Source organism: Citricoccus sp. SGAir0253 (genome assembly GCF_005877055.1).
Classification (GTDB): Bacteria; Actinomycetota; Actinomycetes; order Actinomycetales; family Micrococcaceae; genus Citricoccus.
The window spans coordinates 3,192,163-3,247,465 of sequence record NZ_CP039424.1; the positions used below are offsets into that span (position 1 = coordinate 3,192,163).

Consider the following 55,303-nt stretch of genomic DNA (forward strand, 5'->3'; position numbering starts at 1 on the left):
CCGAGACCCGCGGCGCCGGGCAGGGGCTGCTCGGGCTGCGGGAGCGGATCGCGCTGTTCGGCGGCACCGCGACCGCCGGCCCCCGCCCCGGCGGCGGCTTCGGCGTGCACGCGACCGTGCCGTACCAGGAGGTCTGAGCGGCACCGAGGCCCGGGGTGCGTGTCCACCCCCCGACCGCCCGGCCGGCAGCCCTGCGCGCCGGCGGCGCTCCCGTCCGGACCCCGGAGACCCGTCCGGGGTGGGACCGCACCGGACGGGTCTTTTGGACCCGGACGGGGGCGTCATGACGGGACCACCGGCAGGGCGCGAGGGCGGGCGGACGGGATGCCCGATCATGGAGGGGTGACCGCACCGACCGCTCCCGCCCCCATCCGCGTCGCCCTCGTGGACGACCAGCAGCTCGTCCGGTCCGGACTGGGCATGCTCGTGGACTCCCAGCCGGACCTGCGGGTGGTCGCGGAGGCCTCCACGGGGCGCGAGGCCGTCGCCTCCCCGGCCGTGCGCGGCGCCGACGTCATCCTCATGGACGTGCGCATGCCGCAGATGGACGGGATCGCGGCCACCCGCGCGCTCCTCGGCGAGCGGCCCGACGCCGGCGCCCCGGCCACCGCGTCCGGGTCCGGCGAGCCGGGGGTCGGGGACCGCGGGGCCGGCCCCGGTGGCGCCCGGACCGCGGCGCCGGGACCCGGGTCCGGCACCGCGCCGTCTGGCCTCGGGGACCCGGAGCGGTGCGGCCCGCGCGTCGTGGTGCTGACGACCTTCGACCTCGACGAGTACGCCCTCGAGGCGATCGAGGCGGGGGCCTCCGGATTCCTGCTCAAGGACGCCCCGCCGGAGGAGCTGCTGGCGGCCATCCGCACCGTGCACCGGGGGGACGCGGTGATCGCGCCCTCCACCACGCGCCGGTTGCTGGACCACCTCGCCCCCACGCTGCGCCGCGGCCAGGCGGCGGAGCAACGGCGCCGGGAGGAGTCGGCGGCCGTGGCGTCCCTGACGCCGCGCGAGCGGGAGGTCCTGGGGCTGATGGCCCGGGGCGAGTCGAACCAGGAGATCGCCGCAGGCCTGTTCCTCTCCGAGGCCACGGTCAAGACCCACGTGGGCCGGGTGCTCGCCAAGCTGGGGGCCCGTGACCGCGTCCAGGCCGTCGTCACCGCCTACCGGGTGGGGCTGGTGCAGCCGTAGGGACGGGTGGGTCGCCGGCGGCGCACCCCGCCGGGCCGGGACGCCGCCCGGGTCGGCGGCGGGGACGGTCGGCGGCCGGGACGGGCGCCCGGGCGCCCCGGCCGACGGCGTGGTATTGGTAGGAGAATGGTGGACACGGGAGCACGCATCGACCCCCACGAAGGAGACCCGGCCATGGACAGTCCCTCCACGGGCACGCAGGCCGCCCTGCAGCTGTACGACCTCATCCTGGACTCCACGGACATCAGCGAGTTCCTCGACGAGCTCGTGACGGCCACGGCCCGCTCCATCTCCGGCCACGCCGGCCGGGTGTGGTGCGCCGTGCTCCTCGTGCGCCCGAAGCGGCCCATCACCGTGGCCTCGTCGGCCCCGGAGGCCGAGGCCCTGGACGAGGTGCAGTACAACTTCGACGACGGGCCCTGCCTCACGGCCGCGCGCGAGGACCGGTTGGTGTACCTCGAGGACACGCTCGAGGAGACCCGCTGGCCCGACTACCGCGCCGCGGCCACGGAGGCCGGGGTGCGCTCCGCCCTCGGGGTCCCGCTGGACCTCGGCGGGGACGCCGCCGCCGCCCTGGACGTGTACTCGGACCGGCCCCACGCCTTCGACGCGTCCACCCTCGAGGTCATCCACCGCCACACCCTGGAGCTGTCCACCGCGCTGCGCCTGGCCGTGCGGCTGGCCCACCACCGGGAGACCGAGACGAACCTGCGCGCCGCGCTTGCCTCCCGCACCGAGATCAACCTGGCCGCCGGCATCCTCATGGGCCGGCACCAGTGCTCGCAGGACCAGGCCGTGGAGATGCTCCGCGCCGCCTCCAGCCACCGCAACGTCAAGCTGCGGGACCTGGCCGGCGAGCTCGTGCGCTCGGTCGGCCAGGGCGCGCCGAACACGCACTTCGTGGACTGACGCGGGCCGGGGGCCCCGCGGGTGTCACCGTGTGACACCCCGCCATGGCGGGACACCCGCCGGTCTGCCTACACTGGCAGGACGGTTGAGCCCAGGCCGCGACAACGTCGTCGAGCCCTGAGGATCCCGTCATGCTCCCCCCTCCCCGGTCCCTGCCGCAGCGCCCCGGTGCTGCCCCGCCAGGCCCGCGCGCCCTCGCGCCGGGCGGGACGGAGGCCTAAGGATGGGCGGGATCGTCGGGGAGGTCGCGCTGCACGGGCGGTCCGCGGACCTGTCCACGGTGAGCAGGATGTCCGAGGCCATGACCCGCACCCCGTACGGCTACGGCACGTGCACCTGGGGCTGGGTGGCCCTGGGCCACCGGCGCCGGCGCGTGGTGCGGGGCGCCCGGACCACGGCCCAGCCGGTGGTGGACGACCGCCTCGGCCTCGGGATCGTGCTCACGGGCACGGTGGTCAACCACCACGACCTCCGCGAGGAGCTGGCCGGGCACCACGCCTTCCGCAGCCACGCCGACCCGGAGGTCGCCCTGGCCGCCTACCACCGATGGGGCGAGCACTTCGCCGAACGGCTCGAGGGGGCCTTCGCCCTGGCCCTGGTGGACGCCTTCCGGGAGCGGGTGCTGCTGGCCCGGGACGCGGACGGCACCATCCCCCTGCACCTCGTCCGGGGCCCGGGGTTCCTGCGCTTCGCCTCCGAGCGGGAGCCGCTGCGCGCCGTCGGGGGCCTGCACCCGACCGCCGATCTCCCCGACCTGCCCCCGGGCACGGTGCACGTCATCGAGCCCTCGGGACGCCGCACCCGGCGGGCCTTCGGGGCCGCCACCGCCGAGCCGGTGGATCCCCTGGACCCCTGGGACGGGGTGCTCCCGTGAGCGGCGGGGACGGTGCCCGGTCCGTCGCCGTGGCGGAGTCGCTGCTGCTCGTGGATCCCGTGGACCTCACGCCCGTCTCCGCCGGGGACCGGGCCGTCCAGCCCGAGGACGAGGGCGGGGACGGGACCACGGGCCACCGCCTCACGGCGGGACGGCACCAGGATCAGGTCGAGGTCAGCGGACCCCCGCAGTCCTCGCTGGCCGGCCTGCTCCACACCATCCGTGCCGGGCGGGAGGCCGTAGAACGGGCGGCCTCCCGTGCCGGTGCAGGGGCGGTGGCACTGGCCACCGCCCCGGGGCGGCTCATCCCCCACCCGGCGCCGGGCGCCCACCACCGCGGGCTCGGCGGGCACCTCGGGCCCACCGGCGCCGAGCGGCTGGTGAACGGCTTCCGGGTGCGGGTGGCCGTGGCCTCCCTGGCGGAGGCGGTGTCCGTGCTGGACGGCCTGCGCCCCTGGCTGCCGGCCCTGCTCGCGCTGAGCGCCAACTCCCCCTTCTGGCAGGGACAGGACACCGGTTACGCGTCCTACCGGTACCAGGCCGCCTCGCGGCTGCCCGCCTCCGGCCCACCCGAGCACTTCGGTTCCCCGGAGGCGCACCGCCGGCACGGGGAGCTGCTCCGGGCCACCGGCCTGCCGATGGACCCGCCCATGCTCCACCAGGACGCGCTCGTCCGCGAGGACGGCCCGGCGGTGGAGGTCCGCGTGGCGGACGTGTGCCTGGACCCGCGGGACGCCGCGGTGCTGGCGGTCCTCGTGCGCGCGCTCGTGGAGACCACCGCCCGCCGGCGGGGCGCCGGCGGCCCGCCCGACGGCGGCGCGTCCGGGATCCCGGCCCCGGTCCCGGCCTCGGTCCTGCGGACGTGGTGCTGGCTCGCGAGCCGGTCCGGGGTGGACGACCGGCTCATCGACCCGGCCACCGGGACGCCCGCGCCCGCGGGGGACGTGCTCTCCCGCCTGCTGGACGCGGTGCGGCCGGTGCTCGCCGAACAGCCCGGCGAGGAGCAGGACGTCGAGGCCGGGGTCGCGGACATCCTGCGCCGCGGGACCGGCGCCCGGCTCCAGCGCGAGGCCTTCGCCGCCCGCCAGGAGGTGCAGGACGTCGTCGCCGCCGTGCGGGCCGCGACGCAGCGCGCCGTATGATCCACCCCATGCCCACCGCAGACGTCCTCGAACGGCGCCGGCTCGCCGTCGGTCCCCATGCCGTGGACGTGCGGGGCCCGTCCGGGACCGGCCCCGGGGCCCCCGGCGCCCGGCCCCTCGTGCTGGTGCACGGGATCGGCGTCTCCGGGGACTACTTCCTGCCCCTCGCCGAGGTGCTCGCCGCCGGGCACGAGGTCCACGTGGTGGACCTGCCCGGCTACGGCGGCACGCCGCGCCCACCCCGCCCGCTGGGGGTCGGCGAGCTCGCCGAGGTGCTCGCCGGGACGGTCGCCGCGCTGGGACTGCAGGCCCCCGTCCTCCTCGGGCACTCCATGGGGTGCCAGGTGGTGGTGGACGCGATCGCCGGCCACCCGGGACTGGCCGCGGGGTACGTCCTGCTCGGGCCCACGGTGGACCCGCGGGCGCGGAGCCTGCCGGCGCAGGCCTGGCGGCTGGCGCGGGACACGCTGCGCGAACCGCCGCGCACGAACGCCGTGATCTTCCGCGACTACGCCCGGATGGGCCTGGTGCGCTACCTGCGCACCTCCCGTTCCATGCTCGCCGACCGCATCGAGGCGGACATCGCGCGGTGCGACGTGCCGGGACTCGTGGTGCGGGGCGGCCGCGACCCCATCGCGCCGCGGGCCTGGGTGCGGCAACTGGCCGCCGCGGCCCCGCGCGCCCGCTCGGCCGAGGTCCCGGGTGCCCCGCACGCCGTCCAGCACGTGCGGCCGCGCGAGCTGGCCGCGGTGATCACCCCGTTCCTCGAGGCCCTGTCCACCGGGCCGGCCGCGTGAGGGGCCGCGTGGCCGGCCTGGCCCTGGACCTCGGCGCATGGGTCCGGGACTACGCCTACGCCCTGCGCCACCAGGCCGCCGGGATCCTGGACCGTGGCGATCCACGGGCCTTCCGGCGCCCGGGCGCCGGAAGGCCCGCCGTGCTGCTGCTGCCGGGCATCTACGAGGAGTGGACGTTCATGCGCCCGCTGGCCCAGGTGCTCTGGCGGGACGGCTACGACGTCCATCCCCTCGAGGACATGGGGCGCAACTCCGGGACGATCGAGGACATGGCGGGGGTGGTGGACCGCTACATCCGCTCGGCCGGACTGCAGGACTGCGTGCTCGTGGCCCACAGCAAGGGCGGGCTGATCGGGAAATACCTGCTGGCGCACCACAACGCCGCCACGGCGATCCGCGGGCTGGTGGCCGTCAACACGCCCTTCGCCGGGTCCGTCCTGGCCTGGCTGCTGCCGCTGCCCGCCGTCCGGGTCTTCCTGCCGCACTCCCCCGTGCTCGCCGCGCTGGCCTCGAGCGCGGACGTGAACGGGCGGATCGTCTCCGTGTACGGGCTCTTCGACCCGCACATCCCCGGGGGCAGCCGGCTGGAGGGCGCCCGGAACGTCCGGCTGGACACGCGGGGACACTTCCTGCCGCTGGGCGATGCGCGCGTGCACCGGGCCGTCCTGGAGGGCGTCGCCTCCCTCGCGCGCTGAGCGCGGCGGCGCCGGCGCGGGGGTCACGCTCCGGGCCTCGCCGGCGCGCGGGTCACGCTCGGGGCCTCGCGGCCTCCCGGCCACAAGGCGGCCCGGCCGCCGGGCCGGCTACCCGGCCGCCGGCATCCAGAGCACGTTCCCGGCGCCCCACAGCACGAGGCAGGCCAGGACGAAGGGCAGCGTGCGGGCGATGAGCGCCCCGCGGGTCAGGACGGGCCCCGGGGTGTCCGGGCCCTGCCGCGGGCCGGCGATCCGGTAGGCCAGCTCGATGCGGGCCGGGCTGGCCAGGCACGCCAGTCCGGCGGCCACGTTCTGGGAGGCCATCATCCACAGCCGGTCCACGCCCAGGGCCTGCGCCGCGGAGACCTGCGTGCCGCCGAACATGGCGTTGGCCCCCGTGCCCGAGGCGGTGATGTAGCCGCCGAGGCCGCCCACGAGGGGCACGAGGAAGAGGTAGGCGTGCCCGAGCGAGGCCAGCGCCGCGGCGAGCTGGTCCGCCAGCCCGCCGCCGGCCACGGCGGTGCCGAGCAGGAGGTAGAGCCCGGTGGGCACGGCCACGCCCAGCCACATCCGCCAGGTCTCGCGGGGCAGCCGCCAGCGCTGCTGCCGGGCCAGGGACAGCACCGCGGTCCCCACCAGGGCGCCGGTGACGGACCACAGGGCGGGCGAGCCCAGCACCGGCCCGACGGCCCCCAGGGGCAGTCCGCGTTCCAGCGCCTGGCCCACGATCGTGCCGCCGAGCAGCACGAGGTAGGGGACGAGCTCGCGCACCGGGACCGGTCCCATCCGGCCCCGGCCGATGAGCAGGGCCCACGCCGCGGACATGGCCAGGGTGGCCGTGGCCCCGGCGGGCGGGGTGCCGACGACGAGGTTCGCGCCCACCACGAGCACGGACAGCACCACCCCGGAGAGGATCCCGGTGCCGATCCAGGCGGCGTACGCACCGGCCGGGTGACCGGACCGGCCGGCGGGGGGCGCGGTGCCCCGCCCGGCGATCACGGCCGCCACCGCCCCGGAGCCGAGGAAGGCCAAGACGTTGAGCACCCCGGAGGCCACGCCCAGCTCCGCGAGGCCGACCCCCGCCTGCTGGGAGCCCAGCAGCGTCCCGGGACCCATGGAGCCCCACGGCCCCACCATGAGGGCCACGAGGGACAGTGAGGCCGCGCGCAGCGGCGTGAACCCCAGGGAGAGCAGCAGCGGCAGGCCGATGATCACGGAGACCCCGAAGCCGGTCACCGTCTCCATGAAGGGCACCACCCCGTGCGCCATGAGCAGCGCGGAGGCCACGGTGGGGCCCCCGCCGGCCGAGAGCCAGCGGGCCAGCCGTTCCTGGGCGCCCGTGCGCTCCATGACGCGGGAGAGCAGGATCCCGCCGGCGATGATCGCCAGGACCTCCACGAGCGTCCCCAGCCCCGCCCCGAAGGCCGCGGCCACCTCGGCGGGGGCGGTGCGGAACCAGAGCAGACCGGACAGCACGGCGGCCACGACGCCGGCCCCGGGGGCCACCCAGGAGGGCGCGGGGACCAGCAACAGGCCCAGGGTGAGCGCGATGGGCAGCGCCGCCATCAGCACGTCCACCGGCCGCCCCCGTCCTTCCGTGTCCTTCCGTGGGCGACGAGTCCCTCCCGGCCCCCCGAGGGATGCTACCGGTCCGTCGGACGGGCCCTGGTCCCCCCGACCGGTCCGGGGCATCCCCGAGTCATCCCGGAGGATGACCCGGATCCGCCCCGGAACCCGCCCGCGGGGCGATCCGCGCGGGCCCCGGGACCGCCAGAGTGGATGCCATGGACAGCACTGCGCACCCCACCGCCCTCGATCCCCGTCCCGCCTCCCCCGGGCCCGACGCCGGCCCGGCCGCCTCCCCCGCCGGCCCCACCCCCGCCACGCCCGCGGTCTCGGCCCGCGGCCTGGTCAAGGCCTACGGCCGCGGGGAGGCCGCGGTCCGCGCCCTGGCCGGGGTGGACGTGGACTTCGCCGCGGGCCGGTTCACCGCGATCATGGGCCCGTCCGGGTCCGGCAAGTCCACCCTGATGCACTGCCTCGCCGGGCTGGACACGGTGGACGCCGGCCGGATCGAGCTGGCGGGCCGGGAGATCACCGGGCTGTCCGACGCCGAGCTGACCCGGTTGCGCCGGGACCGGATCGGCTTCGTGTTCCAGGCCTTCAACCTCGTCCCCACCCTGACGGCGGAGCAGAACATCGTCCTGCCCCTGGACCTCGCGGGCCGGCGCGTGGACCGCGCGTGGCTCGCGGACGTCGTCGGGATCCTGGGCCTGTCCGAGCGGCTGGGGCACAAGCCGCACGAGCTCTCCGGCGGGCAGCAGCAGCGCGTGGCCGTGGCCCGCGCGCTGCTGACCCGGCCGGACGTGGTGTTCGCGGACGAGCCGACCGGCAACCTGGACTCCACCACGGGTGCCGAGGTGCTGTCCCTGCTGCGGCGCTCGGCCCGGGAGATGGGCCAGACCGTCATCATGGTCACCCACGACCCCGCGGCCGCCTCCTACGCGGACCGCGTGGTGCTGCTGGCCGACGGGCGGCCGGCCGGCGAGGTCGCCGACCCCACGCCCGAGCGCGTCCTGGCCGCCCTCGCCGCCCTGTCCCCGGTGGGGGGTGCCTGAGCCGTGCTCACGCTCGCCCTGTCCCAGCTGCGGGACCGGCCCCGGCGCTACGTCTCCGTGCTGCTGGCCATCGTCATCGGCGTCACCTTCCTGGCCTCGGCCCTGTTGGTCGGGTCCTCGGCCACGGCCAGCCTGCGCAACTCCCTCGGGGCCACCTACTCGGCCGCGGACCTCGTGGTGGCCCCGGCCCCGGGCGCCGACTTCGAGACCGGGGTGGGGCTGGCCGCGGCCGCCGGCACGCCCGCCGGGCCGGGGTCGCTGCAGGACGTGGAGGGGGTCCGCGAGGCCCACGCCCACGTGGTCACCGCCGCCGGGCTCCAGCGCCCGTCCGGACGGGAGGGGACCGGCTCGTGGAGCGAGACCTCGGACTTCGCCCTCGTCTCCACCGTCCCCCGGGACACGACCCTCGTCCCCGCAGAGCTCGTGGCCGGCGGCTTCCCGGCGCCCGGCTCGGCCACGGAGATCGTCCTCGACGAGCGGACCGCGCGGTCCTTCGGCCTCGCGGTCGGCTCCAGCACCTACCTGATCCCCGGCGTCGAGGCCGACTCCCCCGGCCGACGGGTCACCGTGGCGGGGATCGCCGAGGTCTCGCAGGACCCCAACGCGATCGGGGCCATCCAGGTGCGGGCCGACGAGGCGCTGACCGAGGCCCTGAAGGCCGACGCCCTCGCCGCCCTCCGGTCCCTCGAGGGCGCGGTGGTGGACGGGCCGGAGGCGCGGGAGCAGGCGGCGGCGGCCGAGATGGCCGAGGCCCTGGCGGCCGACCACGCCGAGCACGTGCTCGTCCGCCTCGCGGACGGCGCCGACCCCGCGCGGGTCGCCGCCGCGCTGCGGGAGGCGGCCGAGGACCGGGGCCTGGACGTGACCGTGGCGACCCCGGACGTGCAGGCGCAGGAGCAGGTGGCCCGGATGGCCGGCTCCAACGTCTTCGCCTGGGTCCTCGGGGCCTTCGCCGCGATCGCCCTGCTCGTGACGGCCCTCGTCATCGCCAACACCTTCTCCGTGCTCGTGGCCCAGCGCTCGCGCGACCTGGCCCTGCAGCGGGCCCTGGGCGCCTCGACGCGGCAGGTCCGCGGCTCGGTGCTGGCCGAGGCCGGGGTCGTCGGGCTGCTCGGGTCCCTGGTGGGCGTCGGCCTGGCCGCCGCACTGGTGGCCGGCCTCGTGGCGTGGGGCGCCACGGCCGAGGGCTTCGGCTTCCTCACCTTCGAGGCCGCCCCGCTGGACCTGGTCACGTGCGTGGCGGTCGGCGTCGGGCTGACCGTGCTCGCCTCCTCCGCCGCCGCCGGCGCCGCCACCCGGGTGTCCCCGCTCGAGGCGATGCGGCCCCGCGAGGACGCCGCCGTGGGGAACCGCGCCGGCACCGTGCGCCTCGTCCTCGGGACGCTGGCCCTGCTCGCGGGCGCCGCGGGGCTCGTGGGCGGTGCCGTCCAGGCCAACCTGGCGATCGCCGTGGCCGGCGGGGCGCTGTCCTTCGTGGGCGTGCTGATGCTCGCCGTGCTGTTCGTGCCCGCGGTCGTCTCCGTGGCGGGACTCGCGGCGCGGCCGGCGGGGGTGCCGGGGCGGATGGCCCGGCTCAACGCCGTGCGCAACCCGGGCCGGACCGCCTCCACCGCGGCGGCCCTGCTGATCGGCACCACGCTCGTGGCCATGATGCTCACGGGCGGGCGCACCGCCCAGGTGCAGATGGACACCATCTTCCGGGCCGAGTTCCCGGTGGACGTGCAGGTCCGGCTGGACCCCGACGGCGGCGCGGCCGAGCGCGACCGGGTCGTCGCCGTGGAGGGCGTGGACGCCGCCGCCCTGCTCGTGCCGGCCGGCACGGCCCGGCCGGCCGGGACCGGGGGCGGCGGTGCCGCCGAGGGCGGGACCGCCGGCGGCGAGGCCGCCGTGTACGCCGCAGACCCGGAGCAGCTGCGCGCGGTGGTGGCGGGCCTGCCCGCGGACGCCGCCGAACGGCTGGGCGAGTCGGGGACGGTGCTCGTGCCGAACACCGTGGAGGCCGATGCGCTGGTCGTCACCGGCCCCGCGGGATCCCGCACGTTCGACGTGGTCGCGAGCGCCTCCTCCGCCCTGGTGCCGGTCATCCCGCTCGCGGACGCCCGGGCGCTGGGCCTCGACCCCGGGGCGGCGGGCGCCGGGGCCTCCGTCGGCCTTCCCGAGGGCCCGGCGCCCCAGCTGTGGCTGCGGGCCGACGAGGGCCTGGCGCTGGACGCCCTGCAGGAGCTGAACACCGAGGTGGCCCAGGCCGCCGGCGTCACCCAGGACTCCGTGAGCGGGGAGCTGGCCCTGCGGCTGCTGTTCACGGTCGTCATCGACGGCATGCTCATGGTGGTCACCGCCCTGCTGGCCGTCTCGGTGCTCATCGCCCTCGTGGGGGTGGCGAACACGCTGTCCCTGTCCGCGATCGAGCGGTCCCGGGAGAACTCCCTGATGCGGGCCCTCGGCCTGACGCGCGGCGGGCTGCGCGGGATGCTGGCCCTCGAGGCGGTGCTGGTCTCCGGCGTCGCCGCGCTGGTCGGCTGCGTGCTCGGGACCGTCTACGGCGGCTTCGGCGCCCACACGGTGTTCGGGCCGATGGCCGCCGGGATCGGCCAACCCGTCGTGTGGCCCGTGGTGCCGTGGCCGGAGCTGGCGCTGATCGTGGTGGTCTCCGTGGCCGCGGGGCTGCTGGCCTCGGTGGCGCCGTCCCGCCGGGCGGCGCGGCTGTCCCCGGTCCAGGGGCTGGCCACCGCCTGAGGCACCGGCCGTCCCGGCCCGGGGCGCACGGAGCGCCCCGGGCCGGGACACGCGTGACCTCGCGGGCCGGGCCGCCCCTCGCCTCCGGGCCGGGGCCGTGGCCTGATGACACCGTCCCCGGCCCGGACCACACTGGAGCCGTGAGGGACCAGCAGGCCGAGCACGAGGCGGCCGCCCGCCGGGCGGCCCGCTTCATCACCGAGCGTGCCGCCGAGCCGATCACGGTGGCGGACATGGCGGACGTCGCCGGCTACAGCCCGTTCCACTTCACCCGCATGTTCGCCGCCCGGGTGCACGTCACCCCCAACCGGTTCCTCGCCGGCGTGCGGTTCCACCGCGCCAAGCGGCTGCTGCTGGCCGGGGACGACGCCGTGGTGGACGTGTGCCAGGAGGTCGGCTTCACCTCCCCCGGCACGTTCACCCGCCGGTTCCGCGAGGACGTGGGGGTCTCCCCCTCGGGGCTGCGCCGCCTGGCCGACCGGCTCTCCGTCACCACGCCGGCCCCCTTCGCCCTGTACCCGCAGGGGATCACGGAGGCGGACCTGGCGGCGGGCCGGCCGCGCCCGGCCGTCGGGATGCTCGGCACCGTGGAGGGCACGGTGCGGCTGCCCCCCGCCCTGCGGCCCGGTCCCGGGCCGGAGCCGCTCGTCTGGATCGGCTGCTATCCCACGCCCTTCCCGGTGGGCCTGCCGGTGACGGGGCTGCTCCGCGAGGGCGAGGGCGGCTTCCGCCTGCCGGTGCTGGACCGCGCCCCCTGGCTGCTGGCCACCGCCGTCCCGGCCACCGCGGAACCGGCGGAGCACCTGGCCGGCCCGCGCCCCGCCGTCGGGCGCCACCCGGTGCCCCTCACGGGGCCCGCCACCGTGCGGCTGGAGCTCGGGGACCCCGAGCCGTGGGGCTTCCCCCTGCTCACCGCCCTGCCCTCCCTCATGCCGGACCGCACCCACCCCACCAGGAGGACCCCATGACCGACCATCTGCCCACCGCGAACACGGACGAGCTCGGCATCCGCCACGGCTCGCCCGTGTGGATCGACCTCACCGTCCCGGACCTGGCCGCGGTCATCCCCTTCTACGAGGCGCTCTTCGGCTGGGACTTCGAGGACTACGGCGAGCCGTTCGGGCACTACCACATGATCACCAACGGGGGCGCGCACGTGGGCGGGGCCATGGCCCAGGGCCCGGACTCCACCGGCCAGGCCGCGTGGTCCGTGTACCTCAAGAGCGAGGACATCGACCGCTCCCTCGCGGAGACCGCGGCCGCCGGGGGCACCGTGCTCGTGCCGGCCATGCCGGTGGGCGACCTCGGCCGGATGGGGGTCGTCACCACCCCGGGCGGCGAGGCGCTGGGCGTGTGGCAGAACGGCACCTTCGGCGGGTTCACCCTGACCCGGACGGTCGGCTCGCCCGTGTGGTTCGAGGTGATGAGCCTGGCCTTCGACGCCGACGCCGAGTACTACCGCCGCGTGTGGGGCTGGGAGCCCACGCTGCTGCCGATGGAGGACGCCCCGGAGGGGACCGAGCCCACCCGCTATGCCAACGACCGTCCCGGCGAGGGTGCCACGGCCGGGCTGTGCGAGGCGGACCCGGCGTGGTTCCCCGAGGGCACGCCGTCCTACTGGCGCGCCTACTTCATCGTGCAGGACGCGGACGAGGCCGCGCGGACGGTCGGCCGGCTCGGCGGATCCGTGCTGGACGGGCCGATGGACACGCCCTTCGGGCGGATCGCCACGGTGGCCGACCCCGCCGGGGCCACGTTCCAGCTCGTCCAGATGCAGGCCGAGGACTACGGCCGGGAGACCGGGCGGTAGGGGGCGGCCGGTCCGGGGCGCTCAGCCGCGGGCGCCCTCGGCGAGGGCCCGCAGCCGCTCGGTGTACGCCGCCCACCAGGCGGCGTCGACGCCCTGGTCCTCCCCGGGCAGGTTCGGCGCGGCCGGGGCCAGCCCCGCCCGGCCGTCGAGCAGCTCGCGGACGATGTCCACGTGCCCCAGGTGCCGCTGGTACTCGGCGACCACGTGCACGAGCAGCCGGCCCAGGGTCACCTCGGGGCGGGACCACCACGGCACGGTCGCGACGGCGGCCAGGTCCAGTTCCGCGATCACCGCGTCGGACGCGGCGGCGCAGCGGTCGGCGAGGTCCAGGACGTCCTGCACGGACTCCTCCGCGGTGGCGAACATGTCCGCGTTGGGCTCCGCGCCGTCCTCGAACCACGGCATGGGGATGCCGGAGGGGCGGCCGAGGCAGTCCGTGAAGTAGCCCGCCTCCACGGAGGCCACGTGCTTGAGCACGCCGAGCAGGTTGGTCCCCGTGGGCGTCATCGGCATCCGCAGCTGCCGCTCCGTGAGGCCCTCGAGCTTCCAGCGCAGGTCCCGGCGGGCCGCGCGGAGGTAGTGCTCGAGGACGGGCTTCAGGCCGCCGTCGGCCGCGGCGCCGCTCGGGGCGGGGGCGGGCGGCGGGGCAGCGGGTGGGGTGTCTCCGGTCATGCCGGCCATCGTGGCATCGCGCCGGCGCGCGCCGACAGCCCTCGTCAGCGGGGCGTCCGGGGCGATCCGGAGGGGCCGGAGGCCGGCAGGGCGCCGGCAGGGGGCCGGCCGGAGGCCAGGACGAGGTCAGGGGAAGGTCAGAACGGGCGGCGACGCAGGATCTCGGGGAACACGGCGGTCAGCAGCGGGGCGATGCCGTGGCCCCCGGGGGCGCGGGCAGCCCGCGGGTCCATCCAGGCCAGCTGCTCGATCTCCGTGGTGGGCTCCGGGACCTCGTTGCGCGCCAGCGGGCGCATCAGGGCGAAGACCTCGGAGTGCAGCTCGTGGCCGTCCTCGTTGGCGGCGGCCGTCCGGAACGCCCCGAGGTACTCGAGGTCCCCGGGCGGGACCACCAGCCCCGTCTCCTCGGCGAGCTCGCGCACGGCGGTGTCCCGCGGGTGCTCGCCGTCGTGGTGCTTGCCCCCGGGGAACATGAACATCGAGGTGCCGGCCTTGCGGACCGTCAGGACGTGTCCGTCCGGCCGGTACAGCACCACGGCCGAGACCCGGATGGGCTGGCCGGTGCGGTCACCTCCCGGCGCTGGAGTCGTCATGCCTCCATCCTCCCCCGGTTCCCCGCGGACCGGGGCCACATGACGGAGGCGGGCGTGTTGGCCCGTCCGGGCCGCTCCCGACGACGGCGCGGCCCCGGGGCGGGCCCGGTCAGGCCCCTGTCGGCTCGCCGCCGGATCCGCCCACCGGGCGCAGCAGCACGCCGGCGGCGTCCGCGCCGGCCACCACGGCCTCGGCGCCGGGCGCCACGGTCCCGGCCGCCGGGGTCCCGGGGCCGTCGTCGGGCTCCCCGGAGCCGACCGGCGCCCCGGCCCGGATGGTCACGGCGTCCGCGCTCCGGTGGAGTACCTCGACGACCGCGCCGGGCGTGAGCCGATGCCGGCGGAAGCGCTCGAGCCGGCCGGGGTCGGCGTCGGAGAGGCGGAGCACCTCGTACGTGCCCGGCGCCGCGGCCCCCAGCCGGAGGACGCCCTCCGGGCGGTGGACCCGGCCGTCGGCCGAGGGGATCGGGTCGCCGTGGGGATCACGGTCGGGGTGGCCCAGCACCGCGTCGATGCGCTGGACGAGGGCGTCCGAGGCGGCGTGCTCGAGGCGCTCGGCCTCGTCGTGCACCTCCTCCCAGGAGTAGCCGAGCGTGGCGACGAGGAATGCCTCCAGCAACCGGTGCCGGCGCACCATGGCCACGGCGTAGTCCCGCCCCCGGGGCGTGAGCGCGACCGGCCGGTAGGGGCGGTAGTCCACCAGCCCCTGGGCGGCCAGGCGCTTGACCGTGTCCGTCACGTTGGGGGCGCTGGTGCCGAACCGGGCGGCCAGCTCCGAGGTGGTGATCGGTGGGTCCCCCCATTCGGTGGCCGACCAGATCACCTTGAGGTAGTCCTGGGCGACCGGGGTGAGGTCGGACGGGTCCATGCCTCGATCCTCTCATCCGGCGGACCGGCGCCCGTCAGGCCCCGCCGACCACGGTGAGCGCGATGAGGGCGACGTTCAGGGCGACGATGAGGCAGACGACCGTCCAGGCCGTCACCTGCAGGGCGGCGCGGTTGGCGAAGCGGCCCATGAGGGCGCGGTCCCGGCTGAGCCGGACCAGCGGGACGAGCGCGAACGGGATGCCGATGCTCAGCACCACCTGGGACAGCACCAGCGCCCACGTGGGCTCCACGCCGATCGCGATGATCACCAGGGCGGGGACCAGGGTGATGGCCCGGCGGGCGACCTGGGGGATCTGGCGGTGCAGCAGCCCGCCCATGATGGCCGAGCCGGCGTAGCAGCCCACCGAGGTGGAGGCGAGGCCGGAGGCCAGCAGGCCGATCCCGAAGGCGAGGCCCACCAGGGGCCCCAGGGCGTCGGTGATGGCGGCGTGCGCCCCCTCGATGCTGTCGGTGCCCGGGACCCCGGCCAGGTTCCCGGCGGCCAGCAGCAGCATGGCGATGTTCACGGACCCGGCGACCAGCAGCGAGAGCACCACGTCCCAGCGGGTGGCGGCCAGCAGCCGGGGCAGCGCCGCGCGGGGCGGTGGGCTGCCGTGCCGGTCCCGGGCCAGGGAGGAATGGGCGTAGATGGCGTGCGGCATCACGGTGGCCCCGAGCATGCTCGCGGCCAGCAGGACCGTCTCGGCGCCCTCGAACCGCGGCACCATGCCCTCCGCAGCGCCGGACCAGGAGACGTCCCCGAAGAACAGCCCCGAGACGAAGCCCAGGGTGATGATCACCAGCAGCCCGGTGATCACGAACTCGAAGGGCCGCTGCCCGTGCCGGGACTGCAGGGCCAGCATCAGCATCGAGACCACCCCGATGACCAGGCCCCCGGCCAGCAGCGGGATGCCGAAGAGCAGGTGCAGGGCGATCGCCCCGCCGAGCACCTCGGCGAGGTCGGTGGCGGCCGCCACCAGTTCCGCCTGTGCCCAGTAGGCCAGCCGACGCCGCCGGGGCAGGCGGTGGCCCAGCAGCTCCGGCAGGGACGCCCCGGTGACGAGCCCGAGCTTGGCGGAGAGGTACTGGACCAGGACGGCCATGAGGTTGGCCGCCACCAGCACCCACACCAGCAGGTAGCCGTACTGGGCGCCGGCCGTGAGGTTGGCCGCCACGTTGCCCGGGTCCACGTAGGCCACGGCCGCCACGAAGGCGGGTCCCAGCAGCCACGGCAGGGGTTGCCGGCGGACCCACTGGGTCCCGTCGGAGGCCGGCGCCTCCGGGATCGCACTCACCACGTCACGCTCCTCGCCGCCCCGCTCACCATGGAGAGTTAAGCTACACGAACATTTGGCGGTGCGGGCGACAGCGCTTGAAGGTTTGGACAAGAATCTCCGCCGTCCCGGCGTGACCGGCGGCGGACGGCGCCGGGACGGGCCAGACTGGAGAGCGTGAGACAGGTCGCCGACGCCGCCGTGCCGCCCGTGGGGCGCGTCCTGGTCGTGGACGACGAGCAGCCGCTGGCCCGCATGGTCGCCACCTACCTCGAGCGCGCCGGGCACCGCGTCACGGTCGCCCACACGGGCCCCGGGGCCCTCGAGGCCGCCCGCGCCGCCGAGCCGGACGTCGTGGTCCTGGACCTGGGACTGCCGGGGATGGACGGGATCGAGGTGTGCCGGCGCCTGCGGGACTTCTCGTCCTGCTACGTGGTGATTCTGACCGCCCGCGGACAGGAGCAGGACAAGCTCGAGGGCCTGGCGGTGGGCGCGGACGACTACCTCACCAAGCCGTTCAGCGTGCGCGAGCTCGTGGCCCGGGTGGGAGCGATGCTGCGCCGGCCCCGCACGCCCCTCGGCCAGGCCGGACCGGCCGGCCCGGCCGCCCACGCCGGTCCCGCCCGGAGGCTCGGGGACCTCGCCGTGGACCTGGCCGCCCACGAGGTGCGGGTGGCCGGGACGCGGATCGCGGCGACCCGCACGGAGTTCGACCTGCTGGCGGCCCTGGCCGCCCGCCCCGGCGAGGCGATGTCCCGGCGCGAGCTGATCGACACGGTCTGGGACCCGGCCTGGGTGGGGGACGAGCGGATCGTGGACGTGCACGTGGGCAACCTGCGCCGCAAGCTCGACGCCGACCCCAACCGGTACATCGAGACCGTCCGCGGGGTGGGCTACCGGGGGGTGGACCGGTGAGCGGCCGGCGCGGGCCCCGGGGACTCGCCGCCCGGTTCCTCCTCGCGCAGCTGCTCGTGGTGGGCGCGAGCGTGCTGGCCGCCGTGCTGGTGGCCTCGGTGCTCGGCCCGCCCCTGTTCCACGAGCACCTGATGCGCGCGGACGTGGCCCCGCTGTCCAGCCAGTTGCTGCACGTGGACCGCGCCTACCGGGACGCCGGACTGTGGACGCTGGGCGCCGGCCTGGTCGTCGCGCTCGCGCTGGCCGCGACGGTGTCCTGGTTCCTCGCCCGGCGCATCCGGGGCTCGCTGCGCGCCCTGGCGGACGCGGCCTCGGCCGTGGCCGCCGGCCGCTACGGCGCCCGGGTGCCGTCCACGGGCGCGGGCGCGGAGGTCGACGCGCTCGCGGAGGCCTTCAACACCATGGCGGCCCGGCTGGACAGCACCGAACGCACCCGGCGGCGGCTGATCGCGGACCTGGCCCACGAGATGCGCACGCCGGTCTCGGTGCTGGCCGTCTACCGGGACGCCCTGGACGACGGCGTCGCGGCGTGGGACGAGACCACGGCCACCGTGGTGTCCGACCAGCTGGCCCGCCTCACCCGGCTCGTGGAGGACATGCACGACGTCTCCCGGGCCGAGGAGGCCGGCCTCGTGGCCGATCCGCACGCCCAGCCGCTCGGGCCGATCGTCCGCTCCGCGGCCGAGGCCCACCGCGAGGCGTACGCCGCCCGGGGCGTGGACCTGGAGGCGGACGTCCGCCGGGACGCGGCCGTCGTCGGGGACCGGGACCGCCTGGGGCAGGTCCTGGACAACCTGCTCACCAACGCCCTGCGCCACACCCCGGCAGGGGGCCGGGTCCGGCTCACCGTGGACGACGCCGGCCCCTGCACCGTGGCCGTCAGCGTCGCCGACACGGGGGACGGCATCCCCGCCGAGCAGCTGCCGCACGTCTTCGAGCGGTTCTACCGCGGCGACACCGCCCGCGACCGCGACCACGGCGGCTCCGGCGTGGGCCTGGCCATCTCCCGGGCGCTGGCCGAGGCCCACGGCGGCACGCTGACCGCCCGGTCCGACGGCCCGGGGCGCGGTGCCGTCTTCACCCTGGCCCTGCCCACGGCCCCGGGCTCCCCCGGCGGCCGGGGCCCAACCCAGACCCCCTTCCCACCACCACAGGAGGACATCCCATGAAGAAGCACACCACTCCCCTGGCGGGCCTCGCCCTCGCCGCCGCCCTGGCCCTGGCCGGCTGCGGCGGGACCGACGCCGGATCCGACTCGGGCTCGGAGACCTCCTCGCCGGCGGCCTCCGCCACCTCGTCCGCCCCCGCCTCGGAGGGGTCGTCCGGCTCCGGCCCGGCGTCCGCCTCCGGCAGTGCCTCGGGCGCGGAGGAGATCTCCGCCGAGCACAACGACGCGGACGTGATGTTCGCCCAGATGATGATCCCGCACCATGAGCAGGCCGTGGAGATGAGCGAGATGCTGCTCGCCAAGGAGGGCGTCCCCGCCGAGGTGGGCGACTTCGCGCAGCGGGTCATCGACGCCCAGGGGCCCGAGATCGACCACATGGACGCGATGCTGGGGGCCTGGGGCGCCGAGCGGGCCTCCGACGAGGAGATGGGCGGCATGGACCACGGCTCCGGGGACGCCGGGATGAGCGGCATGATGTCCGAGGAGGACATGGCCGCCCTCGAGCAGGCCGAGGGCACCGAGGCCGCCCGCCTCTACCTGGAGCAGATGACGGCCCACCACGAGGGTGCCGTGGAGATGGCCCGGGAGCAGCTCGACGCGGGCCAGAACCCGCAGGCGCAGCAGTTGGCCCAGCAGGTCGTCGACGCCCAGGAGGCGGAGATCGAGGAGATGCGCGCGATGCTCCGGGAGCTGCCGGCCTCCTGAGCCGTGGGGGCCGGCACGTGCGGCCGGCCCCCGCAGGGCCTCAGGGCCCCGGTGCTCGAGGGGCCACCACCAGGGGCGCCTTGCCCAGCCCGGTGCGCTGGAGCCGGTCCACGACGTCCACCCGCACCGGCACGCCCGTGACCCCGACGTCGGCCAGGGCCGCCTGCACCGCGGTCCCCAGCCCGCCGGTGGTCCGGCCCGGGGCCAGGCCCGCCATCCGCACCACGAGGCCCTCGGGACGCTGCGCCACCTGCCACCCGTCCCGCGAGGCGTCGTCGAGCACCGCGTGGAAGACGTTCGGGTGGACCCGGACGCTCCCCGCGGCCCCCGGAAGCTCCAGGACGTCCTCGCGCCGGCCCTCCACCGAGGCGAGCCGGGCGAAGGACCGCCCGCAGGGGCAGCCCCGGGGCCCCAGGGCGATCCGGTCGCCCATCTCGTAGCGGATCAGCGGCACCGTCCGGGAGAACAGCACGGTGACCCACAACCGGGCCCCCACGGTCCCCGGCGGCACGGGGGCGCCGGCCTCGTCGACCGGCTCGACAATGACGAGGTCCTCGTAGACGTGGCGGATCCGGTACGGGCACGGGGAGGCGATCCCGGCCGTCTCGGTGGCCGCGTACACGTCGAAGGGCTCCGCGCCCCACGCCTGCCGGAACCGCCCGGCGGCCTCGGCGGTGAGCACCTCGGAGGCGGAGACCACGGAGGCCGGGGCGATGGACAGCCGGCCGGCGTCCTGCTCCCCCGCGAGCGGCACGAGCGCGGAGGGGTAGCCCACCAGCAGGCGGGGCCGGAAGGCGTTGAGCCGGGCGACGGTCTCGTCCAGCGGGTCGGTGGCGTCCAGGCGCAGGGTGGGCACCAGGCGGGACTGCAGGCTGGCCCCCACGACGGCCGACTGGTGCGTGGGCACCCGCGAGCTGACCACCGCCACCCGCAGGGGACGGGTGAGCCCGGCCGGGATCCCCGCCCAGTCGTTGGCCCGCGCGTAGGAGGCCAGCACGGTCGCCCACTCGGCCCGGTCCCACACGAACACCCCGGGCCGTCCGGTGGTGCCGGCCGTGGCCGCGGCCCACCAGCGGCCGTGCCAGGGCACGCCCGGGTCCGCCCCGGACCGGACCAGCTCCGCCAGGTGCGCCTCCAGGTCGTGGCGTCGCAGCCCCGGTACGGTGACCACCTGGTCGAAGTGCTCCATCAACTGCGCCTTGGTCACGGGCGGCAGTTCGGCCAGCGGGGCCCCGAGCAGCCCGGCGTGGTGCGCGCGGTAGAACGCCGAGCGCGCATAGGCCACCCGGCGCAACCGGGCCAGGGCGGCGGCCTGCTCGGCGGCGATCCGGTCAGGATCCCACCGGTCCCGGCGCCGCCACGCCCGGCGGCGCCAGAGCAGGTCCGCCAGCAGGCGGGTGTCCATGGCCGGTCTCCGATCAGCAGTGGGCATGTCCCGGGCCGCGGGCTCCGGGTCGGAAGCGTGGGGAGCGGCGTCGCCGACGGCCGCCCCGCGCTCTCATCTCACCTCCACGGTCGCCATCATCCCCAGGTCCTCGTGGTCCAGGATGTGGCAGTGCAGGACGGTGCGGCCGGCGATGCCCTCGAAGGCCACGCGGACGGTGACCCGGCCGAGGGCCGGGACGGTGACGACGTCGGCCCACCGGGGCTCGTCCCCCGCCCCGTCATCCCCGCCCCCGCCGGACACCACCTGCATCGGCCACACGTGCAGGTGGACCGGGTGGTCCATGGGCGAGGAGTTCACCAGGGTCCACTCCTCGACGTCCCCGAAGGCGGGATCGACGTCGGTGCGCCCGGCGTCGAACTCCCGCCCGTTGACGGTGAAGGACATCATGGACCCGTCCCCGCGCATCATGGCCCCGCCCATGCCGCCCATCGCGAAGTCCAGGGTCCGCCGGCGGGCCACCTCCACCCCGCGCAGGTCCTGCGGCTCGGGACCGGCGGGCACGTCGGCCAGGGCCGGGGCGCGGCCGCCGGTGACCTCGAGGGTGAGCAGGTCGACGGGGCCGGTGCCCCCGGGGCGGCGCCCGCCCATCATGCCGGGCATGGCCCCGCGGTCCACGGGGGACGCCACGAGGGTGGAGGTCCCCTCGGCGGCCTCGACCAGCAGGTCCACGCGGTTGCCCGGGGCCAGCTCCACCGTCCCGGCCTCGACCGGCTGGTGCAGCCGTCCGAGGTCGCGCGCCAGCAGTCGCACCGACTGGCCGTCCAGGCCGAGACGCAGGAAGCGCGAGGGGCACGCGTTGATGATCCGCCAGCGCTCCCGCTCCCCGGGCGCGGCCGCGAGCCGCGGCCGGCGGCGCCCGTTGACGAGCACCAGGGATCCCTCCCGGCCCATCATCCGCTCCATCACGGACGGTTCGGCGAGCTCGCCGGCGGCGGTGAGTGCGAGGTCCGAGACGACGAGGACCCGCTCGCGGCTCACCGGCGGCGGAGCGGCCTCGCGGACGACGATCGCGCCGTAGAGCCCAGCCGCGAGCTGCTCGGCCACGGTGCCGTGGTGGTGGGGGTGGTACCAGTAGGTGCCGGGCGGGTGGTCGGGGGGCAGCACGAACTCGTAGTCGTGCGTGCCGCCCGGCTCGATCGTCACGAACGGGTTGTCCCCGGCGCCCGCGGGGGACACGTGCAGGCCGTGGACGTGGAGGTTCGTGGGGGCTCCCAGGCCGTTGGTCATCCGGACCCGGAGCGTGTCCCCGGGGGAGAGCTCCAGGGTGGGCCCCGGCACCGTGCCGTTGAAGGCCCAGACGTGGGCGGTCCGGCCGTCGATCCCGACGGCGGCGGGAGCGGCCTCGAGGTCCAGGTCGAGCACGCCGCCGGCGCTCGTGAGGACCTCCGGCTCGCCCCAGTCCCCCCCGCCCGTGCCGCCGCTGCCACCGCCGGGTCCACCCCGCGGACCGGTCCCCCACAGGAGCCCGGCGGCGCCGGCGGCGGTCATCGCCCCGCCGGCCAGCCCCCAGCCGAGCACCTGCCGCCGGGAGGGCGGGCTCACGGCCCGTTCCCCTCCAGCAGGCGCCGGCGCTCCTGGAACTCCTCGGCGCTGATCTCGCCGCGGGCGTAGCGCTCCTCGAGGATCTCGCGGGCCCTCGAGGGCGCCGCGCCGGCCGGCGGGGTGCGCGGCCCGTCCTGGCGGCCCGGGCCACCGCGGGAGACGACCAGGACGAGGAGGGTCACGAGGACGACCACGCCCACGATCATCAGGATCCAGAACAGCCAGGCCCAGCCCATGCCCCAGCCCATGCCGTCGCCCCACATCATGACGTCCTCCTCGGTCCGTCGTCCGCGCGCCCTACGGCGCGCCCTGGAGGTCCCCGTCGCTGTTGCGCAGGGACTGCAGCACCGCGCGGAGCCGGGTGCCGGCGTCGTCCGCCACCTCCTGGACGGCCCCGCCCCCGCTCAGGGTGACCATGGCCTGCGGGTCGATGGCCTCCACGGTGGTCGCGCCCGCGGTCGCGGAGCGGCGCACGACCACGTTGCACGGCAGCAGGGCGCCCATCTCGGGCTCCGCGGCGAGCGCCTTGCTGGCCAGCCCGGGGTTGCAGGCGCCGAGGATGACGTAGTCCCCGACGGCGTCGGCCGCCTCCGCGCCCAATTTCTCCTTGAACGTCGCCCGGACGTCGATCTCGGTCAGGACGCCGAAGCCCTGCTCCGCGAGGGCCTCGCGCGTGCGCTCGACGGCGTCCTCGTACGGCAGGTCGACGGTGACGGCGTGGGTGTAGGTCATCGGGGTCTCCCTCTCCTCGGGGGTTCGTCTCGGCGTCGTCTCAACGATCGATCGGCGGCGGGAGGGCCGTCAATCGGCGGGGTGCGCGCACGTCCGCGGGCTCAGCCCAGGGAGGCGAGCAGGTCCGCGCAGGCCTGCTCGCACCGGCGACACGCCTCCGCGCACACCCGGCAGTGCTCGTGCATCTCCGCGTGGGAGGCGCACTCGTCCCCGCAGGTCCGGCACGCGACGCGGCAGGCCTCCAGCACGGCGCGGGTCACCTCGAGGTTGTCACCGGTCTGCCGGGACAGCACCGCCCCGGTCGTGGCGCACACGTCCGCGCAGTCGAGGTTGCGGCGGATGCAGCCGCGCAGGTCGGCCACCATGTCCTCGGCCAGGCACGCGTCCGCGCAGGCGGTACAGGACTGGGCGCACTGGAAGCACGCCTGGATGCACTCCGCCAGCTTCTGGCGGTCGATGTCCCCCAGGTCCTTCGGGTAGGTCTCCAGCATGGAGGTGACGTGATGGGTCATGACATGCTCCTTCCTCGGTTCCGTGCCGGGACGGACCGGCCGGAGCCGGCCGCCACGCACCTGACGGTAGGCACCGGCCGGCGCGGGCCTCAAGGGCTCGTCCGTGAAGGTTCCGTGAAGATGACCGGGGACGGGCGACGGCGCCCCACCGGGCCCGCGGGCCCCCGTCCCGCGACGGCCCATGGTCGGCCTAGGGTGGGAGCGTGAACGAGCTGTGGCCCCTCATCCACGCCGAGCGCGCCGCCCTGGCCGAGGACCTGGTCGGTCTCACGGAGGAGCAGTGGCGGCACCCCACCCTGTCCACCGCCTGGACGGTGGAGGAGGTCGTCGCGCACCTCACGGCGGGGGCCAGCACCGGGCCGTGGGCGTGGATCCGGAGCATCCTCGGCGCGCACCTGGACCCCGCCCTCCACAACGAGCGGCGCCTGGCCGAGCACCTGGGGCCCACGCCGGCACGGACGCTCGAGCGGTTCCGCGCCGTCGTGGACTCCACGACCGCCCCGCTGGGCAGCGTGGCCGCGTGGCTGGCCGAGGTGGTGATCTACGGCGAGGACATCCGCGTCCCGCTCGGCCTGCGGCGCCGGTACCCCGAGGAGGTGCTCGCCACGGTGCTGGACCACCTCGAGTCCTCGAACTTCACGGTCCCCTCCAAGGCCCGCGCGCGGGGACTGACCCTGGTGGCCACGGACCTGTCGCACTGGGCGGGCGCCGGCCCGGAGGTGCGGGGCACCGCGCTGGACCTCGTCCTCGCGCTGGCCGGCCGGCCCGTGCCGCCGGAGCGGTTCTCCGGCCCGGGCGCCGACGACCTCGACACCCGCGGCCACGGACCGTCCCAGCGGCGCTGAGGGGCCGGGCGCGGGCGGCGCCGGGCCGGCGCCGCCCGGCCCGGCGGGTCAGGCGTCGGAGACGGTGAACCGGGTGTTGCGGTGCGCCGGGGACTGCAGCTCGTCGAGGACGGCCACGGCCATGGTGCCGGTGGAGGTGTGGGACTGGCCGTCGGCGGCGGTCAGCAGCTCGTCGGTGCCGAGCCGCGGGGTGGTGGCCTCGCCCGGGGCGAAGGTCATCTGCGGGGAGATGCCGACCCACTCGGCGGTGTCCACCGTGCGCAGGTACTCCAGCTGCCGCAGCTGCTGGGCGGGGATGTTGATCCACGCCTCGGCCCCCGGGATTGCCCGGATGTCCTCGATGGCCAGGGCGCCCGTGGCCGGGTTGGTGAGCGAGCCCGCCCCGAGGATGAAGACCAGCCGCGGCGCGTCCGCGGCCGAGGACGGGGCGGCCTCCACGAGCCGGCGGGAGAGCTCCAGGTGCCGCTCCGCCTCCTGCGGGGCGAAGCCCACGGCGTCCACCACGGCGTCGAACCCGGCGAGGTCCGCGGCGGTCAGCTCGAAGGCGTCCTTGACCACGACGGCGGCGCCGGCTCCCAGCACCTCGTCCGCCCGGGCGGCGTCCCGGACGATCGCGACGGCGTCCTCGCCGCGGCGGACCGCCTCGCGGTAGACGTCCCGGCCGGCCTTGCCGGTGGCCCCGATGATCCCGATCCTCATGTGCTGCTCCTTCGCGGGGGAATGGTTTCCACTTCAACCAACACGGCGGCGGGAGCGGGCATTCCCCCGTCCCCGGCCAAGGGCCCCGTGGCGGGCCCTGTCTGGGCGGCCTCCCGCTCCCCGACGGCCTCAGCCGAGGGCCAGCCGCGCCGCGATGCCCACCATGACCACGCCGATCACCGCGTCCACCACCCGCCACGTGCGCGGGGTGTCCAGGACGGGGGCGAGGGCGCGCACGCCGAGGCCCAGGGTGAGGAACCAGGCGGCGGAGCCGGTGACGGCCCCGGCGGCGAACGCCCACCTCCCGGGGCCGTACGCGTTGGCGAGGGTGCCGATCATGACCATGGTGTCCAGGATCGCGTGGGGGTTGAGCACGGACACGGACAGCCCCGTGAGCACCACGGTGCGCGCCCGGGACCGCGCCCGCGGCGACCGCCCGGGGCGCACGAGCGTCGCGGTGGGGGCACCGCTACCGACCGCCACCCCCGGCGCGGGCGGCGCCGACGGCATCGCGGGCACCGCGCCCGCCCCGGCGAGCGGGCCGGCGTCGGGCCCCTGGCTCCCCGGCCGGGAGTGGGCGGACCGGGAGAAGGCGGACCGGAACGAGCCGACGGCGAACCAGAGCAGGTAGGCCACGCCGCCCCACGTCAGCGCGGGAACCAGCCACGGGACCCGCTCGGCGAGCACACCCACCCCGGCCGTGCCGGCGAAGACCATCACGAGGTCCGCGGCGAGGCAGACGGCCAGGGTGAGCGCGAGCCGGTCACGGCGCAGGGCCTGGCGCATGATGAACAGGCCCTGGGCCCCGATGGCCACGATGAGGGCGAGGCACGTCACCAGCCCGGTCAGGAAGATCGTCACGCCCACACGCTAGGGAGGCGGAGCCCGTCCGCTCCACCTGCATATCCTTCAGGGTCCTAAGCTTTCCTTCATGAACACGGAGCACCTGCGCGCCCTCGCGGCGGCCGTGGACGAGGGCACCTTCGACGCCGCCGCAGCCACGCTGCGCATCTCCGGCTCGGCGTTCTCCCAGCGCATCCGCTCGCTCGAGCGGGACGTGGGGCAGGTGCTGCTGACGCGCACGGTCCCGGTGGGCACGACGTCGGCGGGAGACCGGATGCTGCGGCTCGCCCGGCAGGTGGCGGTCCTGGAGGACGAGGCCCGCCGTTCCCTCGGGCAGGGCACCGGGGGGCGGGCCGTGCTCTCGGTGGCGGTCAACGCGGACTCCCTGGCGACGTGGTTCGTGGAGGTGCTCCGCCAGGCGGCCACGTGGGACGACGCGGTGCTGCAGCTGCACCTGGAGGACCAGGAGCACACGCACGAGCTGCTGCGCCAGGGCACGGTGATCGCGGCGGTCACGGAGGACCCCAGTCCCGTCTCGGGCTGCGTGTCCATGGAGCTCGGCGCCATGACCTACGTGCCCGTGGCCGCCGCGTCCCTGCTGGACCGGTACCGCGACGCGGACGGGACCGTGGACTTCGGGGCCGTGCCCGTCCAGGACTTCGGCAGCCGGGACGGCCTGCAGCGCGCCCGGCTGGACGCCTGGCGCGCGGCCCGCCCGGGCCGGGACGCCGACCCGCCCCGGCACCAGGTGCCCACGGTCGGCGGGTTCAACGCGGCGGTCGCCGCCGGGCTCGGCTGGGGCATGTTGCCGGTCGGCCAGCTGCCCCCGGGCGTGCTGGAGGGCACCCACCCGGACCTCGTGGTCATCCCGGACCTCGACCGCGCCCGGGTCCCGCTCCACTGGCAGCGCTGGTCCGCCGGCACGCCCACCCTGGACCGGCTCACCACCGCCGTGCAGCAGGCCGCGCGCGCCATGGCCTGAACCGGCGCACGGTGGGCAGCGGCAGCCTCGCGCCCCCCGGCCCGGGCCACCGCCCGGCATCCGCCCTGCACCCGCCCCCGCGCAACATGGCCGCCCGACGGCGGTCCGTGGTGTGGACTGGACCTCCCGGCCCGCACCCCCGCGGACCCCGCCCGAAGGACCACCGCATGACCCCGACCACCCCCTCCACCCCGCCGTCCGTGCTGCTGCTGGGCTTCGGCGCGATCGGCCGGCAGGTCGCGCTCCGGCTCGCCCCGGAACGGGAGGCCGGGGCCCTGCGGCTGCGGGCCGCCGAGCGGAAGGTCGCCGCCCACCGGGACCGCGTGCTGCCCGGCGTCGGGATGGTCACCACCGGGGACGAGGCCGGCTGGCCGCGCTGGGAGGAGGCCCTGGCGGAGGCGGACCTCGTGGTGGAGTGCGCCGGCGTCGCGGCCGCCCGCGAGTACGGGCCGGCCGTCGTGGCCGGCGGCACGGACCTCGTGCTAACGAGCGTGGGCGCCCTGGCGGATCCGGAGACCGCCCGGCGCCTGCTGGCCGGCCCCGGGCGCCTGTGGGTCACCGCCGGGGCGATCGGCGGATTCGACGTGCTCGGTGCGGCCGCGGACGCCGACGGGCTCGACGACGTGCGCATCCGCACCACCAAGGTGCCCACCTCGCTGGTGCAGCCGTGGATGTCCGAGGCCGAGGCCGCCACGCTGCGCGCCCTGCGCCCCGGCGACGAGCCGGTGACCGTGTTCGCCGGCGACCCGGCCGCCGCGATCGAGCGGTTCCCCGCCAACGTCAACGTGGCCATCGGCCTGGCGTGGGCCACGCGGGGCCGGCCGGCCGCCGTCGGGACCACCCCCGCCGAGTCCGCCCCCGAGAGCACGGGCGGGCAGGCTCCGGCGCCCCAGGACGCCCCCGGGGCCGCCGAGGCCGCCCTGTTGCAGGCCTCCCTGGAGCGGGTGCGCGTGGAGCTCGTCGCCGATCCGTCCGTGGTCCGCAGCCGCCACGAGGTGCTCGCCACGGGCCCGGCCGGACGCTTCGAGCTGTCCTTCGAGTCGGCCCCGAGCCCCGAGAACCCGAAGACCTCGGGCCTCACGGCGCTCTCGGTCACCCGGACGGTCCGCGAGGCCCTCGCCGCCCGCCACGGCTGACGCCCCGCGCCACGCCATCCCCTCAGGTCACGTACACGACCGGCGTCGCGTCTCGCGGCGTGTCGCACCCTCCGTCGTGCACGTGACTGCGAGTGGGGCGCACCCACGGCCGCCGCCCCGAGAGTCACGGACACGACCGGCGTCGCCTCCTGCGGCGTGTCGCCCCCTCCGTCGTGTCCGTGACGAGGGATGGAGCCGCAGCGGCGCCGGGGCTCCCGGTCAGGAGACGGCGGTCTGCGCCGTGCCGGCGGACAGCGCGGCGACGGCCTCGTCCGCCCAGGGCAGCGCCAGGTCGGCGGCGAGGTCGCGACCGCCGGCGTCGTGCCGGCCGTACGCCCCGACCCGCTCGGCGCCGCACTCCCGCAGAGCCTGCTCCAGCACCTCGGAACCGCGCGAGTAGGTCGCGTGGTACGAGCGGTCGCCGAGGCCGAACACCGCGAACCGCAGCCCCGTGAGGTCCGGCCGGGCGGCGAGCAGCCCGGCGTGGAAGGCCCGGGCGGACGTGGGCAGTTCGCCGTCGCCGTACGTCGAGCTGATGAGCAGGTGGGGGCGGGACGGGTCCAGTGCCCCCGGGACCGCGGGGTCGACGCCGGCCAGGTCCACCACCTCGACCGCGTACCGGTCCGCGAGGTGGCCGGCCACCTCCTCGGCCACCAGCTCGGCGTTGCCGGACTCGGTGGCGAACAGGACGGTCAGCGGAGGCCGGTCCGCTCCGGCGGCGTCGCCGGAGGCGAGGCCGGACGCGGCGTCGCCGGAGGCGAGGCCGGACGCGGCGTCGCCGGACGCCGGGGCATCCGTGGTGGTCCCCGCCGCGGTGGCCGTGCCGCCGGGTTCCGTGCCCCGGGCACCGGCGGGGGCGTGGTGCGGGGCGGCGGTGGCCGAGGCGGCGAGCAGGCGCAGGTGCCGCCGGTCGAGCAGCTTGGCCCGGGCCCGGCCGACGGGGGCCGCGGCCCGTTCCACCGCGTCGATGCGCCGCCAGCCGTCGTAGTCGGTGGCGCGGCCCAGGTAGGGCCGAAGCTCCACGAGCCCGGCCCGCCGCCGCCCCGCCGCCGGGACGCCCGGGGTCCCGGCGAGAGCCGTGTCCGCGCCACCGCCGCCGCCACGGCCATCTCCGCCGTCCACGCCCCCGCCCTCGCCCGCGCCCTCGCCGAGATCCTCCGCAATGGCCTCGGCGAGCTGCCGGGCATCGGTCCGCTGGGACGGGATGGTGCCACGCGGCCCCCGCCGGGCCCAGCCCGCGACGTACAGCCCCGGTCCGACCCGCCCGGACTCCCGGGCCTCCTCCTTGAGGGCCGGCAGGGCGGCCACGAGGTCGTCCTCGCCCGCCCGGAAGCCGATCGCCGTGACGACGCTGTCCACCGCGAGCCGCACGCCCGGTTCCGCGCCGTCGGCCGGGCGGTCGCAGGAGGCGATCTCCAGGCCGGTCACGCGGGACCGCTCGCCCTCGCCGGACGGGGCGCCGCCGCCGTCCGCCCCGGCGCCACGGCCCGCGGCGTGCCGTGAGACCGGCGTCGCGTCGTCACCGAGGACCCGCGTGGGCGCGTGGCCGAACCACCAGTGGACGCGGAGCCGCGCGGGGGCCGGATGCCCCTCCTCGCCCGGGGCCTCCGCGCCACCGTTCACCTCGCCCGGGTCCCCGCCCGGATGCCCGGCGCCCGCGCCGGTCCTGCCCCGGAGCAGCTCGGCGACCACGGCCGAGCGGGGATCGCCGGCCGCCCCGAGCTGCCCGGCCTCCACGCCGTGCACCACGTGCTCCACCCCGGGCAGGTCCAGGACCTCCCGCAGCATCACGGGGTCGAACTTCGCCCGCGCCGGCAGGGACCGGCCGACCACGTGCACGGTGGTGAGCCGCCCGGCCAGGGCGGCGTGGGCGGCGTCGTGCACGTCCGAGCCGTCGAGGTCCCGGGTCGTCTTGGCCAGCAGGCGGACCACGTCCATGGCCACGTTGCCCATCCCCACCACGGCCGTGGTCCCGCCGAGCTCCGGGACGGCGGTGGCCGCGCCCCGGGCTCCTCCGCACGTCTCCGGCTCCGCGTTGAGCCAGCGGGTGAGCTCGCCCGAGCCGACCACCCCGGGCCGGTCCGCCCCGGGGACGGCCAGCGCCGCGTCCCGGCGCAGTCCCGTGGCGAGCACGACGGCGTCGAACGCCCCGCGCAGCTGCTCCAGGGTCAGCTCCGCGCCCTCGGCGTCCTGCGAGCGCACGGCCGGGGCGGACTGGGCGGGCCGGCCGTGCAGCACCACGTCCTCGGCCGCGGCGCCGGTGTGCACGCGGGTGGAGCCGACGAAGTGGACCCCCTCCTGCTCGAAGAGGCGGGCGAACTGGTCGGCCACCGCCTTGGTGCCCTGGTGGTCGGGGGCCACACCGTAGCGCACCAGCCCGTAGGGCTCGGGGCGGGCGTCGAACACGGTGACCTGCGCGCCGGGCAGCCGCCGGCGGACCGCCTGCGCGGTGTAGCAGCCGGCCGGCCCGGACCCGACGACGGCCACCTGCGGCCCGCGCGCGGCCCCGGGCTCCGGGGCACCGTGCCCGGAGCGCCCGGCGACCGGCACGGCCGGGGCCCCGGCCGCCGTCGCGCCCCCCGAGGACCCGACGCCCCAGGTGACGGGGAACTCGTCCATGCCGCGGAAGACCCAGCCCCCGGCGCGCGGGGGGCGCTCCGGGTGCAGGTCCAGGCCCGGCAGGGCGGCGAACAACCGCGGCAGGGCGACGTCGGCCACCTCGGCCCGGGCGACCCAGGCGCCGAGGCACACGTGCACGCCCTTGCCGAAGGCCAGGTGCGCGCCCTCGCCGGAGCGGGTGACGTCGAACCGGGCGGGGTCGCGCCACTGCGCCTCGTCCCGGTTGGCCGAGAGCAGGCAGATGCCGAGGCGGGCCCCGGCCGGCAGGTGGACCCCCTGGAGGGCGACGTCCCGGGTGACCTGGCGGGAGTACATGCCGATCGGCGCCACCCAGCGGATGGACTCGTCGAACACGGCGTCCCACAGGGCGGGGTCGGCCTCCACCAGCCGGCGCTGGGCCGGGTCGCGCAGCAGGGCCCAGGCGGCCACCCCGATCGCGTCGCGGGGTTCGTTGAGGCCCCCGCCGATGGTCATCTTGAGGTTCGCCCGGATGGACTCCACCGGCATCTGGTAGTCCGGCAGGGCCACGAGCGCGGAGAGCAGGGAGTCGTCCGGGTGGGCGCGGTGCCAGTCGAGCATCTCGTCCAGGGCGGCGTCCACCTCGTCGAAGGAGGCCTCGCCCCGGGCCCACACCTCGGGGTCGTCCGCGTAGTTGCCGGTGGCGTCGATCATCGTCTGCGACCAGCGCTGCAGGTCCTGCTGGGTGACGTTGTGCAGGCCCGTGATCGCGCGCAGGTTCTCCGCGGCGTAGGGGGCGGCGAAGTCCCACACGAGGTCGGCGCCGGGGCCCTTCTCCCGCAGCTCGGCCAGGTACCGGTCCGCGTTGCGCTCGAAGACCGGCCGCCAGGCGCGCTTGACCACGGAGGGCCGCAGCACCGGCTGCCACGCGCGGCGCTCCACGAGGTGGTCCGGGTCGTCCTTGCGCAGCATCGAGTGGCCCATGGCGCGGATCATCAACGATCCCCGCTCGTTGGCCGAGAACGTCTCCTGGTCCATCTCGGTGTCGTGCACCGCGGCGTAGGAGGTCACGAGGTAGCGGCCGACCGCGGGCACCCAGTGCACGCCGCCCTCGGCGCGCAACCGCTCGAAGACGGGGAACGGGTCCGCGTAGAGCTCCGGGATGGTGACCCAGTCGGCCACGGGGGCCGGACGGCCGGCGACGGCGGCCGGTCCGGTTCCCGCGCCCGGTCCCCGCGCGGGGGCGGCGGGCGCCGGGCGGGCGGGGGCGGAGGGCAGCGGGCGTGCGGCGACGGCGTCGGTCATCTCAGGCGTCCTGGTCGGGGATCGGTCGTGGCGTGGGTCGTGGCGTGGGTCGGAGCGTGGGTTGCGGGCGCGTGTCGGCCGGGGCGGCGAGGTGCACCGCGAGGGGTGCCAGCGGCGTCCCCTCCCGGTAGTGGCCGAGGAACAGGTCGGCGCCGGCCTCGGTGAGCCGCGGGGCGGGATACGTGAGGACCGGCCCGCTCCGGACGGCCTCCCCGAGCTCGGCCAGGACCAGGCGGGTCCCCGGCTCGAAGGGATCGTCGATCGTCAGCACCGGGCCCGCGGCGGGGGTGGGGCGGGCGTCGGGGACGTGGCGGGCCTCGAGCGCGGGCGCGGCGAGGGTGAGGGCGAGCAGGCCGTGGTGACCGGTGAAGTGCACGGAGCCACGGCAGCGCAGCACGGGCTCCCCTGCGGCGGTCGCGGCCATGCCGTCCGGCTCCCGGCCGTCGGACGCGCCGTCGGCCTTCCCACCCTCGGCCACGGCGCCCGCGGCCGCGGCCGACGGGAAGGAGATCCGGCCGTCGGGGAGGACTGCGGCTCCGTCCTCGGCGTCGATGCGGCCGTCCGGCAGGCGGGACACGTAGGCGGCAAATCCCTCGTGGAAGGCCCACGCGAGGCCGCGGGGCGCCCCGGCCACGGCGCCGGTCCCGGTGGCGGAGGGTGCGGCAGTGGCGGTCATCGGTGCTCCTCAGTGCTCCTCGGTCGGGCCGGGCGGGGCCGGTCGTGTCCGGGGCGGCGCCCGGACGGTGGCCGCCGGGGCCGGACGCCTCCGGCCCCCACCCCACTGTGATCCGCACCTCAACTACAGTGCAACTGACCATTTCTGCTCACCAACCGCAGGAGCGTTGCGTTATGGACCACCCCTCGCCCGGCCCCGGCCCCCGGTTCACCCTGCGGCAGCTCGAGCTGTTCGTGGCCGCGGCCGAGCAGGGCTCCTTTACCCGGGCGGCCCAGCAGCTCTTCGTGACGCCCAACGCCGTCGCCCAGGCCGTGGGCGAGCTCGAGGGGATCCTCGGCGTGACGCTGGCCGTCCGCCGCCGGGCCCGGGGGCTGACCCTCACCCCCGCAGGGACGAGGCTGCTCGAGGGGGCCCGCGCGCTGCTGCGGCAGGCGACCGACCTGGGGCTCAGCGTCGGGGAGGGCGCCGGGGAGCCGTCCGGACCGGTCGCCGTCGGGTTCTACTCGACGCTGGCGCCCACGCTGGCCCCCGAGCTCTGGGAGCGGCTGGCCGAGCGTCACCCGGACGTGGAGCTGTCCGTGGTCGAGGGCACCACCGACGAGCTCGTGGACCAGCTGCACGCCGGCCGGCTGGACCTGCTGATCGCCTACGAGGTGGCCCTGCCGCCGGGGCTGGCGGTCCGCCCGCTCTTCACGGCACGCCCCTGGGTGGTCCTGCCCCGCCCACACCGCCTGGCCGGGGAACGGGCGGTGGACCTGCGGGACCTCGCGGACGACCCGCTCGTGCTGTTCGACCTGCCGCCCAGCGGCCGGAACACCCTGGAGCTGCTGCGCCGGCGCGGCGTCCGGCCGCGGATCGCGCACCGCACCACGGACTTCGAGCTCGTCCACTCGCTCGTCGGCCGCGGGATGGGCTACGGCATCCAGCTGCAGCGGTCCGTGGTGGAGGTCAGCCGGGAGGGGCGTCCACTGGCGATCCTGCCCATCACGCCGGAGCCGGAAGCCGAGCCCGTGGTCGTCGCGTGGGCCGGGCAGGTGCCGCTGACCTCGCGCGCGGGGGCCGTCGTCGCGCTCGCGCGGGAGTGCCTGCCGGCGCGGTGACGGGACGGCCGGCCCCGGGCCCGGAGGAGCCCGGCCGCGCCGCCGGGACGCCGGGCTCAGTCCTCCGGGATCGCGTACTCCGAGCTGGAGGCCGTCCGCTCGAGCAGCGCGGCGTCCACGAGGTACCGGCGGAGCATCGCCACGTCCGGGTGGAACACGCGCAGCCGCTGGTTCAGCTCCGCCTCCGTCAGCACCTCGCCGGGCTCGAGCGCGTGGTCGCGCACCCAGCGCAGCAGCTCGTCCCGTGCCGTCGGCGCCGCGGGCATCGCGGTGATGCGCGGCCCGTCCAGGAACCGCCCGACGCCGGCCCGGCCCCCGGGGGAGGTTCCGCCCGGTCCCCTACCCACCCCCTCGGGCGACTGCGCATGCTCGGGCGGGGCGAGGGGCGCGCGCAGGGCGGCGCCGTCCACGGCGAGGGAGCCGTCGTCGCCCTCGACCAGGACGCCCAGCTCCACCCAGGCCTCGACGGCACGGCGTTCGCGGGCGTTCAGCTCCCCGCGCGCGGCCTGGTCCAGCCGGCCCAGCGCCGCGTAGGCGAAGACGGTCCGGGATGCCTCGTTGCCCAGCGCGGCCAGCACCGGCCTCCACCCGGCCACCCTCAGCACCCCGCCGGAACGGGGGTGCCTGCCTGCGGGCGGACGCCGGGGACCGGGGAGGCACCACCGGGGGCGGCCCAGGACCTCGGGACGGTCATGGTCGGCTCCTCAGCTCGCGACGGCGGTCAGCACGGCGGCCCGGCAGGACCGTGCGCCGCGGCGGGCCACCGCGGAGCCGGCCACCCCAGTCTCCCCGCGGGGACGGCCGGGCAGCGAGAGCCGGTCGACGCCCGGGGCGCCGGGCCCGGAGGGCGGGCTCCGACACTGGCCCGGGCTCCGGGCCCACGGCCCCGACCGGGGGTGCGACCATGGAGCATGCGCCTGACCGTCTACACCGGCTCGTCCTCCGGACTGGATCCGCTCTGGACCGAGACCGCGCACGCGCTGGGGCACGCCCTCGGCGCGGGCGGCCACCACCTCGTGTACGGCGGCGGGCAGGTGGGGCTCATGGGCACCTTGGCAGACGCGGCGCTCGAGGCCGGCGCCCCGGTCACCGGCGTCATCCCCGCCGCGCTCGTGGAGGCCGAGCACGCGCACCCGGGACTGACGACGCTCGAGGTGGTGGCCGACGTCGGCGAGCGCAAGCGCCGCCTGGCCGACCTCGGCGAGGCGATGGTCGCCCTGCCCGGGGGTGCCGGCACGCTCGAGGAGTTCTTCGAGTCCTGGACGTGGCAGCAGCTGGGGGTGCACGCCAAGCCGGTGGCGCTCTACTCCCCCGGCGGCTTCTGGGACCCGCTCACCGGGATGCTGGACCACCTCGTGGAGTCCGGGTTCCTCCGCCGCTCCTTCCGCGAGGGACTGATCGTGGCCGATACCCCGGACGGGCTGTTCCGCGCGTTGCGGGAGTGGATGCCGCCGGAGCGGTGAGCCTCCCGGCGCCGGCTCAGGACCCGGCGAGCATGTCCAGCACGAGCGGCTTGACCTGCGCGCCGTAGAGCTCGATCGAGTCCACCATGTACTCGTGCGGCAGCGAGCCGTTGCCGTACTTCATGCCGAAGCGGCTGGCCCCCAGGGCGCGCACGCTGCGGGCCACCTTGCGGGCCACGGTCTCCGGGGAGCCCAGGTGCAGCGCGCCATGCTCGATCTCCTGGCGGAACTGGATGGGGCTCGGCGCCGGCCAGCCGCGCTCGGCGGCCATCTTGCGCATGTTGAACTCCCAGTGCGGGTAGTACCGCTCGGCGGCCTCCTCGTCCGTGGGACCCACGAAGCCGTGGGAGTGCACGGCCACCCGGCGCGGCTCGAGCCCGGCCTCGTCCACGGAGCGGCGGAAGAGCTCGGCGAAGGGGGCGAAGCGCTCCGGGGCTCCGCCGATGACGGCCAGCTCCAGCCCGAACCCGTGCCGCGCGGCCCGGACCACGGAGGCCGGGGTGCCGCCCACGGCGACCCAGGCCGGCAGGCCGTGCTCGTGGGCCGTCGTCGGGAAGACGGACTGGCGCTGCAGGGCCGCGCGGGTGCTGCCCTGCCAGGTCACCGGCCCCTCGCCGCGCAGCCGCGCGAACAGGTCCAGCTTCTCCTCGAAGAGCCGCTCGTAGTCCTGCAGGTCGTAGCCGAACAGGGGGAAGGACTCGATGAAGGAGCCGCGGCCCAGGGAGATCTCGGCACGGCCGGCGGAGACCGCGTCCAGGGTGGCGAAGCGCTGGTACACCCGGACCGGGTCGTCCGAGGACAGCACGGTCACGGCGGAGGTCAGCTTGATGTCCCGCGTCTGCCCGGCGATCGCGGCGAGCACCATCTCCGGGGCGGAGACCGTGTAGTCGGGGCGGTGGTGCTCGCCGATGCCGATGACGTCCACGCCGGCCCGGTCCGCCACGACGCCCTCGGCGACCACGTTGCGCAGCACCTCGGGGTGCTCCAGCGGGCGCCCCTGCAGGTCGTGGGTGACGTCCCCGAAGGTGTGCACGGCGAACTCGACGGTGCCCTCCGGCAGGGAGTCGGCGCGCTCGGTGCCGGGGTTGGGCCGGGGCGCGGCGAGCGCGGCGGGCGCAGCGGGGCGCGCGCCGGCGTCGGGTCCGACGGCGGCCCGCGGGTCCGGGGTGGGGAGCGGCTGGGCGTGGGGGCGGGGGTTCTCGGTCACGGCGGCGTCAACGTCCCGGCTGGGCGAATCATTCCTTCAAGCTTTAACTTAGTATCCGCCGGGCTCAGCGCACGCGGAACACCTCGATCCGCACCCCGCCCGGCCGGCGCTCGCCCGTGCCGAGGAACAGGCTCCGGTTCATCCACGCGTACGGGCCGGACTCGTCGGCCGAGAGCTCGGGGACACACCGGAAGTAGATGCGGGCCGGGTCCACCGCCTGGCCGGACATCAGCGCGCGCAGGTCCTCCGGGCTGCCGGTGCGCAGCGCGCGGTTCTCCACCAGTACCCGGTGCCCGCCCTCGAGCTCGAGGACGTAGTTGGCCTGCAGGTGGGCGACGTCGGCGGTGGGGTAGCGCTGGAAGTCCGCGCCGGCGTCGAGCACCACCCCGACAATGCCGGGGCCGGTCACCCGGCCCCCGCGGATGGGGGCGACGCGGCGCGCGCCCTGGGCGGTGGTGCCGATGTCCACGGTCTCGCTGACCTCGACCTCGATGGTGGCGACGAAGTCCAGCGCGGGCGGGGCGGGGGTGGGGTCCTCGGCGGTCATGGGACGATCCTGACACGGACGCCCCCGGAAGATCACTCCACGCTGCGCGTCAGGGCGGTGAGGAACTTGGCCACGGCCGCCAGTTCCTCCGGGGAGAGGGACTCGGCGGCCTCGAGCATGCGCCGGTGCATGGCCCCGAGCGTGGAGCGCACGTCCTCGTCGCTCTTCTGCGTGGGCTCGATGGACACCGAGCGCCGGTCGTCCGGGTGCGCCACGCGCTGGGCGTAGCCGTCCCGCACGAGACGGTCCACGAGCGCGCTGGCCGAGGCGCTCGTGATCTCCAGGACCTGGGCCAGGTCCCGCTGGCGGACCCGCTCCCCGGCGCGGGTGGCGCGCAGCAGGTAGCGCAGCGCCACGAGGTCGGTCTCCCCCATGCCCATGGAGTCCCGCGTGCGGGTGCGCATCCGCCGCTCGGCGTCCCGGTACTTGCGCAGCAGGTTGAGCACGTCCACGGGCTCCGGCCCCCCGCCGGCGTCGACATACCAATAGCCCGATCCGGGCTCGCGCTTGTCCCCGATGATGGTCCCGGCTCCCCTCGGTCGCAGGTCAGAGGCAGCTGGGGCGATTTGCCGCCCACTCCGGAAGATGTATAGGCTGCCTAACAGATAGCTGTTCAACCAATTATATCGCAGTCCGTGGTGCCTCGGCCGAACCTGCGCCGGGCTCCCCCGGAGCGTGCGGGGAGGACCGGAGTCATGAGCATGAACACCGACGGACAGCAGGAGCAGGACACCACGGTAGCGGCAGGCGCCGACTGGACGTCCCGGGCCCACACCCTGGCCCACAGCGCCTCGCGCGCCACAGAACTCGTCCCGGGCGTGGTGTCCGCGGACTTCCGGATCTCGGGCAGCCCCAGCGCGCCGGCCCTGGAGATCGACTGCACCCTCGCCCGGGGCGAGGACCCCACCCCCGTCATCGAGATCGTCACCCACTCCACGGTGGAGGACCTCGAGGAGCTGATCGGGGTGCCCTTCGCCCGCCGGGACATCCAGGTGATGATCGCCGAGGAGGAGGTGCCCGAGACCACCCCGCTCACGATCGTGCCGGCCACGGTCACCCCGGCGGCGGGCCTCGCCGCCGCGGCGTTCGGGGCCCCGGCCACGGGGGTGGACGGCACGGCCGCGCTGGACCTGGCGGTCGCGTCCTAGGCGTACCCGGACGGCCGCGCGCCACGGGTCCCCGTGGTCAGTCCCGGGGATCCGCCGGGGACTGCCCACCGTCCCGGCGGGCGACCGGCGCCGCCGGGCGGTCCTCGGCCAGCATCCTCCGGGCCTCGGCCAGGGCCCACGCGGCATCCTCCTCGTCCACCCGGGCGAGGGTGAGCAGGTTGGCGATGCGCTGTTCCCGGGCGAGCCGCTCCGTGCTGTCCGTCAGGCCGATCATCGCCAGCACGCGCGCGTGGGCACGACGGCCCCGTGCCTTGGTGCTCGCGTCGTTCACCTTGGTGTCACCGAGGACCGCCAGGGCCCGCGCCAACAGCTCATTCACTTCCGTACCCCCGTCACGCTCTTCGTCTGGTGCCCCGGCGGGCAGCGGCCCGTCCCGCGCCGCCCGGGGTGATCCGTGACTCTAGCAACGGCCCGCGGTGACGGTCGCCACATGGTGTCACACGGTGGCACCCGCCTCCCGGCTCAGTTCCCGCACGGCATCGCGCGGAAGACGCCGTCCCGGGGCCCGGCCCAGACGGCCCCGCCGCCGGGGCAGGCGGCCACCTCGAACGCCATGCCGTCCCGCTCGGCCCGCAACCGGCCGTCGTCGTCCTGGACGATGTCCCAGCCGGCCGCGGGCAGGGCCTGGCGGTAGTGGCCCAGGGCGTCCACGCCGGCCCCGGTGACGAAGCGGACGTCGCAGCCGTCCACCCCCACGGAGGCCTCCCCGCCGAAGGAGCCGACGTGCTCGATGGAGTCGAAGACCGCCTGGTACTCCCGCACGGCGGCCAGCCGATCCCCGGTGAACCCCTCGGTGAGGCAGTGCGGCGCGGTGGTGAACTGCTCCTGGGCCTTCTGGCGCAGCGCCCACGGCGTGGCGGCGATCATCGCCACCACCATGAGGACGGGCACGGCCACGGCGGTCGCCCGCACCCAGGGCAGGGGCAGGAGCACCGCGGCCATCAGGCCGAGGAACCCCACGAGGGCCACGGGCAGCAGGGAGGAGGCGAGGACGCGGGCGATGCCCTCGAGCGGGCCCTCGGTGATGTCCCCGTACTCGGCGGTGAAGGCGTAGTGGAACCACACCGCGATCCCGGCCACCACGACGGCGGCCCCCAGCAGCACCGCGGACGTGACGGTGCGCGTCCGGCGCGGTCTCGTCACCTGCATGGCCATGGCTCATCCTACGGCGCTGACGAGGGCCGTCCCAGCCCCGAGACCTCAGCGGTTGCGGGAGAACAGCAGGGCCGCGGACCCCGCCGCGAGGACCCCCAGCAGGACCACCGCGGCCGGCACGAGCCCCCACAGGTCCCCCACGAGGCCGAGGGACACCGTGAACACGGCCAGGCAGAGGTAGGCGATCGCGAAGTACCGGCTCATCCACGGCCCGGCCCGCTCCGGGCGCCGGCGGATGAGCGAGCCCATCTCCTGCGTCGCGCTGAGGTACGTGAACCCGTGCCCGACGCCGGCCCCCACCGAGGCGAACAGCGCCAGCCACAGGTTCCCCGTCAGCAGCATCGCGGCGAAGCCGGCGATCCCGAGGACGAGGAATCCCAGGCCCAGCCGGCGGGCGAGCGGGACGGCCACCCCGCGCGATGCGACCTGGACCACGCCGGCCACGGCCAGGACGATGGCCACGATGCCGCCGAGGGCCGTGAGGCTGTCCACGCCGAGGGCCGCGCCGAGGAGCCCGGGGCCCACGGACTGGTAGAGCCCGACGAGGGACCAGCTGGCGCCGGCGGTCAGGCTGATGGCGAGGTGCCCGCGCGGCTCGACGTCGGCCTGCCCGGTGGCGCCGGACCCGGCGGCGGAGGCGTCGGCCGCCGGGGGCACGGGGGCATCGGCCGCCGCGGACGCCACGGCGTCACGGGCGGTGGACGAGGCCCCGTGGACCGTGACGAGGCCCAGCACGAGGGTCAGGGCCACGGCGGCGCCGACCATCGGCAGGGTGGTGCCGCCGGAGGCGTCGGCGAGCAGGCCGGCGCCGACGGGCCCCAGGCTGGCCCCGAGGATGGCGGTCAGGGTGACGAGCAGGGCGGTCGTCGTCCGGGGCCGCGGCGGCACGGCCTGGTACAGCGCGGCACTGCTGGCGGCCATGATCACCCCCAGCCCCAGGCCCTGCACCAGGCGGGCGGCGACCAGCGTGACGGGGTCCGCGGCCACGGCGAGCACCAGCGCGGCGACGACCGATCCGGCGGTCGCCCAGCCCAGCAGGAGCCGGGGGCCGGTCCGGCCGAGCCACCGGCCGGTGAGCACGAGGCCCGGGACGAGGCCCGCCACGTAGGCGGCGTAGACGAGGGTCTGGGTGGTGGCGCCGAAGCCCAGCTGCTCGCGCCAGGCGGCGTAGAGCACGGTGGGCGCGTTGACGGCGGCGAAGGCGACGATGGCGGCCAGGAAGCTCGTGATCCGGGGAACCGGTCGCGCCTCGGCCACTCGCACCCCTCCTCCGGTGACCGGCCACTCAGGGGGACCGGCCCGCCTCACGCTCGCCGTCGCCGTCGCGACACGCCGGGGCGGACCGCCACCGGCGCGCTCCCGATGCTACTGGCGCGGCCCTCCGGGCCAACCCCGATGACGCCCCGCCCCGCCCGGGACATGCGGGGACGGCGGGCCGACCCCGGGCCGCCCCGCCGGTCACGCCGCGGAGGGCGCGCTCAGCTCCCGCTCGTCGATGCGGGCGTCCCGCCCGTGCCGGGGGTGCCGCCCTCGCCGGTGGCGGAGGACTCGTCGTCCTCGACCAGGACGTAGCGGTACCCCTCCTGGAACGGCTTGGGCTGGCGGCGCCACGGCGGAGGGGACTGCTCGCCCGCATCCCCCTCGACGTCCTCGCCGGCGGCGCGGCGGACCTCGGGCGGCGGCTCCCTGCCCTCCGTCCGGTAGGCCGTGGCCACGCGCTGGGCGCGCTCGACCCTCAGCTGTTCACGGGGGTTCAGGCTCGGCTGGCGGCTGGCGGGGCCGTAGACGTCGTTCGCGGCGTAGCGGATGCGCCACAGGATCCGGTAGCCGAGGGACAATCCGGTGTTGTCCTTGACGAGCGGATGGACCCTCTCGTATTCATGCATGGCATGCCTCCCAGGGGACTGCCGTTGCGGCAGCAGCGGCCACGCCCCCAGTCTAGGATCGCGCCGCTCCGGGGTGAACGGCTGCCGCCCCGGACGGCGGGGCGAGCCCGGGCGGTCGGCGGGGTGGACCAGGCGGGCGAGACCCGGCCGGCGGGACCGGGCCGAGGCGGTCAGGCCGGCTTGGTGGCCCAGTGGATGGCGAGGGTGCCGAACAGGTGGGTCTCGTGGCCCACGTCCACGAAGCCGGCGTCCTCGAGCAGTGCCTGGATCTCGGCGGGGGTCTTGAAGCCCCGGCTGGACTCCGAGAGGTACTCGTAGGCGGAGGAGTCGCCGGTGATGAGCCGGGACAGCCTCGGGACCACGTACTTGATGTACGCGGTGGAGAACGGCTTGACGATGTTGTCCGGGGCCGGCGAGGTCTCCAGCGCCACCATCCGCCCGCCGGGCCTGAGCACGCGGAACTGCTCGGCCAGCGTGGTCGGGATGTCCGCGACGTTGCGCAGCAGGTAGCCGTGGGTGACGGCGTCGAAGGTGGCGTCCGCGAAGGGCAGGTCCATGGCGTCGGCCTCGACCCACGTGATGCGCTCGCCGCCGGGGCGGGCCTTGCCCACCTCCATCATCTCCGGGGCGAAGTCCGCTCCCGTGACCTGTGCCCCGTAGTGCGAGCGCAGCACCTCGAGGGCGATGTCCCCGGTGCCGGTGGCCAGGTCCAGCACCACCGGGGCGTCCGGCAGCTGGGCCCGCTCGACCGTGCGCCGCACGAACCGAGGCTCCTGGCCCCACGTCATGACGAGGTTCATCAGGTCGTAGCGGGAGGCGATGCCGTCGAACATCGAGGAGACCCGGGCGCCGTGGTCGGCGGACCGCGCCTCGGACGGGGCACCGGACCGCCCCGCGTCGGCCGGCGGCGCGTCACGTCGCGTCACGTCGGCGGGCTGGGCGTCTTCGGGGACCGGCTGCTCGCTGCTCACGGGCTCCACGCTAGCCGCTGCCCGGTCCGCCCGCGCGCACGGCACCCGCCGCGCCCCTTGCGCCGTCATGGTCCAGGAGACACGTCACCGGGGGCACCGCACCGGACATGTCCTCCGGGTCATGACGGATCCAGGGCCTGCACCTCGAGAGCCGCCGCCAGCGGCGCCCGGCCTCTCCCGGCACACCCCCGGCACACCCCCGGCGCGCACCCGGTGACCAGCCCGGCCCTGGGAGGGGAATGCACGTCCGGGCTGGTCACCGGGCACCCGTCACCGGTCCCGGCCACGTGGCGGGAGCCCCGCACGGCTCCTTGCACCACGTGGTTAGGCTAGGCTAACCTCCCGGAATTAGGCAATGGCAACGTTGGCAATTGGTCCGGACCGGGAGAACGCCGGGCGGATCGCCGCCGTGCCGCCCGCCCGCCGGCTCCCCCACTGGTTGCCGGTCCGTCCGCAGGTCCCCCTGTGACTGCCGAAAGGTCACTCCGTGCCCTCTTCCCCGTTCCACCCCGTCTCCGCCGCCCGCTCGGCCGTCCTGCGCTCCGGACCGAGCCGACGTCGCGTCCTGGGCGCCGGCTCGCTGGCCCTCGGCGCGGCCCTGCTCGCCGGCTGTTCCACCGGTCCCACCGGCTCCGGCGAGGAGTCGGCCACCGGTTCCTCGAGCGCCTCCGCGAGCGCGGACGCCGCCTTCCCCCGCACGATCGAGCACGCCTTCGGCACCACCGAGATCCCGGAGCAGCCCGAGCGCGTGGCCACCGTGTCCTGGGTGAACCAGGACATCGCCCTGGCCCTGGGCGTGGTCCCGGTGGGCGTGGCGGCCACGGAGTACGGCGGCAACGAGAACCAGTCCACCGACTGGTTCGACGCCGCCCTCGAGGAGGCCGGCGGCGAGGAGCCCGTGCAGTACTCCGAGGCGGACGGGATCGACTTCGAGGCGATCGCCGCCACCGAGCCGGACGTGATCCTGGCGACCTACTCCGGCATCACGCAGGAGGACTATGACAAGCTCTCCCAGATCGCCCCCGTGGTGGCCTATCCGGAGGGCACCGCCCCGTTCGGCACCCCGTGGCAGGACTCGACCCGCATCATCGGCGAGGCCCTCGGCAAGGAGCAGGAGGCCGAGCAGGTCGTCTCGGACGTCGAGGCCCAGGTGGCCGAGGCCGCCGAGGCCCACCCGGAGCTGGACGGCAAGACGTTCCTCTACGGCACCGTGGACCCCGCCGCCGCGGACCAGGTCTACCTGTTCACCGCCACGGACAACCGCCCGAAGTTCCTCTCCGCCCTCGGCATGGAACTGGCCCCCGTGGTCGCGGAGAACGAGGACGCGAAGGACGCCTTCTACATCACGTGGTCCCCGGAGCGGGCGGACGAGCTCGAGTCGGACATCCTCGTCTCCTCCGCCGCGGACGCCTCCGTGGGCGAGGCCATCAAGAAGGACCCGCTGCTGGGCTCCATCCCGGCCGTGCAGGACGACACCCTCGTGCTGCAGACCGACGAGCAGGAGGTGCTGTCCATCTCGGCGACCTCCCCGCTGTCCATCCCGTGGGCCCTCGAGAACGCGCTGCCGAAGATCTCCGAGGCCGCCGAGAAGGCGGGCGGCTCCGCTGAGTAGCCGACCGACCACCCACCCGGCGTGCCCCGGGGCCACGGCGTGAACCCGGCCCCGGTCCCGCCGGCGCCCGCCGCGGCTCCCCCACGGCGCGCAGGCACCCCGCGGGCCCGACGGCGGCCGGTCACCTTCCTGGTGGCCCCCGCCGTCGTGCTCGCGGTGCTGTGCGTGGCGGCCCTGGCCCTCGGCGCCCGGTCCGTGGACGCCGGCACCACGGTCGAGACGCTGCGCGCGGTCCTGTCCGGGGCACCCCTGCAGGCCGGGGACATCGACGCCGCCGCGGTCGCCTCCCGCATCCCGCGCACCGTCACGGCCGTGCTGGTCGGCGCGGCCCTGGCCGTGTCCGGGGTGGCCCTGCAGGGGGCCACGCGCAATCCGCTGGGTGATTCCGGGCTGCTCGGGCTGACGGCGGGGGCCTCGCTGGCCGTCGCCCTCGGGCTCGGCGCGGGGTTGTCCTCGGGCCTGGGCACCGCGGTGCTGCTGGCGATCGTCGGCACGGTCGCCGCCGCCGCGGTGGTCTACGCGGCGGCCGCGGCCGCCTCCCGGCTGGGCGCCGGCACCGGCTCCGCGCCCGGTCCGCTGTCCCTCGTGCTGGCCGGGGCGGCCGTGACCGCCGGGTGCACCGCCGCCACGAGCGCGCTGCTGATCCTCTCCCCCGCCGTGCTCGAGCGCTTCCGGTTCTGGACGGTGGGCTCCGTGGCGCGCACCTCCCTGGAGGACGCCGGGTGGCTGGCCCCCGTGATCGCCGTGGGCATCCTGATCGTGGTGGCGGCCGCCCCCGGCCTGGACGCCCTGGCCCTGGGGGACGAGCTCGCCCACGGCCTGGGCTCGCGGCCCGAGCGGCTGCGCCTCGTGCTGCTCGGGGCCACCGTGCTGCTGACCGCCGCGGCCACCGCCCTGGCCGGTCCCGTGGTGTTCGTGGGCCTGCTCGTCCCCCACGCCCTGCGCCGGTTCCGGCCCGCCTCCACGCGCGTGCTCGTGGCCGGCTGCGCGCTGTGGGGGGCGGTCCTGCTGGTGGCCGCGGACCTCGCCGGCCGCCTGGTCATCGCCCCGCAGGAGATCCACGTGGGCGTCAGCACGGTGCTGATCGGCGTGCCCGTGCTGCTCATGCTGCTGCGCCGGAAGGCGGTGTCCCTGTGATCCCCTCGGCCCGGCACCGCGACCCGGCGCCCGCCGGCAACCCCGCACCCGCGGCACCGGAGACCCCGGGGATCCCGGAGGCCCCGACGGGCGGCTCCCGCGTGGCCACCCCCGCCACCGCCTCGCCCGCGGCCGTGGCCGCCGTGCGCGCCCTGCACGCCGGGTCACGACGCCGGCTGCTCGCCGCCGCGGGCGGCCTCGCCCTGGCCCTGGTGCTGGCGATGGGCGTGCGGGTGCTGCTGGGCGGCTACACCGTCACCGTGCCGGACTTCCTCGCGATCCTCGGCGGGGAGACCATCCCGGGCGCCTCGTTCATCGTGCTCCAGGAGAAGCTGCCGCGCGCGGTGGCCGGGGCCCTGGCGGGCGCCGGCTTCGGCGCCGCCGGCGCCCTGTTCCGCCGCACCCTGCGCAACCCGCTGGCGAGCCCGGACGTCCTGGGGGTCACGCAGGGGGCCGCCGTGGCCGCCGTCGGGGTCCTGGCCCTGGGACCGGCCGCCGCGCGTGGCACCGGGATGGCCGTGGCCGCCCTGGCCGGCGGGCTGGCCGCGACCGCGGTGGTGCTGGGCTTCTCCACGGCAGGCCGCGGCGGCGGCCGGCTCGGCGGTGGCACCGGCGCCGGCTCCGGCGGCCTGGCCGGGGCGCTGGGCGGGACCACGTTCATCGTGGCCGGCATCGCCGTGGCCACCCTGTGCCAGGCCGTGCTGTCCGGGGCGATGCTGGGCCTGGACCAGCACGACCTGCAGTCCGCGGCCGTGTGGATCGCCGGCTCGCTCAACGCGGTGACGTGGGAGCGGATCACCCTGCTCGCGGTGCTGCTGCTCGTGCTGCTGCCGCTCGGCGCGGCCCTGCACGCCCGGCTGGCGCCCGCCGACCTCGGCGGGGAGCTCGCCCACGGCCTGGGCTCCCGACCCGGCCGGACGGGACTGGCCGCGCTGGCCGCCGGGGCCCTGCTGGCCGCCGCGGCGACCGCCGCCACCGGGCCGCTGGCCTTCGTGGCGCTGCTGTCCACCCCCGTGGCGCGCGGGCTCACGGGCGGGCGGCCCTCGCTGCCCGTGGCCGCCCTGTGCGGCGCGGTGATCGTGGTGGTGGCCGACTTCCTGGCCGCCGAGGCCTTCGGCGGCACCCGCCTGCCGACGGGCGTACTGACCGGGGCGGCCGGCGCGCCGCTGATGCTGTGGCTGCTCGTGCGGTCCGGACGGAGGAGCTGAATGGACACGCAGACGCCGAGGGACACGGGGGCCGGCGCGGCGCCCGCCGTCCGCCTGCGCGGGGTGACGCTGGGCTACGGCGACCACGTGGTCGTCGGGGCGGAGCGGCCGCTGGACCTGGACCTGCCCGCGGGGCGGACCACGGCGATCATCGGCGCGAACGGCTGCGGCAAGTCCACGCTGCTGCGCGGGCTGACCCGGCAGCTGCCCCTGCGCAGCGGCACGCTGGAGGTGCTCGGGCGCTCCACCGAGCACTGGCCGGCGCGCGGCTATGCCCGCTCCGTGGCGCTGTTGCCGCAGTCCCCCGTGGCCCCGGACGGGATGACGGTGGAGCAGCTCGTGGACCGCGGACGGCATCCCCACCGCGGCTGGTTCGGCGCGCGCACCGCCGCGGACGTGGCGGCGGTGGCCCGCGCCCTCGAGCTGACCGACCTGGTGGAGCTGGCCGGTGCGGACCTCTCCGAGCTCTCCGGCGGGCAGCGCCAGCGCGCGTGGCTGGCGCTGGTCCTGGCCCAGCAGACCCCCGTGGTGCTGCTGGACGAGCCGACCAGCTACCTGGACCTGTCCCACCAGGTCGAGCTGATGGACCTGGTGCGCCGGCTGCCGGACCCGACGGCGGCCGGGACGGTCGGCGGGGAGGCCGCGGGGCCGGCGGGGCCGCGGGCGACCGTGGTGGCCGTGCTCCACGAGCTGAACCTGGCCGCGCGCTGCGCCGACCACGTCGTGGCCATGGCCCGGGGCCAGGTCGTGGCCGCGGGAGCGCCGGGCACCGTCCTGACCCCCGCCCTGCTGGCGGAGGTCTACGGACTGGACGCCGACGTCGTGCCCGATCCGCTGCTGGGCCACCCGGTGGTGCTGCCGCGCACGCGCGCCGACCGGCGGGGCTGAGGGCCGCGCCGCGGCCCGGTCAGGACAGCCGGGCGCGCCACCGGGCGATCTCGGCCTGGAACCCGGCCAGCTCCTCGGCCTCCGCCCACAGCTCGCCCAGCTCGTTGCCGCGCGGCTCGTGCATGCGGTCCAGCACGCGGGTGGCCGTGGCCCGGAGGTCCCCCGGCAGCGGCTCGGCGGTCCGCGGCCACGGCGTGAAGTCCTCGTCCGCCGCGGCTCGGGGCCGGCCACGGACCGGTCATCATGACCGCGTGGCGGTCGGCGCGGTGCCCGACCCCGCCCCCGAGCTGCCGGACGGATCGGCGGCGCCCTCGCCGTCGAACCATGCCCGGCCGTGGCGATAGCGCACGGCTTCCCCGTACAGCCCGGCCGGGCGCAGGTCGATGCGATCGAGCACGCCGTGGGTGGGCCGCCGCGGAGAGTCCCCTTCCAGGTCCTCGTCCTCGCGGTCGCTGCTGGTCCTCTCCTCGGGGAAGAGGGCGGTGACGGGATCGACCCGGACGTGCCCGTTCGTGAGGCGCCCCGGAAACCCCAGATGGGCATGGCCGGCAAACCCCACCAGCAGGGACCTGACCACGCCTGGCGCGTTCGGGTCCGGCTCGGGAGACTCCGGGTCCCACAGCCACGACTCGGCGACCCGTGACCTGAACTGCTCCGGGGAGAGGGCATTGACCTGGTCGATGCCGTGGCGTGGGCAGTACTCGGCCGCCGGCACCCCGCAGCCCTCCATGGACTCCTCGTCCTCATCGGGTTCCGCGCGGCGCCAGTCCTCGATGCAGCTGCATCCCGGGACCGTCCGCGCCTGACGCCACGAGAGCCTTCCCGCCCGGCCCTCCCCGGGCGACGGCAGGTCCATGACCGGCCCGGGACCCGTCGGGACCTGCCAGATCACCGGACCCACGACGGCCCGGGAGACGGCCCGCCAGGCCCAGTGCAACCATTGACCGAGGGCCAGGATGGCCGCTGCCACGGCGCCGGTGGCCAGCACGTCCGAGAACGATCCCCCCTCCAGTTCCGTGGCGGTGCGCCCCAGCTCCCCGTCCAGGACCCCGACCGTGGCGGCCCACCCCACGGCGGCGACGCCGCTCAGCCCCGCCGCCCAGTACAGGCTGCCGCGGCCGGCCGCGCCCATCGTCGCCCGGGCGCCGTCCTCCAGCTCTGCGGTCCGCCCCGTGGCGGACCGACGGGCCAGGGCCCGGACGGCACCCAGCTGCCGAGCCGACGTGGCGGCCTGGACGCACGCCCAGAGCGCAGCGGCACCGGCCCCCGTCCACCAGACCCAGGCGGAGTCGTAGTGGTCGACCGCGTGGGGCACCGCCGCGTAGGCCAGCACCAGGGGGGCGGCGACGACGGCCCGCCCGCCCAGGACCCAGCCTCCGAGCGCGAAGGCCATGCTGAGGAACATCGCGGAGAGACCGAGCATGTCCACGACCCGGAAGGGGCCCTCCCAGGCCTCCACGTCGGGCGTCTCCCAGCCACGATCGGCAATGAAGGCACCTCCCGTGGTCGCCACCGCGATCAACCAGGCAACCGATGCTCGGCGCCAACCGGCGAGGCGTACGGGCAGGCTCGCCCACTCCTCGGCATCGGGCCACGTCAGGATCCACTTCTCGGTCATGCTGCGCTCTCGGGGACGTCCACGGCCCCATTCTGGCATTCCGTTCAGGCACGGTGTCCCCCGGGATCCGGGACCCTCAGCGCCGGGTCCCGTACCGGGTCAGGAGCACGCCGTCGGGGAACGGGCGGGTCTCCACCAGGGCCAAGTCCACCCAGGCGTCCAGGGGCGCGAAGAACGGCGTGCCACCGCCCACGAGCACCGGGTGGGTGACCAGCACGTACTCGTCGACCAGCCCGGCCCGCATGGCCGCGGCGGCGAGCGTGGCGCCGCCGATGTCCATGGGCCCGCCCTCCCCGGCCCGCAGCCGGGCGATCTCGGCGACGGCGTCACCGGTGACCAGGCGGGCGTTGCCGTCCACCGCATCGATCGTCGAGGAGAACACCACCTTGGGCATCGCCCGCCAGCGGCGGGCGTACTCGACGTGCGCCGGCGTGGCCCCGGGCTGCCGGTCGGCGGTCGGCCAGTGGGCGTCCATCGTCTCCCACAACCGGCGCCCGTACAGCGCCAGGCCCGTGGCGGCCACCCGGTCGGACCACCACTGGAACAGTTCGTCGCTCGGCGTGCTCCAGCCGAGGTCGTCGCCCGGCGCGGCGACGTAGCCGTCCAGGCTCACGTTCATGGCGAAGGCCAGGGTCCGCATGCCCCCCAGCGTCCCGCGCCGTCCCGGTCGGCGTACAGGTCCCGACGGCGGCCGGACCCGTCGCGGGGGCCGGGGGGACGGCCACCGTTCGGCCCGCCGGCACCCTCGGCCGCGAGGGCGCGCGGCCGCGCGGTCCACGACGCCCGTCTTTGGCAAATCCTGAAGGAATCCACGGCGAAAGGACGGGGATCGCTTGAGGTCCGCTCCATGGAATGGGCCGCGGAGGGGAATCGTGACCCGGCCCACATCCCATCGGCCGGCCATGGCCCCCCCACGCATCCGGTACCGGACCGCCCCGGCATCCCGGCCCTCCGGTGCGTCGTCTCACTGGGCTGCCGTCCCCGGCCGCCCCGGACCCAAGGGGTACACGATGAAGCACACCACCCAGCGCGCCCTGGCCACCAGCCTGGGCCTGACCCTGCTGATCGGCGGCGGCACCCTCGCCGCCGGACCGGCCACGGCGGCCGCGGCGCCCGCCACCTCCGGCCACGCCATCTGCAACGGCGTGGTCAACCAGCTGGCGCACCGCGGCACGGTGCAGCAGAACCTGCTGAAGGCGGCCGCGCAGAAGAACGCCGCCCAGATCGCCCAGCTGCAGGCCGAGAGGGCCTCCCTGGCCTCCACCGCCCAGGAGCTGACGGCGAGGATCGCGGCGGAGCAGCAGGCCCTCACCGACCTCGAGGCCCGGGTCGCCCAGGCCGAGGAGGACATCGCCTCCACCGAGGCGGAGATCACGCGGCTGCAGACGCAGCAGGCCGAGGCCGCGGACGCCGTGACGGCCACGCAGGAGGCGCTGGCCGGCCTGCAGGACCAGCGCCAGGCGCTGGAGCAGGCGATCGCCCCACTGCAGGCCGACCTCTCCTCGGCCCGGCAGGAGCTCGAGGGCCTGCAGGCCGACCTCGCCACCACGGAGGAGGCCCGGACCGCCACGCAGGAGCAGCTCGACGCCGCCCGCGCCGGGCTGGAGGCCCTGCAGGACACGGCGGCGAAGGCCGCCGCCACAGTCACCGCGCAGGAGGAGCGGATCGGCGACGCCGAGGCCCGGCTGGGCACGCTGCAGGACGCCGCCGCGACGGCCGAGGCCACGGTCCGTGCCGCAGCGGAGGCGGTCACCGCCGCCGAGACGGAGCTGCAGCGCCTCGAGGACGCCGCCACCACCGCCCAGTCCGAGCTGGAGGCCCAGCGCGCCGCGGTCGCGGCGGCGAAGGAGGCCCTCGGGGACGCCCGCGCCGAGGCCCAGCAGGCCGCGGACGCGCTGGCGTCCCAGCAGGCGCGGATCACCGAGGCCCGGGCCGAGCTGGCCTCGCTCGAGGAGGCCGCGGACCGCGCCGCCATGGCGCTGGAGTCCCAGCAGGCGGAGGTCACCCAGGCGGAGGCCCAGCTGACGGAGCTCCAGGCCACCGCCGCGCGGGCCGCGGATGCCGTGGCGGCGCAGCAGCAGCAGGTCCGCGCCGCGGAGGCCGAGGTGGCCGACCTGCAGCAGCAGCTGGAGGCCCAGCAGGCGGAGATCACGGCCACGCAGGCCGAGCTCGCCCAGGCCCAGGACGAGCTGCGCGCGCTCCAGGAGCGCAAGGCGTTCCTGGAGTCCGAGATCGCCCGCCTGGAGGCCATCCGCGGTGACGGCCAGGGCAAGAAGGAGCGCGAGGCCCAGGTCGCCGCCTACAAGGCCGAGCTGACCACCGTCAACGCCCAGATCGCGGACAAGACCGCGCGGATCTCCGGACTGCAGGGGGACCTCACCGCCCTGCAGGCCGCCGTCGCCGACCTGAACACCCGGCTCACGGCGAAGCAGGCGGAGAGCAGCGCCCTGCAGCAGCAGCTGGCTCCGCTGCAGGACGGGCTGGCGGCGGCGAACGCGGCGGTCGAGGCGAAGAAGGCCGAGATCACCGCGCTCGAGGCGAGCCTGCCGGAGCTCCGCACCGCCCTCTCGGACGCGACGACGGCGGTCGAGGCCCAGCAGGACGAGCTTGCCGCGCTCGAGGCCGCCGTGCCCTCGCTCCAGGAGGCCGTCGCCACGGCGAACGCCGGGGTCGAGCAGCAGGAGCAGCTCGTCGCCGGCCTCGAGGCCGCGCTGCCGGGGCTCGAGGCCGGCGACGAAGCCGCCCGCCAGGAGCTGGCGGACCAGCAGGCGGTCCTGTCCGGCCTGCGCGATGCCCTGGACCGGGCCACCCGGGACCTCGAGGCGGCGAACGCGCAGGTCAGCGCCGCGCAGGACGAGCTCGCAGGCCTCCGCGAGCAGTTGCCCGCCCTCGAGCAGGACGCCGAGGAGGCGGCCGCCGCGGCCGCCGCGCGGCAGGCCGAGGTGAAGGCCCTGGAGGCCCGCATCGCGGACCTCTCGTCCGCGGCGACCGCCCTGAACGGGCAGGTCGCCGCGAAGGAGGCCGAGATCCTGGACCTGCAGGAGCGCGTCTCGCCGCTGCTGGAGGACCTCAACCGCGTCAACGGGGACATCTCCGCCGCGGAGCAGCAGCTGGCCGCCTTGCAGTCGCAGTCGACCACGCTGGACGGCCGGCTCACCGCCGCGAACGCCACCCTGCGGGACCTCAGGGCCCAGAAGAAGCAGGACAAGGACGCGATCGCGCAGCAGACGGCCGTGGTCAAGGACCTGCAGGACCGGCTCGGGACCGTCCAGAACCAGATCCGGGCCCTCGACGGCTCGATCGCGCTGGGCGGCTGCGTGGCCTGATCGCCGGCCGGGGGCGGGCCGCACCGGCCCGCCCCCCGCACCACCGCGGGCCGCGGGAGGGGCCCCGGACCGCTGGAACCCCTGCGGTCCGGGGCCCCTCCCGCCTCCGGCTCCCGCCCGCCGTCCGCCCCGCGGCACCGGGTAAAGTTGACGGGATCCCCGCACGCCCCGCCAGCCGAAGAAGCGCCATGTACTCCCACCTGTTCCAGTCGGTCCACCGGCCCTACTTCCGGGACCACGTCGAGGGGGCGGCCCGGGTGCCCCTCGGGTTGATGGACCGCTCGGAGGTGCGGGAGCTGATCCGGACGGTCGGGGACGTGGTGCGCGCCCAGATGCGCCAGCACGGCCCCGGGGCCCGCCGCGTGCGCACGGTCAACGCCGAGCTGGAGCACGCCGAGTCCTCCCTCATCCTCATCGGCTCCGCGGTGGTCGGGTCGATCGACCAGGACGTCTTCGCCGGCTTCCGCCGGTTCACCGTCCACCTGATGCGCGAGCTGGTGCCGGTGCTGGCCGGCGTCGGGATCCACGTCATCAGCCCCGAGGGCGAGGACCTCAAGGGCGCGGCCGGGTGGCGCCCCTTCCTGGGCATCGCCGCGTGGCGCAGCGTGGACGAGCCCCAGGACGAGCCCTTCCTCGAGGCCGGGACCGCCCGCTGCTGCCACGTGCGCGTGCCCGGGGACGCCGACGCGTGGGCCTCGCCCGTGCACATCGCCAACGAGGTGACGGCGGACCTCGCCGACGTGCTGCGCCGGCTGTGGGAGGAGGAGCAGCGGATCGCCGCCCGGCCCCCGGTCCCGACGGCGGCCGGTCCGGCTCCCGAGGCGCCGGGCCCCGGGGGCACCGCGCCGGGCGGTGCGGCCCCGGCGAGCCCGACGGCGGCCGGCGCTCCGGGGGCGACCGCCGCCGAGGGGCCGGACGAGGAGGACGGGCCGGCCGAACCGGTCCAGTACGTCAACGCGGCGATGATCGCCGCGGCGCTGGGCGTGTCCCGCCCGGGCGTGCGGCACCTGTCCGGCTTCCCGCGCCCGGCGGTGACCCTGGCCGGCCCGCAGGTCTCCCAGCAGGGCTGGGACCGGGCCGCCGTGGACCGCTGGGCCGCCGCGACCGGCCGCCCGGTCCACTGGCCGGACGCGCCGGAGCCCGAGCCCCTCGAGGCCCAACCCGCCCTCTGGACGCCCTGAGGAACCCGCCGGGCCGGACGGGCGCTCCGGTGGCCCCGTCCTCCCCGCGGTCCGGGCGGGCTCAGCGCACCCCGCGCAGGGCGGTCTCGAGGACGTCGAGGGCGTCGTGCAGCAGCGGCTCGTCGATGACCAGCGGGGGCAGCAGGCGGATGACGTTGCCGCCGGTGCCGCAGGCGAGGGCGCGCAGCCGCCCGAGGACGATCGCCTCGATCGCGCGGGCCCGGCCCGCGAGGTCCCGCTCGCGCATGGCGTCCAGGCTCGTCAGGGCAGTGGGCCGCACTCGTCCGGGTGCCGCCCCGGCCGCGGGTCGTGCGGCGTCGCCGTCGGGCCGGACCCCGGCGTCCTGTGGAAGCATGGGTCCAGAGCGCCGCACCCGGCACGACCACCCCCGGCATGCCGACGCGGATCCCGCCGGGCTTGCCCCGGGCAGGTCCCCGGGAGACGATGGCGGCGCGGACCCTGAGACCGGGCGGCCGTCCCGTCCCGAGGAGGCACGATGACCCAGCACCCCGCCGAGACCACCCTGATGCCCGCGGCCTTCTTCGGCCACGGCAACCCCATGAACGCCCTGGAGACCAACCGCTACACCGAGGCGTGGCGGGCATTCGGCCGGGCCGTGCCGCGGCCACGCGCGATCCTCGTGGTCAGCGCGCACTGGTACATCAACGCCACCGCGGTGACCGCCATGCCGGACCCGCGCACGATCCACGACTTCTACGGGTTCCCGCAGGAGCTGTTCGACGTCCAGTACCCCGCCCCCGGCCTGCCCGGCCTGGTGGAGGAGATCAGCGACACGGTGCACCCCACGTGGGTCGGCGCGGACGTCGACAGCTGGGGCATCGACCACGGCACGTGGTCCGTGCTCACCCACGCCTTCCCGGACGCCTCCATCCCCGTGGTGCAGATGAGCATCAACGCGGACAAGCCGCTGGACTACCACCTCGAGCTCGGCGCGTCCCTGGCCCCCCTGCGGGAGCAGGGCGTGCTGATCGTGACGAGCGGGAACATCGTGCACAACCTGCGCAGCATGGACTGGAAGCGGACGGACGACGGCTTCGACTGGGCGCACCGGTTCAACGAGGACGCCAAGGAGCGCCTGCTCAGCGACCCCACCGAGATGCCCACCCTGGACGCCCACCGCGACTGGGGCCAGGCCGTGCCCACCCCGGACCACTTCATCCCCTCGCTCTACCTGGCGGGGCTGGCCGGGGCCGCGGGCACCTCCGGCGCCGCGGGCGCGCCGGCCGCCCCCGGCCTGGACGTGCTCGTGGACGGCTACTCCTACGGCTCGCTGTCCATGACGGCGTACACCCTGGGCCTGGAGTGCCCGCGCTCGGACGGCCGGGGCGGGTCCTCCCAGCCCCCGGCCGACCTGCCGCCGGACGGCTCGAACATCTGATGGACCCCGTGCCCGACGGCGGCGGGCCCGGGGCGCGCGGCACTCGCCCGCGCGCCGGGCCGGGCTCCGGACGCGTGCGCGGGGCCGCCGGCGGCCCGGACTTCTCCGCCAAGCCCGTCCTGGAGGGCGAGCTCGTCCGGCTGGTCCCCGCCACCGGGCGGCACGCCCCCGCCCTGCATGCCCTGCTGGCCGATCCCGAGGTCGGCCGGCTCACCGGGTCCGTGCACCACCGCGGGGACGCGGCGGGGGCCTCCGGGTCCGGCCGGGACTGGAGCGTGGAGCGGCTCGTGGAGGTCTACGACCGCTGGTCGGTGGCGGAGGACCGCACGGTGTGGGCGATCGAGGACCGTTCCTCCGGGCGGGTGGTCGGGGAGTCCGTTCTCAACGACGTGGACCCGGACAACCTCTCGTGCGGCTTCCGCATCTGGATCTCCGGCGCCCGGGACCGCGGACTGGGCACGGAGGCGGTCCGGCTGACCCTGCGGCACGCCTTCGAGGACCAGCGCCTGCACCGGGTGGAGCTCGAGGTCTACGCCTTCAACCCGCGGGCCCGGCACGTCTACGAGAAGGCCGGCTTCGTCCTGGAGGGGACGCTGCGCGAGGCCCTGCTGTTCGACGGCGAGTGGATCGACTGCCACGTCATGGGCCTGCTGGCCCACGAGTGGCGGCGGGCCCCCTAGGGTTCACCGGGCCCGCGCGCCGGCGCACACTGTCTGCCATGGCCCATGGAGACATCACCCACATCGACATCCCCGTGTCCGACACCCGGCGCGCCACGGAGTTCTACGGGACGCTGTTCGGCTGGGACATCACCGAGTACCCCGGCTTCGAGGGCTACCCCATGTGGCGGGCGCCCAACCAGGTCAGCGGCGGCGGGCTCGCCCCGCGCAGCGAGGGCTTCACCCAGCCGCGCTCCACGGTGGAGGTCGACTCGATCGACGAGACCCTGGCGCGGGTCACCGAGCTCGGCGGCGAGGTGCTGGCCCCGAAGACCCCCATCGACGCCACCAGCTGGTGGGCCGTGTTCCGGGACCTGGACGGCAACGAGATCGGCCTCTACGAGGGCACGACGGCGTCCGGACAGTGACGCTCGCCCCGCCCCGACCGCGGGGCGGTCAGGTGAGCTGCAGCGTGGTCAGGCAGGTGGGGTCCCCCGCCCCGGTGGCGATGTCCGCGGTGGCGG

Annotated in this window: 56 protein-coding genes and 1 pseudogene (2 of these 57 running past the window's edge); 29 read left to right on the forward strand and 28 right to left on the reverse strand. The window is 76.5% G+C overall.

What is annotated here, in order from left to right; all coding sequences use genetic code 11:
* From E7744_RS13915 to E7744_RS13950, 7 genes are all read left to right on the forward strand, one after another.
* A protein-coding gene (locus E7744_RS13915; RefSeq protein ID WP_137774639.1) for a sensor histidine kinase crosses the window boundary here: on the forward strand, window positions 1–137 show its 3' portion. It extends 1,141 nt beyond the left edge of the window; the window shows 137 of its 1,278 coding nt (coding positions 1,142–1,278); its start codon lies off the left edge, out of view; the stop codon is at window positions 135–137.
* 205 nt (window positions 138–342) lie between these two features.
* Window positions 343–1,182: a response regulator transcription factor gene (locus tag E7744_RS16285; protein WP_305764206.1), complete on the forward strand. Its 840-nt coding sequence runs from the start codon at window positions 343–345 to the stop codon at window positions 1,180–1,182.
* A gap of 174 nt (window positions 1,183–1,356) precedes the next feature.
* Window positions 1,357–2,091 (forward strand): GAF and ANTAR domain-containing protein, encoded by a 735-nt coding sequence (locus E7744_RS13930; RefSeq protein ID WP_137774640.1) that lies wholly within the window; start codon window positions 1,357–1,359, stop codon window positions 2,089–2,091.
* A gap of 223 nt (window positions 2,092–2,314) precedes the next feature.
* Complete coding sequence (locus tag E7744_RS13935; protein WP_137774641.1) at window positions 2,315–2,965, forward strand: hypothetical protein; 651 nt, start codon at window positions 2,315–2,317, stop codon at window positions 2,963–2,965.
* Window positions 2,962–4,107 carry a glutamate--cysteine ligase gene (locus tag E7744_RS13940; protein WP_137774642.1) on the forward strand — a complete coding sequence of 382 codons (1,146 nt, stop codon included), beginning with the start codon at window positions 2,962–2,964 and terminating at the stop codon, window positions 4,105–4,107. The genes E7744_RS13935 and E7744_RS13940 overlap by 4 nt, the downstream gene beginning before the upstream one ends.
* An 8-nt stretch (window positions 4,108–4,115) precedes the next feature.
* Window positions 4,116–4,904, forward strand: coding sequence for an alpha/beta fold hydrolase (locus E7744_RS13945; RefSeq protein WP_168199830.1), 789 nt, complete (start codon window positions 4,116–4,118; stop codon window positions 4,902–4,904).
* 8 nt (window positions 4,905–4,912) lie between these two features.
* Window positions 4,913–5,599 (forward strand): hypothetical protein, encoded by a 687-nt coding sequence (locus E7744_RS13950; protein ID WP_246858465.1) that lies wholly within the window; start codon window positions 4,913–4,915, stop codon window positions 5,597–5,599.
* A 108-nt stretch (window positions 5,600–5,707) separates the two neighbouring features.
* On the opposite strand, the gene E7744_RS13955 is transcribed toward E7744_RS13950, so the two are convergent.
* Window positions 5,708–7,177: an L-lactate permease gene (locus E7744_RS13955; protein ID WP_137774645.1), complete on the reverse strand. Its 1,470-nt coding sequence runs from the start codon at window positions 7,175–7,177 to the stop codon at window positions 5,708–5,710.
* Window positions 7,178–7,383: 206 nt separating this feature from the next.
* Here E7744_RS13955 and E7744_RS13960 point away from each other — a divergent pair, with 206 nt between their 5' ends.
* From E7744_RS13960 to E7744_RS13975, 4 genes are all read left to right on the forward strand, one after another.
* Window positions 7,384–8,217 carry an ABC transporter ATP-binding protein gene (locus tag E7744_RS13960; RefSeq protein ID WP_137774646.1) on the forward strand — a complete coding sequence of 278 codons (834 nt, stop codon included), beginning with the start codon at window positions 7,384–7,386 and terminating at the stop codon, window positions 8,215–8,217.
* 3 nt (window positions 8,218–8,220) lie between these two features.
* Window positions 8,221–10,953, forward strand: coding sequence for an FtsX-like permease family protein (locus E7744_RS13965; RefSeq protein ID WP_137774647.1), 2,733 nt, complete (start codon window positions 8,221–8,223; stop codon window positions 10,951–10,953).
* Between the two features lie 140 nt (window positions 10,954–11,093).
* Complete coding sequence (locus E7744_RS13970; protein WP_137774648.1) at window positions 11,094–11,921, forward strand: helix-turn-helix transcriptional regulator; 828 nt, start codon at window positions 11,094–11,096, stop codon at window positions 11,919–11,921.
* Window positions 11,918–12,763, forward strand: a complete 846-nt coding sequence (locus E7744_RS13975) for a VOC family protein (protein ID WP_137774649.1) — start codon at window positions 11,918–11,920, stop codon at window positions 12,761–12,763. Before E7744_RS13970 ends, E7744_RS13975 begins: the two co-directional genes overlap by 4 nt.
* Before the next feature lie 21 nt (window positions 12,764–12,784).
* On the opposite strand, the gene E7744_RS13980 is transcribed toward E7744_RS13975, so the two are convergent.
* The 4 genes from E7744_RS13980 to E7744_RS13995 form a co-directional block, all read right to left on the reverse strand.
* Entirely contained in the window at window positions 12,785–13,435 is a 651-nt protein-coding gene (locus E7744_RS13980) for a DinB family protein (protein ID WP_137774650.1), read from the reverse strand.
* 137 nt (window positions 13,436–13,572) lie between these two features.
* Window positions 13,573–14,028 (reverse strand): NUDIX domain-containing protein, encoded by a 456-nt coding sequence (locus E7744_RS13985; RefSeq protein ID WP_137774651.1) that lies wholly within the window; start codon window positions 14,026–14,028, stop codon window positions 13,573–13,575.
* A 109-nt stretch (window positions 14,029–14,137) separates the two neighbouring features.
* Window positions 14,138–14,896, reverse strand: a complete 759-nt coding sequence (locus tag E7744_RS13990) for a metal-dependent transcriptional regulator (protein WP_137774652.1) — start codon at window positions 14,894–14,896, stop codon at window positions 14,138–14,140.
* 34 nt (window positions 14,897–14,930) lie between these two features.
* A complete protein-coding gene (locus tag E7744_RS13995; protein ID WP_137775070.1) occupies window positions 14,931–16,181 on the reverse strand; it encodes an Nramp family divalent metal transporter in 1,251 nt (416 codons plus the stop codon).
* 165 nt (window positions 16,182–16,346) lie between these two features.
* On the opposite strand from E7744_RS13995, the gene E7744_RS14000 reads away from it, so the two are divergent.
* The 3 genes from E7744_RS14000 to E7744_RS14010 are packed head-to-tail and all read left to right on the forward strand — an operon-like array spanning window position 16,347 to window position 18,957.
* Entirely contained in the window at window positions 16,347–17,084 is a 738-nt protein-coding gene (locus E7744_RS14000) for a response regulator transcription factor (protein ID WP_246858466.1), read from the forward strand.
* On the forward strand, window positions 17,081–18,253 hold the full coding sequence (locus tag E7744_RS14005) for a cell wall metabolism sensor histidine kinase WalK (RefSeq protein ID WP_137774653.1): 1,173 nt from the start codon (window positions 17,081–17,083) through the stop codon (window positions 18,251–18,253). Before E7744_RS14000 ends, E7744_RS14005 begins: the two co-directional genes overlap by 4 nt.
* Window positions 18,250–18,957 carry a DUF305 domain-containing protein gene (locus E7744_RS14010; protein WP_137774654.1) on the forward strand — a complete coding sequence of 236 codons (708 nt, stop codon included), beginning with the start codon at window positions 18,250–18,252 and terminating at the stop codon, window positions 18,955–18,957. The genes E7744_RS14005 and E7744_RS14010 overlap by 4 nt, the downstream gene beginning before the upstream one ends.
* A gap of 40 nt (window positions 18,958–18,997) precedes the next feature.
* Here the strand turns inward: E7744_RS14010 and E7744_RS14015 are convergent, their stop codons facing one another.
* The 5 genes from E7744_RS14015 to E7744_RS14035 all read right to left on the reverse strand — a co-directional run bounded on the left by E7744_RS14015 (window position 18,998) and on the right by E7744_RS14035 (window position 23,190).
* Window positions 18,998–20,362: a phenylacetate--CoA ligase family protein gene (locus E7744_RS14015; RefSeq protein ID WP_137774655.1), complete on the reverse strand. Its 1,365-nt coding sequence runs from the start codon at window positions 20,360–20,362 to the stop codon at window positions 18,998–19,000.
* Window positions 20,363–20,455: 93 nt separating this feature from the next.
* On the reverse strand, window positions 20,456–21,946 hold the full coding sequence (locus tag E7744_RS14020) for a multicopper oxidase family protein (RefSeq protein WP_137774656.1): 1,491 nt from the start codon (window positions 21,944–21,946) through the stop codon (window positions 20,456–20,458).
* A complete protein-coding gene (locus E7744_RS14025) occupies window positions 21,943–22,212 on the reverse strand; it encodes an SHOCT domain-containing protein (RefSeq protein ID WP_137774657.1) in 270 nt (89 codons plus the stop codon). Before E7744_RS14025 ends, E7744_RS14020 begins: the two co-directional genes overlap by 4 nt.
* A gap of 31 nt (window positions 22,213–22,243) precedes the next feature.
* Entirely contained in the window at window positions 22,244–22,678 is a 435-nt protein-coding gene (locus tag E7744_RS14030) for a DUF302 domain-containing protein (RefSeq protein WP_137774658.1), read from the reverse strand.
* Between the two features lie 101 nt (window positions 22,679–22,779).
* Entirely contained in the window at window positions 22,780–23,190 is a 411-nt protein-coding gene (locus E7744_RS14035; protein WP_137774659.1) for a four-helix bundle copper-binding protein, read from the reverse strand.
* A 203-nt stretch (window positions 23,191–23,393) separates the two neighbouring features.
* Here E7744_RS14035 and E7744_RS14040 point away from each other — a divergent pair, with 203 nt between their 5' ends.
* Complete coding sequence (locus E7744_RS14040; protein ID WP_137774660.1) at window positions 23,394–24,035, forward strand: maleylpyruvate isomerase family mycothiol-dependent enzyme; 642 nt, start codon at window positions 23,394–23,396, stop codon at window positions 24,033–24,035.
* Window positions 24,036–24,083: 48 nt separating this feature from the next.
* On the opposite strand, the gene E7744_RS14045 is transcribed toward E7744_RS14040, so the two are convergent.
* Window positions 24,084–24,734: an NAD(P)-dependent oxidoreductase gene (locus E7744_RS14045; RefSeq protein WP_137774661.1), complete on the reverse strand. Its 651-nt coding sequence runs from the start codon at window positions 24,732–24,734 to the stop codon at window positions 24,084–24,086.
* 129 nt (window positions 24,735–24,863) lie between these two features.
* Entirely contained in the window at window positions 24,864–25,595 is a 732-nt protein-coding gene (locus E7744_RS14050; RefSeq protein ID WP_137774662.1) for a LysE/ArgO family amino acid transporter, read from the reverse strand.
* A gap of 70 nt (window positions 25,596–25,665) precedes the next feature.
* Here E7744_RS14050 and E7744_RS14055 point away from each other — a divergent pair, with 70 nt between their 5' ends.
* Both E7744_RS14055 and E7744_RS14060 read left to right on the forward strand, forming a co-directional pair.
* Window positions 25,666–26,559, forward strand: a complete 894-nt coding sequence (locus E7744_RS14055; RefSeq protein WP_137774663.1) for an ArgP/LysG family DNA-binding transcriptional regulator — start codon at window positions 25,666–25,668, stop codon at window positions 26,557–26,559.
* A gap of 167 nt (window positions 26,560–26,726) precedes the next feature.
* Window positions 26,727–27,695: an aspartate dehydrogenase domain-containing protein gene (locus tag E7744_RS14060; RefSeq protein ID WP_137774664.1), complete on the forward strand. Its 969-nt coding sequence runs from the start codon at window positions 26,727–26,729 to the stop codon at window positions 27,693–27,695.
* Between the two features lie 219 nt (window positions 27,696–27,914).
* Here E7744_RS14060 and E7744_RS14065 read toward each other — a convergent pair whose 3' ends face one another.
* Both E7744_RS14065 and E7744_RS14070 read right to left on the reverse strand, forming a co-directional pair.
* A complete protein-coding gene (locus E7744_RS14065) occupies window positions 27,915–31,577 on the reverse strand; it encodes a cytochrome P450 (RefSeq protein ID WP_137774665.1) in 3,663 nt (1,220 codons plus the stop codon).
* Between the two features lies 1 nt (window position 31,578).
* Window positions 31,579–32,253, reverse strand: coding sequence for an HtaA domain-containing protein (locus E7744_RS14070; RefSeq protein WP_137774666.1), 675 nt, complete (start codon window positions 32,251–32,253; stop codon window positions 31,579–31,581).
* A gap of 173 nt (window positions 32,254–32,426) precedes the next feature.
* On the opposite strand from E7744_RS14070, the gene E7744_RS14075 reads away from it, so the two are divergent.
* Entirely contained in the window at window positions 32,427–33,353 is a 927-nt protein-coding gene (locus E7744_RS14075; RefSeq protein ID WP_137774667.1) for a LysR family transcriptional regulator, read from the forward strand.
* 56 nt (window positions 33,354–33,409) lie between these two features.
* On the opposite strand, the gene E7744_RS14080 is transcribed toward E7744_RS14075, so the two are convergent.
* Window positions 33,410–33,931: a DUF2087 domain-containing protein gene (locus E7744_RS14080; RefSeq protein ID WP_137774668.1), complete on the reverse strand. Its 522-nt coding sequence runs from the start codon at window positions 33,929–33,931 to the stop codon at window positions 33,410–33,412.
* Between the two features lie 333 nt (window positions 33,932–34,264).
* Between E7744_RS14080 and E7744_RS14085 the strand changes: the two genes are divergently transcribed.
* Window positions 34,265–34,816, forward strand: coding sequence for a TIGR00730 family Rossman fold protein (locus tag E7744_RS14085; protein WP_137774669.1), 552 nt, complete (start codon window positions 34,265–34,267; stop codon window positions 34,814–34,816).
* Between the two features lie 16 nt (window positions 34,817–34,832).
* On the opposite strand, the gene E7744_RS14090 is transcribed toward E7744_RS14085, so the two are convergent.
* The 3 genes from E7744_RS14090 to E7744_RS16290 all read right to left on the reverse strand — a co-directional run bounded on the left by E7744_RS14090 (window position 34,833) and on the right by E7744_RS16290 (window position 37,022).
* Window positions 34,833–35,876, reverse strand: coding sequence for an Atu2307/SP_0267 family LLM class monooxygenase (locus E7744_RS14090; protein WP_168199866.1), 1,044 nt, complete (start codon window positions 35,874–35,876; stop codon window positions 34,833–34,835).
* Window positions 35,877–36,087: 211 nt separating this feature from the next.
* Complete coding sequence (locus tag E7744_RS14095) at window positions 36,088–36,570, reverse strand: DUF3237 family protein (RefSeq protein ID WP_137774671.1); 483 nt, start codon at window positions 36,568–36,570, stop codon at window positions 36,088–36,090.
* Window positions 36,571–36,602: 32 nt separating this feature from the next.
* Window positions 36,603–37,022 carry a MarR family winged helix-turn-helix transcriptional regulator gene (locus E7744_RS16290; protein WP_246858467.1) on the reverse strand — a complete coding sequence of 140 codons (420 nt, stop codon included), beginning with the start codon at window positions 37,020–37,022 and terminating at the stop codon, window positions 36,603–36,605.
* Window positions 37,023–37,265: 243 nt separating this feature from the next.
* On the opposite strand from E7744_RS16290, the gene E7744_RS16295 reads away from it, so the two are divergent.
* Window positions 37,266–37,718 carry a hypothetical protein gene (locus E7744_RS16295; RefSeq protein WP_137774672.1) on the forward strand — a complete coding sequence of 151 codons (453 nt, stop codon included), beginning with the start codon at window positions 37,266–37,268 and terminating at the stop codon, window positions 37,716–37,718.
* Window positions 37,719–37,755: 37 nt separating this feature from the next.
* On the opposite strand, the gene E7744_RS15880 is transcribed toward E7744_RS16295, so the two are convergent.
* From E7744_RS15880 to E7744_RS14125, 5 genes are all read right to left on the reverse strand, one after another.
* A complete protein-coding gene (locus tag E7744_RS15880; RefSeq protein ID WP_210417126.1) occupies window positions 37,756–38,058 on the reverse strand; it encodes a hypothetical protein in 303 nt (100 codons plus the stop codon).
* Window positions 38,059–38,201: 143 nt separating this feature from the next.
* Entirely contained in the window at window positions 38,202–38,894 is a 693-nt protein-coding gene (locus tag E7744_RS14110; protein WP_137774673.1) for a hypothetical protein, read from the reverse strand.
* Window positions 38,895–38,939: 45 nt separating this feature from the next.
* The gene (locus tag E7744_RS14115; protein ID WP_168199831.1) at window positions 38,940–40,151 is read right to left on the reverse strand and encodes an MFS transporter; all 1,212 of its coding nucleotides are present in this window, start codon (window positions 40,149–40,151) and stop codon (window positions 38,940–38,942) included.
* Between the two features lie 221 nt (window positions 40,152–40,372).
* Window positions 40,373–40,780, reverse strand: a complete 408-nt coding sequence (locus E7744_RS16000) for a hypothetical protein (protein WP_210417127.1) — start codon at window positions 40,778–40,780, stop codon at window positions 40,373–40,375.
* A gap of 170 nt (window positions 40,781–40,950) precedes the next feature.
* A complete protein-coding gene (locus tag E7744_RS14125; RefSeq protein WP_246858468.1) occupies window positions 40,951–41,751 on the reverse strand; it encodes a ubiquinone/menaquinone biosynthesis methyltransferase in 801 nt (266 codons plus the stop codon).
* Window positions 41,752–42,238: 487 nt separating this feature from the next.
* Here E7744_RS14125 and E7744_RS14130 point away from each other — a divergent pair, with 487 nt between their 5' ends.
* The 4 genes from E7744_RS14130 (at window position 42,239) to E7744_RS14145 (ending at window position 46,596) form a co-directional block, all read left to right on the forward strand.
* On the forward strand, window positions 42,239–43,363 hold the full coding sequence (locus E7744_RS14130) for an iron-siderophore ABC transporter substrate-binding protein (protein ID WP_246858469.1): 1,125 nt from the start codon (window positions 42,239–42,241) through the stop codon (window positions 43,361–43,363).
* Window positions 43,364–43,495: 132 nt separating this feature from the next.
* On the forward strand, window positions 43,496–44,500 hold the full coding sequence (locus E7744_RS14135) for an iron ABC transporter permease (RefSeq protein ID WP_137774675.1): 1,005 nt from the start codon (window positions 43,496–43,498) through the stop codon (window positions 44,498–44,500).
* Window positions 44,497–45,708 (forward strand): iron chelate uptake ABC transporter family permease subunit, encoded by a 1,212-nt coding sequence (locus E7744_RS14140; RefSeq protein WP_246858470.1) that lies wholly within the window; start codon window positions 44,497–44,499, stop codon window positions 45,706–45,708. Before E7744_RS14135 ends, E7744_RS14140 begins: the two co-directional genes overlap by 4 nt.
* Entirely contained in the window at window positions 45,709–46,596 is an 888-nt protein-coding gene (locus E7744_RS14145) for an ABC transporter ATP-binding protein (RefSeq protein WP_137774676.1), read from the forward strand.
* A 19-nt stretch (window positions 46,597–46,615) separates the two neighbouring features.
* On the opposite strand, the pseudogene E7744_RS14150 reads toward E7744_RS14145, so the two are convergent.
* The 3 genes and pseudogenes from E7744_RS14150 to E7744_RS14160 all read right to left on the reverse strand — a co-directional run.
* A pseudogene (locus E7744_RS14150) lies at window positions 46,616–46,795 on the reverse strand (hypothetical protein); the annotation flags it as partial.
* A gap of 42 nt (window positions 46,796–46,837) precedes the next feature.
* On the reverse strand, window positions 46,838–48,214 hold the full coding sequence (locus tag E7744_RS14155) for a hypothetical protein (protein ID WP_137774678.1): 1,377 nt from the start codon (window positions 48,212–48,214) through the stop codon (window positions 46,838–46,840).
* A gap of 76 nt (window positions 48,215–48,290) precedes the next feature.
* Complete coding sequence (locus E7744_RS14160) at window positions 48,291–48,854, reverse strand: dihydrofolate reductase family protein (protein ID WP_137774679.1); 564 nt, start codon at window positions 48,852–48,854, stop codon at window positions 48,291–48,293.
* Window positions 48,855–49,224: 370 nt separating this feature from the next.
* Between E7744_RS14160 and E7744_RS14165 the strand changes: the two genes are divergently transcribed.
* A complete protein-coding gene (locus E7744_RS14165) occupies window positions 49,225–51,540 on the forward strand; it encodes a chromosome segregation ATPase (protein WP_137774680.1) in 2,316 nt (771 codons plus the stop codon).
* 188 nt (window positions 51,541–51,728) lie between these two features.
* Window positions 51,729–52,721, forward strand: coding sequence for a hypothetical protein (locus tag E7744_RS14170; protein ID WP_137774681.1), 993 nt, complete (start codon window positions 51,729–51,731; stop codon window positions 52,719–52,721).
* A 61-nt stretch (window positions 52,722–52,782) separates the two neighbouring features.
* Here the strand turns inward: E7744_RS14170 and E7744_RS14175 are convergent, their stop codons facing one another.
* Window positions 52,783–53,001, reverse strand: coding sequence for a hypothetical protein (locus E7744_RS14175; protein ID WP_210417128.1), 219 nt, complete (start codon window positions 52,999–53,001; stop codon window positions 52,783–52,785).
* A 216-nt stretch (window positions 53,002–53,217) separates the two neighbouring features.
* On the opposite strand from E7744_RS14175, the gene ygiD reads away from it, so the two are divergent.
* The 3 genes from ygiD to E7744_RS14190 are packed head-to-tail and all read left to right on the forward strand — an operon-like array spanning window position 53,218 to window position 55,207.
* On the forward strand, window positions 53,218–54,120 hold the full coding sequence (gene ygiD, locus E7744_RS14180; RefSeq protein ID WP_210417129.1) for a 4,5-DOPA dioxygenase extradiol: 903 nt from the start codon (window positions 53,218–53,220) through the stop codon (window positions 54,118–54,120).
* The gene (locus E7744_RS14185; protein WP_137774682.1) at window positions 54,120–54,800 is read left to right on the forward strand and encodes a GNAT family N-acetyltransferase; all 681 of its coding nucleotides are present in this window, start codon (window positions 54,120–54,122) and stop codon (window positions 54,798–54,800) included. Before ygiD ends, E7744_RS14185 begins: the two co-directional genes overlap by 1 nt.
* A 38-nt stretch (window positions 54,801–54,838) precedes the next feature.
* Entirely contained in the window at window positions 54,839–55,207 is a 369-nt protein-coding gene (locus tag E7744_RS14190; protein ID WP_137774683.1) for a VOC family protein, read from the forward strand.
* 28 nt (window positions 55,208–55,235) lie between these two features.
* Here E7744_RS14190 and E7744_RS14195 read toward each other — a convergent pair whose 3' ends face one another.
* Window positions 55,236–55,303: the final stretch of a CueP family metal-binding protein gene (locus tag E7744_RS14195; RefSeq protein WP_210417130.1), read on the reverse strand. Its footprint extends 556 nt past the window's final position; only the last 68 of its 624 coding nucleotides appear in the window; the start codon falls outside the window, past its right edge; the stop codon is at window positions 55,236–55,238.

Coding starts and splice junctions, on each gene's coding strand:
- E7744_RS13930 (WP_137774640.1), top strand. CDS start 1,357: ATGGACAGTCCCTCCACGGGCACGCAGGCCGCCCTGCAGCTGTACGAC.
- E7744_RS13935 (WP_137774641.1), top strand. CDS start 2,315: ATGGGCGGGATCGTCGGGGAGGTCGCGCTGCACGGGCGGTCCGCGGAC.
- E7744_RS13945 (WP_168199830.1), top strand. CDS start 4,116: ATGCCCACCGCAGACGTCCTCGAACGGCGCCGGCTCGCCGTCGGTCCC.
- E7744_RS13960 (WP_137774646.1), top strand. CDS start 7,384: ATGGACAGCACTGCGCACCCCACCGCCCTCGATCCCCGTCCCGCCTCC.
- E7744_RS13975 (WP_137774649.1), top strand. CDS start 11,918: ATGACCGACCATCTGCCCACCGCGAACACGGACGAGCTCGGCATCCGC.
- E7744_RS13980 (WP_137774650.1), bottom strand. CDS start 13,435: ATGACCGGAGACACCCCACCCGCTGCCCCGCCGCCCGCCCCCGCCCCG.
- E7744_RS13985 (WP_137774651.1), bottom strand. CDS start 14,028: ATGACGACTCCAGCGCCGGGAGGTGACCGCACCGGCCAGCCCATCCGG.
- E7744_RS13990 (WP_137774652.1), bottom strand. CDS start 14,896: ATGGACCCGTCCGACCTCACCCCGGTCGCCCAGGACTACCTCAAGGTG.
- E7744_RS14010 (WP_137774654.1), top strand. CDS start 18,250: ATGAAGAAGCACACCACTCCCCTGGCGGGCCTCGCCCTCGCCGCCGCC.
- E7744_RS14015 (WP_137774655.1), bottom strand. CDS start 20,362: ATGGACACCCGCCTGCTGGCGGACCTGCTCTGGCGCCGCCGGGCGTGG.
- E7744_RS14025 (WP_137774657.1), bottom strand. CDS start 22,212: ATGATGTGGGGCGACGGCATGGGCTGGGGCATGGGCTGGGCCTGGCTG.
- E7744_RS14030 (WP_137774658.1), bottom strand. CDS start 22,678: ATGACCTACACCCACGCCGTCACCGTCGACCTGCCGTACGAGGACGCC.
- E7744_RS14035 (WP_137774659.1), bottom strand. CDS start 23,190: ATGACCCATCACGTCACCTCCATGCTGGAGACCTACCCGAAGGACCTG.
- E7744_RS14045 (WP_137774661.1), bottom strand. CDS start 24,734: ATGAGGATCGGGATCATCGGGGCCACCGGCAAGGCCGGCCGGGACGTC.
- E7744_RS14055 (WP_137774663.1), top strand. CDS start 25,666: ATGAACACGGAGCACCTGCGCGCCCTCGCGGCGGCCGTGGACGAGGGC.
- E7744_RS14060 (WP_137774664.1), top strand. CDS start 26,727: ATGACCCCGACCACCCCCTCCACCCCGCCGTCCGTGCTGCTGCTGGGC.
- E7744_RS14065 (WP_137774665.1), bottom strand. CDS start 31,577: ATGACCGACGCCGTCGCCGCACGCCCGCTGCCCTCCGCCCCCGCCCGC.
- E7744_RS14070 (WP_137774666.1), bottom strand. CDS start 32,253: ATGACCGCCACTGCCGCACCCTCCGCCACCGGGACCGGCGCCGTGGCC.
- E7744_RS14075 (WP_137774667.1), top strand. CDS start 32,427: ATGGACCACCCCTCGCCCGGCCCCGGCCCCCGGTTCACCCTGCGGCAG.
- E7744_RS14085 (WP_137774669.1), top strand. CDS start 34,265: ATGCGCCTGACCGTCTACACCGGCTCGTCCTCCGGACTGGATCCGCTC.
- E7744_RS14095 (WP_137774671.1), bottom strand. CDS start 36,570: ATGACCGCCGAGGACCCCACCCCCGCCCCGCCCGCGCTGGACTTCGTC.
- E7744_RS16295 (WP_137774672.1), top strand. CDS start 37,266: ATGAGCATGAACACCGACGGACAGCAGGAGCAGGACACCACGGTAGCG.
- E7744_RS14110 (WP_137774673.1), bottom strand. CDS start 38,894: ATGGCCATGCAGGTGACGAGACCGCGCCGGACGCGCACCGTCACGTCC.
- E7744_RS16000 (WP_210417127.1), bottom strand. CDS start 40,780: ATGCATGAATACGAGAGGGTCCATCCGCTCGTCAAGGACAACACCGGA.
- E7744_RS14145 (WP_137774676.1), top strand. CDS start 45,709: ATGGACACGCAGACGCCGAGGGACACGGGGGCCGGCGCGGCGCCCGCC.
- E7744_RS14155 (WP_137774678.1), bottom strand. CDS start 48,214: ATGACCGAGAAGTGGATCCTGACGTGGCCCGATGCCGAGGAGTGGGCG.
- E7744_RS14160 (WP_137774679.1), bottom strand. CDS start 48,854: ATGCGGACCCTGGCCTTCGCCATGAACGTGAGCCTGGACGGCTACGTC.
- E7744_RS14165 (WP_137774680.1), top strand. CDS start 49,225: ATGAAGCACACCACCCAGCGCGCCCTGGCCACCAGCCTGGGCCTGACC.
- E7744_RS14170 (WP_137774681.1), top strand. CDS start 51,729: ATGTACTCCCACCTGTTCCAGTCGGTCCACCGGCCCTACTTCCGGGAC.
- ygiD (WP_210417129.1), top strand. CDS start 53,218: ATGACCCAGCACCCCGCCGAGACCACCCTGATGCCCGCGGCCTTCTTC.
- E7744_RS14185 (WP_137774682.1), top strand. CDS start 54,120: ATGGACCCCGTGCCCGACGGCGGCGGGCCCGGGGCGCGCGGCACTCGC.
- E7744_RS14190 (WP_137774683.1), top strand. CDS start 54,839: ATGGCCCATGGAGACATCACCCACATCGACATCCCCGTGTCCGACACC.